Origin of the sequence: Enterobacter sp. PP-008-ECC_S150 (assembly GCF_045257065.1) — a bacterium.
GTDB classification, from domain to species: domain Bacteria; phylum Pseudomonadota; class Gammaproteobacteria; order Enterobacterales; family Enterobacteriaceae; genus Enterobacter; species Enterobacter chengduensis.
Genome location: NZ_JBJHHG010000001.1, coordinates 115,344 through 173,014, shown reverse-complemented (window position 1 = coordinate 173,014; position 57,671 = coordinate 115,344). Strand labels below are relative to the sequence as shown.

The window sequence follows — 57,671 nt, the reverse complement described above, 5'->3', positions numbered from 1 at the left end:
GAGTATTTAGATTCTGTGTAAAATAAACGCCCTTCGTCAGAGCATTTAACTAACTCGGCGGCATAAGCTAAGTTGCCCATCAAGTCACAAATGGAATCAACCTCAGCCTTATCACCCCCTGCAATAGCCACCATCAAGGCAGCATCCAGAATAGTTTTGTTTACATCTAGAATAGAAAGGGTTGTTTCGTTATCAGCATTCTCAGGGATGCGAACTAATTCATATTTCATATTATAATTTTTCTCTTGGTTGTTATTTGTTAGTGAGTGTTTATATAGGAGGCTTCCGAGAAAGAAACTAGCGGGAGCAATTATTGGTGACGCTGAGAGGAAGAACATAATCATTAACGCATCACCTCATCACCAACGTACTCTACATCCTGTGTTAATGTATCATGACCACAGTACAAGCAAGGAATTCTACGGAAACCTGTATCCGTCTTAATTTCTTCCTTCCATTCATTAGCTGTATAGCGGTAGACGATATATACATGGGAGGAATCATAAAGCCCTTGTGAATTGCAATGGGGACATTTCCAGTTACGATACTTTTCTCTCACTGCGTCATGACGTTCTTTATCCACAGAGAGCAGAGCTAAATCAATAACCCCTTTCATTATCTCACCAGAATTGTAGGAGCCGGAGAGCTGCTTTAAGCTTTCCTCTGGGAATCCTTTAATCTTTATCTGGCGGACTACTGTATACATGTTCTTAATCTTTTCAATCACCAGTCCTTTATAAGCAAAGAGGCAATATCCTCCACGCGTTCTAAAGGTGTTTTCCTCTTCGTACTGCTTACCAAGTCTGTATTTCTTAGGGACAGCCTTAGCAGGTGGGGCTTTCGGAGCGTTGAATAAAGCCATTTATAATATCCTCGTTGTAGGACTTCCCTGTCCTTTTATTATTCTTATTCTGCTTTATCACCAGCGAGGTGTTTTGCCCATGCTTTATAATTCTGGCGTTCCTCTGGAGAGAGGTTAGGGACATCATCTAACATCTTCTGTATCTCCTCTGGCTTATCCCATCCAGCGGCTTTCATGATACGGTCAATTAAACGTGAATCCCCATCGTCCATTTTCTTCTTAAGCATGTCCATCCACATCTCACGCGCTTGTGGGTCATCCTTATAAACAGACATAGCCGTTTGTGACATTTGAGCCATATAATCAAACTCGTCTGCGCGTGTACCTTCCGCTACGAGTATTCGTGAGGTTTGGTTAAACAGCTCTTGAATATCCTCTTTACGCGTCTGGTATTTCTCAACGAGTTTTTCAGTAATAGCCCAATTCACTTGACCATCCTGCACAGGAAGACCAAAGGCAATAGCTAATGCTTCTGGTGTGGATATTTCATCAGCAACGTTAGCCCCTGTAGCGGAATATTGTTTCCTATACTCCAGAGCTAATTTAGCCTTAAGGCCATTAGAAGCGCCTGAGGAAAGGTTAGCTACATCCTTCCACACTTGCCCCCACAGCTTAGGCTCCATGTTTTCCCCAGCTGGCATTACACCCGTTAATTGTCCAACTGTACGCAGAAGGTTAGTAATGCGTGGGTTGGAACCAAACAGGAGGGAGCCAGAAGGAGACTCCGTTACCAATGACACTAGGCCATTGTTCATTGCTTTCTGTACAAACTCCACAGCACCATACGCGTTAAACGGGTTAAGTGCCCCAAAGTCAATACGGCTTGAATCACCAGAAACACCACGGATAAATCCATTTGCTGCCGCACTCAAGAGGCCTTTGGTGACGAGTTCACGCGCGAATGGGTCAGACGGTAAATCGTCCCCAAACAGGTTGTAAACATCCTCAGTGCCAAAGCCAAACAACACGGAAGCACTCACGCCCATACCTACCCGATTCTTAAGCGGGATGGCCTTATTAAACAGGAAGAGCTGCGCCAGCTTGATTGGCACCTGTAAGTATTGCGTAACCACTGAAAGGGTATTCTGGTTCATAGCGAGGTTGCCGCTACGCCCAAAGTTACCTGTAAAGTTACGGGCTAAGTGAGTTACATTGTCCAGCTCTGCTTTGGTAAGCGCTTTGCCTCCCTTAGTGGCGTCAGTATAATGAGCCATAAAGGAACCAGCTTGAACCATGTATTCACCTGCATCAAAACCAATCTTACGCGAGCCAGCAGTAATAGCACGTCCCGCTGTGACGGGGGCTTTTAATGCTTTCTTTAGCTTGCTGTCTCTTACCGCTTTCATAGAGCGGATAGATGAATCTGCGGTGGAATCAACTAAGCCTTTCGCAAGGTCATGCTTGCTAATGCCTTTCGTAAGCCCGCTCTCATCAAGAGCTTTCATCATTGCTTTCCATTCTTCTTTGCTGCGTCCAAAGGTTTTGTAAACAGCTTCTGGAAGATCACGTCCGGCAGATAGATGATGAGTGATGAGGAGGACATTATCCCCAATCAAGCGCGGAGCGTATGACGGGAACCGGGTAGCTAACAGAATATTCTGAGAGCTTTGCAACACTAATTGACGGAGAGGGGCAAGGGCAATCATCAGGTTAAACGAAACGCGTTTAGGAATATTAGACGGAGTAGCTTCTGAACCTTTGCGAGCAATCTGCTCCAGCTTACCAAAGCCCTTCTCACCTAACATTTCAGCGACGTTATTAACAACAGCTTTATAACCATCATCAATCAAATTAGTGTAGCCATTTTCCATTGCTCGAATATATTCAAATGTAGCCCTTGCATCAGCTGCATCTTTAGACGTTCCTTTAATCTCAGATACGTTTGATGGGTATTGAATGCGTCCATCCTTTTTAGGGAGAACATCTGAATAAGTGGCAATGAGGCGACGCTTGGAGGTTTCCAACCAATCCCGATAAGAAATACGGCTACTAACAGCGTTAATGCTGTTAAGCATGGATTCACCCGGAGACTCAATGTGTACGGCATCTGTCTCAAAGTTGCTTCCAAGGGAGTCTTCCAGACGCTTACCACGGATACGCTGAGAGCTTAGGCCGCTAGCTGTATGAAGCTGCGTATTAGCTTTCTCGTATTCCTCGCCTTTCAGGTTATTACGGAAACGATATTCTCCCCCATTGGTAGCTGTATAACGCCCGATAGCCTTTTGCGCAGAAGGGATATCTGGGGCAGTTGCTACAGTCTTCCAGATTTCATTACCGTTACTGTCTTTGAGAGGTGCGCCGTTCTCATCAACAAGTTTACGCTCAATGAAATGCGGGTCTTTGTATCGTACCGCGTAATAGCCATGACGGTAAGACAGCACTGGCTCACCTGCACTTAATGCACGGATGTAACCAGAATTAGGTGCGTTGTGGTTAATTACATATTGAATAGGCATACCATCAATATTCATGACATCAGCAGTTTCAGCCACAGAAGCATTACGTGAATACATTTCTGTGATTTCCTGCTTAGATAAAGTTCTTACCTCATCCGTTACAGGGTCATAAGCTTTAATATCCCCCGCCACTTGGTTACGTGGGAGGGGCTTAGCCACCACATCAAAGCCGCTCTCTTTATGTGTCAGCTTCCCATAGCCACGGTTTTTATAACTCTTAACCATATCGGCATTGGTGAGACTCCAGAGAGTGTCCTGTGTATTGCGGAAGGAAAGCAGACCAGCAATTTCCTCTGTATTAAAACCATCAGCGCGTAATCCCGCCTCTGTCAGAGCTTGCCCCTTCAGGTTAGCCGCTTTAATACGTTGTTCCATTGCGAAATGGCGCTCTGCTGGGATACGCTTCATAGCCTGAATAAATGGTTTGGAAGCGTCTAATAGCTTCTGGCTTACGCTGTCAGCTTTAATATCTGCTAATACTGCCCCTTTCAGGAATTCAGGAGAGAACATAGACGCGGGGTCAATCACCGAAGATGTGAGGGAACCTTGTCCAGTTTTACCATTAGCAAATTCAAAGCGGTTAAAGACATTCAGAATATTACCTACCCCGAATTTCTCAAACTGCTCATCTCGTAAATCATTGCCATTATATTCATAGCGCTGCTTAACTTGCAGAAGGTAATCACCTTTAATCTGCGTGTTATTTCCTTTCAGGAGAGCGTCCTGTGCCTCACGTCCTACAGGAACATAGTCATCACCGCTACGCACAAGGATGGTAATGTCTTTCTCGTCTACGCCATATTTAGCTAGAGCATATTGAGCCTGATTAAATGCATCCTGTACGTTAGCCCACCCACTATCTGAGGGACCATATACAGCGGAAACATTCAAGCCACCGTCCACGCTCTCAGCAACGCTTGTCATTTCCTTGCGGGAATGCATTCCTGTAGCGTTAAGGAAGTCGTTAGTAACGTTAGCGGCTAATGCCCGTTTCTCGCGCTGGGAGATATGAGGAGCCGCTGTGTTAACGGCAATATCCAGCATATCAGGGTCAGCCATTGTAGCCATGTCACTGGTAATTTCAGGACGGCTAACTTTGCTCTTAACTCCGCCTGTCACCGCTGAAGGCTGAGGGGCTAGGTCATGGGCTAATGCTTCCTCTCGTGAGGTGCCATAAAGGTTAGAGGCCAACTCTCCAGATTCATCAGCATCAGTCATAGCGTGGAGCTGTCGAGCCTTGGACGGGTTAGCATCTTTAACAACCTGAGCTGGGGCGGTAGGCTGCACATCTGAGGCAATAAAGCGACGCTGCCAGCTACGGGCTAAATCTGTAGCCGCTGCTGCTTCTTCAACACCCTCCGCCACCTTAGCTGCTCTACCCGCTGCCTTAAACCCTTTGCTGATTGCACTACCAATGCCTGTAATATCCAGCAGGCCAAAGATGTTATCTAAATACTTATCTGAAATGGTATAAGAGCCATTAGAAACAATCTGCTGGAATGCTTCATAATTCTCTTGGTCAATGCTGTCAGGGAGGAGGATTGTCTTGCCGTCTTTATTTAACGCTGCTGCAATACTTTCCATTGCGGCCTGACGTTCTGCCAGAGGGAGATTATTAAAGGTGGATACAATCTTCTCTTTACCAGAGCCGGGGAGGAAGAAAGCCTTTAATGCCTCAGCACCTGTACCCCCTAAAGCTGTAACCTGTCCAGCAGTTTTAGCGCCAGATACCAGAGGGAGAAGATCTTCGGCAAATCCTACAGCATCAGGGAGAGCGCTTTCGTTATCCTTCTGTTGCATCGCGTTAAATTGCTTCTGCTGTTCACGCTGATACTGAAGGACATCACCAACGCCTGCCGCCCATACTCCACGTAAATTAGCTGATTCCTCTGTCTCCCCTTGAACAGGCTGGGAGGCCTCTTTGGTTGCCAATAACGCGCGTGGGTTGTACAGCGGGTTATCTTTACTGTTAATGCTCTGGATAGCTTGTGCTTTCCATTCATCTGATACAGCGGGATTGGATAGGAAGTCTGCTGTGGCTCTGCGGTATGCGTTCTGCTCTTCTACCACATACTTATCCGTTACCTGCTTCATGGTGGAGCTAGTCCCCTGATTCACCAGCTCCGTATTAATTGCTTGGTAGGTCGCCATTTGCTGCTGTGGGTCATTGGAATTAAGTAGAGCAGTAGTGGTGGCACGGCTGCGGTTGGAAGCTAGGGACGTGGCAGGAGGGGGCGTTTCTCCAATTGCGTCCACATCCTGAAAATCTTCGATAGAATAGGAAGCTGTATCTGTGAAATCGTCCAGAGAGAAATCTTGTGCTGGGGTCTGTGTTGATTGCTGCTGTTCTAAATTATCTGCCATGAATTAGCGCTCCAGTTTTACAGGGATAACGTTATAAGGGAAAGTGTTGTCAGGATAATTGACACGGTATTTAAACTTGACGCGTTCCCCATCGAATAACGAGGCTGGAACATAGGCCAATAATTCAAAGGCCATTAACCAGCCAAAGATCTCAGCCATTTCTTCTACATCAGCAATGCCCGTTTTCTTGCATACGGAAAGATAGCTAACAGAAATATCCCCGAAGCGACTACCGAGTGATGCCAGATACGCAAATACAACACGGTGATTCATAGGGAATTCAATTTTCTTTTCTTTGAATTTGAATTCATTCACAGCAAGGATAGACCAGATGCGGAAAGGGGTTGAAGCTTCTTCAAAAATTGCTTTGCTCATAAGTGTTTTCTCTCTCTTATTCTTTCACAAGCTTTGCATCTTCGTGCAATGCTTTAATAACTTTCTCAACGATATAAACATGGGAGCTTTTACCCTGTTCGTTCGCTGTCTTAATTAATAGCTCAAACATTTCTTTAGGGAATTTAAGGAACATAATAAAACCTCGCATGTTCAATTGATGATAGCATTAACAAGATGCCTCCCTTTCAGGAGGCGCTCTTAATTACTTCCCTTCGCGGAGGCTTTTAAAGAAGTCAATCCCGTCCTGCACATTGCGTAAAGGGTTAGGCTTATGGGACTCTTTGCTACGTCCAGTAATAATATCCATCTGCTCTTTCTTAGTGAGGGTGTCGATACTCTCAATACCGTCTAACGGGTCAAAGTATTTCTTAGCCAGCTCTTGCTTATTTGTATGAGAAAAGAATTCCGCATGAGCCTTGGTGTTAAGGCGTCCGTATTGGTCACGCATTGGAGGCGGGGTGTCTGCTGCTGGGGCGCTTTGCTTGGTAAGTTCTGCTGCTACAGTGGCATGTGCCTCTTCTTCTGGCATACCCTTCTCAATGAGGGCGTTAACTACTTCTAAATACTGGTCTGCTGTAATAGCCATAATGGTTTCCTTTTGTTGGAATATTTAATTAGGAGAAGCTACGGATATCTACGGCTTTACGTAGAAGTTTCTTAGTTATTTTATCCCATGCACACATTTCCAAATTCTTCTCAGCAGAAATGAATTGGCAGGTCTGAGGGGAATACACTTTAAATCCAAGGCGCTTAGACAGTTCATCTTTATCAAGCTGGTAATCACTTCCTTGCTCACACCATTTGTCATAGCCATTCAGTGTACGGATATCTTCGAGGAAATGTTTAAAGCAGAACCAGCGAGCGCAGACAATAACATCTTTATAGGAGGCATTCTGTTTGTAGCCACCGTATACACGGGCTAACAGGCGATTCCATAACGCGTACTCACGCTTGCTGTATGTCAGGGTTTTAGGGTCTGCACCCCAATAGCCTACGCCATAAACATCAGGCTCCATATAATCTTTAATACTTCCCGCATTGATATGGAATTGAGTTACCAGCGTTTCATACTGAGTGTTAAGGAATCGAATACGGTGCAGTGCGTTGCCGTGCTTGTCGCTTTTAACGTGACGCTCTACAACGGCAAATGCATAACCAGCTTTGTTAACAAAAATCTCAGGGAATAAATGAGGCATGATAATTTCCTTTTTTCTTATTGAGGCGTTGTGCCTTTTTATTATTTGGATGTAGAAATAAAAGCGGTAAGGAGGCTGGATAGATCGTCCAGCTCTTTTTGAGTAAACATATCGTCTGGGCTTGTCTCCCCTACAGGAGAGCAATAGCGGCGTTCATACAGGGAAGGGGGAAGACCTGTAATATATAATGCCTCTGCTATGTGGGTGATATGTTCGCTAGGGAGCGTGGGATATTTGGCTGAGAGGTGGGAGGCAATGCCAAAGGCGCTGTACACCACTGCCTCCTCTGCTGAGAGAATGCGAATACTGTTTTCATTATAATTCATAGAATGCTCATAGAAGTGTTTTGTTAGTGGGGTGGTACGCTTTGATTTCTTAAAATAGAAAAGCCCGTATACGTTGACACAGGAGTTCTAAGAGGTTATTTAGCGATGGGTGTTAGTCCACGAAAAAGTGGCTGAGATATCGTAAATACCTTTTGCCTCTAGGACACGATAAACAAGATCACTATCCCGATATGATTTAAAGGCTTTAGGAGTGTGCTGTTTACGTGGAGAGGAGTTCTGCATTGCTTGTGTAATACCGGACGGGATTGTATGCATCAGTCTTTATACCCCAACATTTTTAGAAGGTGTTTGACAGTGCCAGCGTTAAACTCTTTACCGTGGCTTGTAAGGACGCCTTTATTATTCAACGCATTTGCAAGAGCTGTTTCTCCGTAACCATACTCCAGAAGCTCCTCAACAATAGGACGCACTTTGAAATAGTATTTCTCACGGGCTGCCGCTCTTGCTGCTGCCAGAGAATTAGAAGGGTACTGGTATTCGATAATAGACATATTTATATTCCTAATGTAATTTTCAGTAGGGCTGACACTACCAGAAGGAATAAACCCGTTTTCCAGTTCAACCATTCAAGTGTCATAATGTATATGAGTTTTTCATTTAGCTTCTTCATAAGGTGGATTGTCTTAGAAGTTATGTTAGGAACATAGCCGGACGGTTCAGGCGACCAAACCTTTACCGTCCATCACAGGGCTGGGTTAGAGCTGCTAGGCTATGTTTTATTAGGTGGGCTAAGAACATCACCACAAGGGCGAGTGATATTCTAACGTATATCCCTTATACGCTGCCCGTATTAGTATTCACTAAGGTAAGGATCGTATGGAAACTCTAGACGCATCTCATTTTCTATCTGCCTAACAGACGGAATAGCTATCCGCTCAATCATACGCTTCTGTGTGTCTGCTACTTTCTGGATATAAGCATCCGCTGCCACTGTGTTACCGGCAAGAGCCATTCTACGAATAACCATTCTGTCACCCTCTGTAAATGGGGCTGGGGCAATTACACAATTAGGAATGCATCCATATTTAGCGTTATCAGCAGCGTCCTGATTGAAATCAAATGCTGAATTCTTTTCAATGTTGCCACGTTCGATGTGATATGAAAGGCTTTCAATAACACTCTCACATTTACGCAGGAGATAACGACAATATCTTTCTCCCGGTACATCGTCCCCTTTTAATGCACGCTTAGCGGTTAACAGCGAGGAGACACTCTCAACAGATAAACGCTCTAGATGGGACAATACAAACAACAACTGATTACGGGGAATCTCTGTGTTACCACCATCAGTGTTAAGGCGTAACGCTCCAGTAACTACATCGTCAATAACCGAGGGCAAAACAGCCACTGATTTAATGTCGGAAGTGGTAGTATATAAATCCTTACGCTCTAGGTTTTGGAAGATTGAACAGTAGGGGTTGTCAATCACTTTGGGCTTACGTCCTCTACCTGATTTAATTTCGGAAGTAGTAGTTAAAGTCTCTTTCAAAGGGAGGCCAGTTAAAGCCATCTCTACTGCGTTACTGACATTATAGTCAGGTGGTAAACATCCATACTCATATGGGTCTACTAACTCCCCTGTAGACGTGTCTACAAAGAAGCCTTCAATCGTTTTTATCATCCTTCGTTTCCTTTTTATTATTCTTATTGGAAGGCTCTTATTAGTTAGGCTACTTTTTTATTTTTTATTACTACCTATGTATTTCTAATGTACATCTAATATTTTATACCCTATATGTATATACACTCGAAAAAGTGACAATTGTTCCATTTATTTTTAAATTATTTTATAAGTGTCTGTATTCTGGATGAATTTATTTTTATTAAATTTATCCTTTAGAGGGCTTGCACATCAGTGCGTCTAATTTATGAGAGGAATGTAGGTAGGTAGGTAGGTAGGTAACGCAGGGGAGAGTCCCCCGCACCCCCTTGACGCAACAAGACTATACTCACCTGACGGTTCGTCTAGCTTGGCAAAAGAAAAGGCTACCACTTACATGATAACCCTTCTGTGTAAGACTGTTGATGATAGTATTAACCTCTCTGCGTAACTGTCAGATTGTGCAGCCACAGCTGCGTCTGTTTGGACATTAACTACTACTTCCGAAATTAAAATTATAGAAAGAGATAATCAGGGAAAGAAGGGTTTTGTTACAGGAGTGCGTGTAACGCTCTGCAAGCGTTTCTGTCATATACCCTGTGGGGTATTGCTGCCCTATATTAGATGAAGGCGTGTAGGTGGCATACAGCTCGTTTTAGATGGGGTATTGTAACAGGTTACGATGATATAGGAGTTTAGCTAGAATCTTGCCATACCCTTCACCTGTTAATGGCTTGTCTCGTAAGCCATACGGAGAATCCATTCCCGCATATTGTGCTCCTGAAAGATTCAGGCTGCGTTATCTAATCAAGCCTTGCAATTATGGCGGGGACATATGGTATCCCGGCTTTCTGGATTCGACGCATTCCTTACAGGCTCAAGCTTTTATCGCCATACATAGCCATGTTCCCCAGCAAAAGATTTCATGCATCTAGCATCACTCAATCTCTTCTGGACATCTAACTAGCTGGGTCAACTACTCACTCTATGCGTTTCCGTCACGCTGATTATCTAACCATCTTTAGTTAATTTCTCCATCGAACAACATTCCGTCTTCATTTGCAAGAAGTTTTAGCATTAATTGCATTCAATACAGCCATAATAAATCTAAATATCCATTTGATTGATGTAATTACACCTATAAAAAACATCCACTCACAAAATCTAGGATGGTTTAAATAAAATATTAAAGCGTTCATGCGTATTTCTCCTTATTGCTCTGGAGGGTAGCAAGTTACATCTAGATGGGGCTAGATATTTGAAAACAATATAACCTGTTAGCTGTGATTATCACTGTGATAAAACTGGTATAAAAGTGAGATAGTGCGTTGCTCCTTCTGCGTGAAGAAGCGATGACCGGGAAGGCGGGCTTGTGCTAACGAGCCACTTACCTTAAGCTGGCGATATATCAGAAGATTGTTTTACCAAATGACTCGGGGTGCCCTTCTTTGTGAAGGCTGAGAAATACCCGTATTACCTGATCTGGATAATGCCAGCGTAGGGAAGTCAGATGCCTTCCCGGTCATCGCTTCTTCACGCAAGGCAGGAGCGAAACCATGCAGCCTGACCTGCTCGATTTACACGTTTTACATCACTTCCGAACCCGTTCTCCGCTGACCCATTGTATGACCAACGATGTCGTACAGACCTTTACGGCCAACGTTTTGCTGGCGCTTGGCGCGTCACCCGCCATGGTGATTGAGGCAGAAGAGGCTGAACAGTTTGCCGGGATTGCCGATGCGCTGCTGATTAACGTTGGCACGCTGACCTCGCCGCGGGCCCAGTCGATGCGTCGGGCAATTGAAAGCGCGGTGGCGGCCGGCAAGCCCTGGACGCTGGACCCGGTTGCCGTGGGCGCACTGACGTTCCGCACCCGTTTTTGCCATCAGATCCTTGCCCTGAAACCTGCCGCCATTCGCGGCAATGCGTCCGAAATCCTGGCCCTTGCCGGGATGAGCGCGGGCGGGCGCGGCGTCGATACGACCGATACCGCCGCCAGCGCGCTGCCTGCTGCCGAAGCGCTGGCTCGCCAGACCAATGCCGTAGTGGCCGTCACCGGCGAGGTGGATTACATCACGGACGGACAACGTACACGCACGGTTACGGGCGGCGATCCGCTGATGACGCGCGTGGTGGGCACCGGGTGCGCGCTCTCTGCCGTTGTGGCGGCGAGCTGCTCGCTGCCGGGTGACCGGCTGGATAACGTCGCTGCCGCCTGCGGATGGATGAAACGAGCCGGAACGATCGCCGTCGCGCAGTCACGTGGGCCAGGCAGTTTTGCCAGCGCGTTCCTCGACGCGCTCTACACGCTGGAGGAGCAGGCATGAAGCGGATTAACGCCCTGACCATTGCCGGCACCGATCCCAGCGGCGGTGCGGGTATCCAGGCTGACCTGAAAACGTTCTCCGCCCTTGGCGCGTACGGCTGCTCGGTCATCACCGCGCTGGTGGCGCAAAACACGCGCGGCGTGCAGTCGGTCTACCGTATTGAGCCGGATTTTGTTGCCGCGCAGCTGGATTCGGTGTTCAGCGACGTGCGCATCGACACCACAAAAATAGGTATGCTGGCCGAGACGGACATTGTGGAAGCGGTGGCCGAACGGCTTAAACGGTATCAGGTGCAAAACGTGGTGCTGGACACCGTGATGCTGGCGAAAAGCGGCGACCCGCTGCTCTCCGCCTCCGCCGTTGCGACGCTGCGCGCTAAGCTACTGCCGCAGGTGGCGCTCATTACGCCTAATTTGCCGGAAGCCGCCGCGCTGTTAGGCACAACGCACGCGAAAACTGAACGCGAGATGAAAGCGCAGGGGAACGCGCTGCTGGCGATGGGCTGTGGGGCGGTGCTGATGAAGGGCGGTCATCTCGACGACGCTGAAAGCCCGGACTGGCTTTTTACCCGCGATGGCGAGCAGCGTTTTACCGCCCCGCGCGTGCAGACCAAAAATACCCACGGCACGGGCTGTACGCTCTCTGCCGCGCTGGCGGCGCTGCGCCCACGACATGACGGCTGGGCCGATGCGGTGCGCGAAGCGAAAATCTGGCTCTCGGCGGCGCTGGCAAAAGCCGATACTCTGGAGGTCGGTCACGGTATTGGGCCGGTACATCATTTTCATGCATGGTGGTAAGACAGTATACTGGCAGGAAACACCACGCCTGAGAAAACAGAGATGGAACAAGCGCATACCCGGTTAATCGCTCAGCTGAATGAACGGATCGCCGCGCCTGACAATACCCCGCTGTACCTGAAGTTTGCCGAAACGGTAAAAAACGCGGTGCGCAGCGGCGTGCTGGAGCACGGCAATATTTTGCCCGGCGAGCGCGATCTGAGTCAGTTAACCGGCGTGTCGCGCATTACCGTGCGAAAAGCGATGCAGGCGCTGGAGGAAGAGGGCGTGGTGACGCGCGCCCGTGGCTATGGCACGCAAATCAACAATATCTTCGAGTATTCCCTGAAAGAGGCGCGCGGGTTCTCACAGCAGGTCGTGCTGCGCGGCCAGAAGCCCAATACGCTGTGGGTCAACAAGCGGGTAGTGAAGTGCCCGGAAGAGGTGGCGAATCACCTTTCAATCCCCCCTGAGAGCGAGGTATTCCTGCTCAAGCGTATTCGCTACGTTGACGAGGACGCCGTCTCGATTGAGGAGTCCTGGGTGCCGGTCGGTCTCATTCCCGATCCGGATGCGATCGGCATTTCGCTCTACGATTATTTCCGCAGCCAGAATATTTTCCCGCAGCGCACCCGTTCACGGGTCAGCGCCCGCATGCCGGACAGCGAGTTTCAGGCGCACATTAAGATGGATGAAAAAATACCGGTGCTGGTGATCAAGCAGGTTGCGCTTGACCAGCAGCACCGGCCGATTGAGTACAGCATCAGCTACTGTCGCAGCGATCTATACGTCTTTGTGTGCGAGGAGTAATTCCTCACGAGTGGGGGCGCAATCCCCGCCGCGATGGCTGACCACCCAGGACGCCACGGCATTTCCCAGCAGAACGGCGTCTGCCAGCGGCCATCCCGCCGCCAGCCCGGCAAGCGTGCCGCCCGCGTGGCTGTCGCCCGCGCCGATGGTGTCCACGACCGTAGCCGGGAACGCCGGAACCACGCCCGAACAACCGCCGTCATACCAGACCGCACCGTCTTTATCGTGGCGCACAATCAGCGCGGCCCCAAAGCGCTGCTGCCACTCCGTCCCCAGGTTTTCAGCCCCGACGCCTAGCCGTCCGGCTGCGATTTCCGCTTCCTGACGATTAAGGGAGACGATTGGCCGACAGGCCATGATCCGCGCCATCAGCGCGTCGGGGATGTCCGCGATGCGGGGGCCAAAATCAATGAATGCCGTCACGTCCTGCAACCCCTCCAGCCAGCCCGTCAGCAGCTCGCCGCACGGCGAAGCCAGCTGATAGCCGGACAGGTAGACGAGGCTGTTCGATGGGATATTCAGCACATCAAGCCAGCCCTGCTGCCACTGGTTCTCCACGCCGCTAAAGGACATAAAGGTGCGCTCGCCGTCAGGCTCCACCAGCGCCAGGCACCAGCCGTTGTCGCCGGTTTCGGCCTCGATGGCGCTGTGCAGATCCTGCTTCGCCATGGCGTTGCGGATGATATCCGCCCATACGCCGTGGCCGACGGGCAGGGCGTTTTGCGCCGTAATGCCGAGCCGCTTCAGAGCGATGGCGATATTCAGCGCGCAGCCGCCAATATTCACACCCTGCTGCTTGAGCTCGATATCGCACCCGCGCCAGGGCAGGGCGTAGGCGTCGGCGATGACGTCAATCACCGCGGCGCCCAGCACCGTCACCGGGCGCGTGGCGTGCAGGGCGTCAAGACGCTGGGCAAATGACGTCATACGCCCTCCCTTTGCTCCCGGTAGTGCAGGAGCTTCTCGCAATAGTGGCCGAAATCGAGCCGGTTAACGGCGTCGAGCTCGGCTTTGAGCGCCGGATCAATCGCCTGCACGCCGTGCAGCGCGCCGCAGATGGCGGTCGCCATGGCGCCGATGGTGTCGGTGTCGCCGCCCAGGTTAGCGCATAAAATGGCGCAGCGGTTCGGATCGGTTCCCGCCAGTTCGACCATCGCAATGGCTGCCGGAACGGACTCAATGGTGCTGGTTCCCGCGCCAATAAGCTGATAAATCCGCTCGCTGGCAGAGTCGATACCGTTGGCTTCCCGCACGGTCTTCAGCGCCAGCTCAATACGTGCCGCCAGCGATGCGCTGAAGGTGGTGGTTTTCGCCTCCTGCGCATAGCGGGCGATACCCGGCAGCGCGTCGACGATGTTCTGCCAGCTTTCGCCGTCGATAGCGCGGGAGACTGCCCAGGTAATCACCACCGCGCCGGCAATGGCGAGGTCGGATTTATGGGTCGGGCTGGAGGCCAGCGCCACCTGCTCAACAAAGTGTTCCAGACGCGTGGCCGGGAGCAGGCAGCCCAGCGGGGAGGCGCGCATCGCCGCCCCGTTGGTTACGCCGTTGTTTTCCAGTTCGCTGACCGGCTTTCCGTCGCGAATCGCGTTTAGCGCGATTTTGGAGGTCGGGCCGAGCACGTTCTTATTAAACGCGTCGAAATCGAGCGCCCAGTTAAGGATATGTTTGCCGATAACGTCCGCGTTAATGTCTCCCTCACACTCAATAATCGCATCCGCCAGGCACAGCGCCATGGAGGTATCGTCGGTGAACTCTGCCTGTTTGAAATAGCAGGCCGCATTATTCTCTGCCGGGCCGGGTAGAAAGCGATCGATCCAGCCGAAGTGCGCCTTGACGCGCTTTCTCGGCCACAGCTCCGACGGCATGCCCATCGCATCCCCTAACGCCTGCCCGTAGAGGGCACCGAGAACACGTTCTTGTTTCATTTAACTTCCCCTTGTGTCAGCGCGGTATCGCCATCAATCACCTCAATTGCGGCGATCTCTTTATCCGATTCGCGGAAAAACAGCATAAACAGCACGGCAATCACGGCAATCATGATTGCGCCAAACGCCCACATTCCGGCCCAGTTGAAGGTCAGCCCGTTCACCGGCTCTTTGTATGCGAACATTTTTTCCATCATTACGCCGCCCAGGCGGTAACCCAGCAGGCTACCAAAGCCCTGGCAGCACAGCGTAATCAGGCCCTGCGCGGCGGTGCGCATATGCACCGGCGCTTTTTTGTCCACGTAGATGTACGCGGTGACGTAGTAGAAGTCGTAGCTCACGCCGTGCAGCAGAATGCCGAGGAACAGCAGGGCGTAGGTGAAGTACTGTTCCGCACCGCCGTACACAAAGAACCCGTAGCGGATGGCGGCAGTGATCAGGCCCAGCAGTAAGACCTTCTTAATACCAAAGCGTTTGGTAAAGAACGGCAGGGCGAGCATAAAGAAGATCTCGGAGAACTGGCCGAGCGTCATCCAGCCGGTGGCGTTTTTCATTCCCACTTCGGTGAGATAGCCGTTGGCGAAGATGTAGTAGAAGGCCAGCGGCATGGCGAACAGGAACGAGCAGAAGAAGAATACCAGGAAGTTTTTGTCGCGCAGCAGGATCAGCGCATCCAGCCCCAGCATCACTTTGAAATCCAGCTTGCCGGTGCTCTTTGGCGGCGTGTTCGGCAGGAACAGGGCAAAGACGCCGAGCAGGGCGGAGCTGGCTGCCGTCATCAGCAGCGGAATATTGGTATCGGAAATATCGCTGTAGCCCAGCATCTGCGGCAGGAAGCCGCACGCCAGCCCGGAGGCGATCCAGCCGATGGTGCCCATCACGCGAATGCGCGGAAAATCGGCCTCGACGTCGTCCACGTTGGCGAAGGCGATGCTGTTGGTCAGCGCGATGGTCGGCATGTAGGTCAGGGAATAAACCAGCAGCAGCGGGAAGAAGGTGCTGAACTGGGTTTGCTGCGCGGCGAAGTACATCAGAATGGCTCCGGCAAACATCAGCACCGCCAGCACCTTCTGCGCGGCGAAGAAGCGGTCCGTCAGCGAGCCGACCAGAATCGGGGAGAGGATCGCCGCAATCGCGGTACAGGCGTAAGACCAGCCAATTTCCCCGGCGGTAAACCCGCTTTTGCTCAGCCACAGCCACAGCGGCACAAACCACGCGCCCCAGATAAACCATTCAACAAACATCATGAATGACAGTTGGACTTTCGTTTTCATTTTTTAATCCTGCATGTCAGAGAGGGTACTCCTTTAACATACCACTTAATAATACCTTTTAAATACCTTTGTGGTGATTGTTTGATCAATGTAACAGTTTTGTTGTACACGAATCGAGCCAGCAGATTGTGCTGAAAAAGAATGCAAAAGGTGGAAAATCTGTTAAGTCGGTACCAGGCTTAGTCTGCCCATAAAAGATGGGACTGGATAAACACACACCGACACGACGTCGGACTTACGGGAGTATCACATGACTGATATTGCGCAGTTGCTTGGCAAAGACGCCGACAGCCTTTTACAGCATCGTTGTATGACCATTCCAGCCGACCAGCTGTATTTGCCTGGTCATGACTACGTTGACCGCGTGATGGTCGATAACAACCGTCCGCCTGCGGTCCTGCGAAACATGCAGACGCTCTACAACACCGGGCGGCTCGGCGGCACCGGGTACCTCTCAATTCTGCCGGTGGACCAGGGCGTAGAGCACTCGGCGGGCGCGTCCTTTGCGGCGAACCCCCTCTATTTCGATCCGAAGAACATCGTTGAGCTGGCGATTGAAGCGGGCTGTAACTGCGTAGCCTCCACCTATGGCGTGCTGGCGTCGGTTTCGCGTCGCTATGCCCACCGCATTCCGTTCCTCGTGAAGCTGAACCACAACGAAACCCTCAGCTACCCCACCGAATATGACCAGACCCTCTACGCCAGCGTCGAGCAGGCGTTCAACATGGGGGCGGTAGCCGTCGGGGCGACGATTTACTTCGGCTCTGAGCAGTCTCGTCGTCAGATTGAAGAGATCTCCGCGGCGTTTGAGCGCGCGCACGAGCTTGGCCTGGTGACCGTGCTGTGGGCGTACCTGCGTAACCCGGCGTTCAAAAAAGACGGGGTAGATTACCACGTCTCCGCTGACCTGACCGGACAGGCGAACCACCTGGCGGCGACCATCGGCGCAGATATCGTGAAGCAGAAAATGGCCGAAAATAACGGCGGCTATAAGGCGGTGAACTTTGGCTATACCGACGATCGCGTGTACAGCAAGCTGACCAGCGATAACCCGATTGACCTGGTGCGCTACCAGCTGGCGAACTGCTATATGGGGCGCGCGGGGCTGATTAACTCCGGCGGCGCGGCGGGCGGAGATACCGACCTGTCAGACGCGGTGCGTACGGCGGTGATCAACAAACGCGCGGGCGGCATGGGGCTGATCCTTGGCCGTAAGGCGTTTAAGAAATCGATGGCCGACGGCGTGAAGCTGATCAATGCGGTGCAGGACGTCTATCTGGACAGCAAAGTAACGATTGCCTGACCTGGGGACGAAACGTAGGCCGGGTAAGGCGTAGCCGCCGCCCGGCAATACACTCAGCGCAAAAGCACACAGTCCGGCGGCAGCCTGCACTGCAGCGCGCCGGGCAACACCTCTATGCGGAACTGCGTCCCGCTCAGCGGCTCTCCGTCGAGGTTAAAGGTCATCCCGTGCGGGGCATTCACCTCAAACCATGCCGATTTCCCGGCGATGATATTCGGACTCTCTTCCGGCTGCGTCAGCGTGGTAAACAGCGCGGGCAGCAGACCGTCGCCCGTGAAAATACGCAGCTGTAGCTGGCCGTCATTAATCAGCGCTTCCGGGCACAGCTGCTGGCCGCCGCCCGCCTGGCGGCCATTGCCAATGCCGATCACCAGCGCGTCACCCTGCCACTGAAAATCCTCGCCGCGAATTTCACAGCGGTCAGGCTTGAGGGTATCCATGCGCATCAGGCCGTGGATCAGGTACGATACGCCGCCCAGCGCCGCCTTCAGCTTTTCCGGCGTTTCGCTGGTGATGCGCGTGCCGAACCCGCCGGTCGCCATATTGATAAAGCAGGTTTTGTCATTTACCTGCGCGATATCCACGGCGGTAGCCTTGCCGAGGATCGCAAGCTGTAGCGCCTTATCTAACGTCTCAGGGATCCCGGCGCTGGTGGCGAAATCATTGGCGGTGCCGAGCGGTAAAATGCCCATGACCGGGCGGTCTGTCGGCGGCAGGTCGATAAGCGCAGACGCGATCTCATTGATGGTGCCGTCGCCGCCGCCGGAAATGATGGTGCTGACGCCTAGCGTTAAGCCTTCGTTGATATAGCGTGCCGCGTCGCCCTTTTCCCAGGTTACCCGTACGTGAATGCGCGCGCCGTCGTCACGCAAATCCTGAATGGCCTGACGCAACAGATCGTTGCCTGCACTTTTGCCGTTGAGAATCAATAAACTGTCTGGATAGGTTGCCATCCGCGCTGCTCCCTTTTTTAGCGTTAGTAACAGTGTATAGCAGAGCGGAAAAAAGCGGGTAAGAACAGGATGAAAGGGAAAAAATAAGCCCGCGTAAGGGAGATTACGCAGGCTAAGGAGGTGGTTCCTGGTACAGCTAGCATTTATGGGTTATGTTTTTCAGCGGGGGGATAATACCCGTATTGAACGAAGCGGTATGTGATCCGTTTCTAAGAATTATCCCAGCGCGAAAAAATTTCCCTGATTGACTATTTACCGTGCGGATTTCGGGTACTTTCACCGTTGAAGTTACGCATCAGGAGCGCGAACTTCAGCTCCACCTCTTCCGGCACAGGCAGCCAGACGGTATGCCCGTCGCCCGGCGCCACGTCAATCGCTTCGCCTTTACCGTTTTCCAGATGCTCCAGCGTGAAGTTCATGTTGCCCTGCGGGGTCATCAGCTCCAGGCTGTCGCCTTTGGTGAACTTGTTTTTCACCGCCACGGCCGCCAGCGCGCCTTTGCGCTCGCCGGTAAAGTCGCCGACAAACTGCTGGCGCTCGGAAACGGAGTAGCCGTGCTCGTAGTTCTGGTAGTCGTCGTGGGTATGACGGCGCAGGAAGCCTTCGGTATAGCCGCGGTGGGCCAGGCCTTCCAGGGTTTCCAGCAGGCTGGTATCGAACGGTTTACCGGCGGCCGCATCGTCGATGGCTTTACGGTATACCTGCGCGGTGCGCGCGCAGTAGTAATAGGATTTGGTGCGGCCTTCAATTTTCAGGGAGTGCACGCCCATCTGGGTCAGGCGCTCGACGTGGGCGATGGCGCGCAGATCTTTCGAGTTCATGATGTAGGTGCCGTGCTCGTCTTCAAAGGCGGTCATGTACTCGCCCGGACGTTTGGCTTCTTCAATCATAAACACGCTGTCGGTTGGCGCGCCGATGCCCAGCGTCGGCTCAACGTTGGTGACCGGGATCGGCTCGTGCTTGTGGACGATGTTGCCGATATCGTCCTCTTTGCCTTCCTGGACGTTATATTCCCAGCGGCAGGCGTTGGTGCAGGTGCCCTGGTTCGGGTCGCGCTTGTTGATGTAGCCGGAGAGCAGGCAGCGGCCGGAGTAGGCCATGCACAGCGCGCCGTGGACGAAGATTTCGATTTCCATATCCGGAACCTGGGTGCGGATCTCTTCGATCTCTTCCAGAGAGAGTTCGCGAGAGAGAATGACGCGGGTCAGCCCCATCTGCTTCCAGAACTTCACCGTCGCCCAGTTGACGGCGTTAGCCTGAACGGAGAGGTGAATATCCATCTCCGGGAAGTTCTCCCGAACCAGCATGATTAAACCCGGGTCTGACATGATCAGCGCGTCCGGCCCCATATCCACTACCGGCTTCAGGTCACGGATGAACGTCTTCAGCTTGGCGTTGTGCGGCGCGATGTTGACCACCACGTAGAATTTTTTGCCCAGGGCATGCGCTTCGTTGATGCCGAGCTGCAGGTTCTCGTGGTTGAATTCGTTGTTGCGCACGCGCAGCGAATAGCGCGGCTGGCCCGCGTAAACGGCGTCGGCACCATAGGCGAAAGCGTAACGCATATTTTGCAGCGTTCCCGCCGGGGAAAGGAGTTCCGGTTTAAACATGTTTGTTCTCGTTCTGATGACAGGTCAGATCCGCGTGCACCAGGTGCAGCGGTAAGGGGAGATCCCCCACTTTAAGGGCGGGCATTGTAGCGCTGCGGGAAGGGGAGGTAAAGTGATTGTGCCGGGTGGCGGCTTCGCCTGACCCGGCCTGGATTAGCTCTCTGCTGGCTACGCAATCCTGCACGCGTCCGCTTCCCAGCGGTACCCAACGCCGTACACCGCGCGGATAAACGACTGCTCGGCGTCCAGCGCCTCAAGCTTGCGGCGCAGGTTTTTGATATGGCTGTCGATGGTGCGGTCGGTCACCACGCGGTAATCGTCATACAGGTGGTTCAGCAGCTGTTCACGGGAAAAGACTTTTCCCGGCTCGTGGGAGAGGGTTTTCAGCAGGCGGAACTCCGCAGGGGTCAGGTCCAGCAGCTTGCTGCGCCAGCTCGCCTGGAAGCGGCTTTCGTCGACAATCAGCGGGCTTTCGGCGTCCAGCACCTGAAGCTCGCGCTGCGGCCTGCAGCGGCGCAGAATGGTTTTCACGCGGGCGACCACTTCACGCGGGCTGTAGGGTTTGCAGATGTAATCATCCGCGCCAATTTCAAGCCCCAGCAGGCGGTCAATCTCTTCAATTTTGGCGGTGACCATGACGATCGGCACGTCGGAGAAACGACGAATTTCTTTGCACAGGGTCAGGCCATCGGTACCGGGCAGCATCAGGTCCAGCAGGATCAGGTCTGGCGGCGTCTGGCGCACGTAAGGCAGCACCTGGTCGCCGTGGCTTATCAGTGACGGGGCATAGCTGGCCGCGCGTAAATAGTCGATCAGCAGTTGCCCCAGCTTGGGTTCGTCTTCCACAATCAAAATGCGCGGCGTGTTTTCGTCAATCGGTAACTCGGTCATGCTTCTCTCGATAAATCCCGTTCCAGAGGTAACTCTACTGTAATGCTAACCCCGCCAAAAGGCGAATGGGCGGCGCGGATCGTGCCATTATGCGCCTCGACGATGTTAACGCAAATCGCCAGCCCCAGGCCGGAGCCGCCGCTGGCGCGGTTGCGGGAGCCTTCGGTGCGGTAGAAACGTTCAAACAGTTTTTCCAGCTGCGCGTCCTGCACGCCGGGGGCGGAATCCGCGAAGGTCAGGGCAAAGCGCCCGTTTTCCTGCCTGCCGGAGATGTGCAGCCCGCCGCCGCTGTCGGTGTAGCGCAGGCTGTTTTCCAGCAGGTTGTTGAAGAGCTGCATCAGACGGTCCTTGTCGCCAAACACCACCGCGCTGTCCGGCAGGGAGAGGTCGATTTTCAGATTTCGGCTGGCAAACCGCTCGCGGAAGGCGCCGCTGATCACTTCCAGAATATTAATCACGTCTACCGGCGCTTTCTGGTAGGCCAGCGCCCCTTCGTCGGACATGGAGAGCTGGTGGAGGTCGTCCACCAGCTTGGTCAGCGTGCCTACCTCTGCCTGCAGGGAGGCCACCGATTCGGGCGTAAACTGGCGCACGCCGTCCTGAATGGCTTCCAGCTCGCCGCGCAGCACCGCCAGCGGGGTGCGCAGCTCGTGGGAGATATCGGCCATAAAGTCGCGGCGCATCTGCTGGTTCTTCTCCAGCGTGCTGGCGAGCTGGTTAAAGTCCTGCGCCAGCTTGCCCAGTTCGTCCTGGCTGCGGGTATCGACGCGGGTGGTGAAATCCCCGGCGGCGAGCTTGTGCGTCCCTTCCACCAGCCGTTTCACCGGGGCGAGCAGACCGCGCGCCAGCGGGAAGGTGGCGAGCGCGGCGAGCAGGGTGGAGAGAGCGACAATCAGCCAGCTTGTGCGGCGCTGCTGGCGGTCAAAGTTGATGTCGGTGTTGCGCGTCAGGCGCTCCACCGGGGAGGCGATAACCCAGCCGACGATGGCGTTATTGACCTTTATCGCCCGACGAGTGCCGTCCGGGGGGATCGGCGCGCGCGGGCCAACCAGCGTGCGCATGTCCTGGTCGATTACCCAGAACTGAGTGCGCCAGCCGTGCGGCGGCATGCCTGGCCCCGGGCGATCGTCACCGGTGTCGTGCTCCAGCGAGCGCAGGATCTGGAAAATAAAGCGGTCGTTATTGCGCAGAAAGCGCCAGTTGCCGTGCTGGGCGTACTGTTCGCTCAGCGCATCGCTTAGGCCCTGCAAGCGCTGCTCGTTACCATGCTTGATGTAATCAATAAAGCCGCGCTCAAAGCTTACCCGCACCGCCCAGTGCATGGTGATCAGCAGGACGATACAGGTGGCAAATATCGCCACGAAGAGCTTGCCGGTAATGCCCGGGCGCCAGAATTTCATGAGCCACTCCTTTTGCCGCGCCGAATCACGACGTTCTTGCTGGTATCATCCGGCACGCGGGCGAAGATGAAGGCGGGCAGGGCGATGATGACCGCCATGCTGAAATAGGTATACATAAAGACCTGATGCGCCACCGGCGTGTCGACGCTGAGATGGTGCTGGCCGTACATGCCGAGCAGTAAACCGGCGATGGTCACCCCTACGCTCATGGAGAGCTGCATGATCATCGACAGCAGGCTGTTGCCGCTGCTCGCCAGATCGTCCGGGAGATCCTTCAGCGTCAGGGTATTCATCGACGAGAAGCGCATGGAGTTGATGATCCCCTGGCAGAACAGCACCAGCGGCAGGACGTAGTACCAGCCCATCAGCGCCACGGCCATAAACAGCATGCTCACCAGCGCCAGCCCCAGCGTGGCGGTCACCAGCACGTGACGGTAGCCAAAGCGGTTCACCACCTGCACCACGATGCGCTTCATTCCCATGCTGCCGAGCACCATCGGGATCATCATCAGGCCCGCGTGGAACGGCGAAAATCCCATGCCAATTTGCAGAAAAACGGGCGTCATAAACGGCAGCATGCCGCTGCCGATTCGTCCGGCGAAGCTGCCGAACAGCCCGAGACGGTAGGTCGGGTTTTTAAACAGGTTCAGGCTGAACAGCGCCTTATCGTTACCGCTGGCATGCCGCAGATACCACAGTATTGCGGTAACCCCGAGCGCGATCAGCAGCCCGAGCGTCAGGGGCGAAATCCCCAATCCCTTTTGCCCATCGAGCGCCAGGGTGAGGGTGGCCATGCCCGCCGCCAGCAGGATAAAGCCGAAGAAATCAAAGCGCCGCGTCTGCATTTTGTAGTTTGGCATCAGCGTCAGGGTGGCGATGGCGCCGATGATGCCAACGGGAAGATTGATTAAGAAGATCCAGTGCCAGGAGGCGTACTCTACCAGAATGCCGCCGAGCGCCGGGCCCAGCAGCGGCCCCACCTGGCCGGGCAGGGTGACAAAGGTCATTGCCGCCATGTACTGCTCGCGCGGCACAATCTTCATCACCGTTAACCGCCCGACGGGCACCATCATCGCCCCGCCAACGCCCTGCAGCACGCGCGCCATCACCAGCTGGTCGAGGGTACTGGCCTGGGCGCAAAACAGCGAGCCGGTGGTAAACAGCACGATGGCGGTAAAGAAGATATTGCGCACGCCCACTTTGTCCGCCAGCCAGCCGCTGGCGGGCAGCATCACGGCCACCGTCAGCACGTAGGCGACAATCACCATATGCATATGCAGCGGACTCTCCCCCAGGCTTTTCGCCATGGAGGGGAGGGCGGTATTGACGATGGTCGTATCCAGCGACTGCATAAAGAAGCCGAAGGCGACTATCCATAACTGCCAGCGAACGTTAGCGGGGAGGTCGGTCATTTACTCGGTCACCGTGTTTCTGTTTTTACGCGAAAAACGCAGCCGCAGGCGGTCGAAGAACAGATAGACCACCGGCGTGGTGTACAGCGTCAGCAGCTGGCTCATCACCAGGCCGCCGACGATGGTGATCCCCAGCGGCTGGCGCAGCTCGGAGCCGTCGCCGCCGGAAATCACCAGCGGCAGCGCGCCAAACAGCGCCGCCAGGGTGGTCATCATGATCGGACGAAAACGCAGCAGGCACGCCTGGAAGATCGCCTCTTCCGGTGAGAGGCCGCCGTTGCGCTGGGCGTCCAGCGCGAAGTCGACCATCATAATCGCATTTTTCTTCACAATACCTATCAATAGCATAATGCCGATGAGCGCGATGAGGCTGAACGGCGCGCCGAACAGCTCCAGCGCCAGCAGTGCCCCCACGCCCGCCGACGGCAGCGTCGAAAGGATGGTCAGCGGGTGCACGTAGCTCTCATACAGCACGCCCAGCACAATATAGACCGTGGCGATGGCGGCCAGAATCAAAATCACCTGCGAGTTCATCGTCTCCTGGAATACCTGCGCGGTCCCGGCAAAGCTGCCGCGGACGGTGGACGGCACGCCAAGCTGGGTCATCGCGCGGTTGATTGCATCGCTGGCTTCAGACAGCGACGAACCGGCGGGCAGGTTGAAGGAGATGGTCGACGCCGCCGACAGCCCCTGGTGATTGACCGACAGCGGCGCGTTGGCTGGCTGCCAGCTGGCGAAGTAGGAGAGCGGAATCGCCTTGCCGTCGCTGTTAATCACAAACATTTTGTCCAGGGCGCTGATGTCCTGGGTATAGCGCGGGTCTACCTCCATCACCACCTTGTACTGGTTCATCGGCTGGTAGATGGTGGAGATCTCGCGCTGGCCGAAGGCGTTGTTCAGCAGGCTGTTGGCGGCCTCAACGTTAATGCCCAGACGCGACATGGTTTCGCGGTCGTAGGTCAGGGCCATCTCGGCGCCGTTGTCCTGCTGATCGGAGTTCACGTCCGCCAGCTCCGGCAGGGCGGCCAGCGCCTTGCGGATCTTCGGCTCCCACTCGCGCAGGGCGGCTAAATCGTCCGAAAGCAGCGTGTACTGATAGCTGGCGTTCGCCTGACGCCCGCCGACGCGGATATCCTGAACGGCCATCAAAAACAGGTTCGCGCCCGGTTCTTTAGCGAGCTTCACCCGCAGGCGGTCAATCACCTGCTGGGCGGTTTCGTTGCGCTCGCCGCGCGGTTTAAGGGTAATAAACATCATCCCGCTGTTAACGCGTGACCCGCCGGTAAAGCCGGTGACGTTATCCACGGCTTTGTCTTCACGAATGATCTTCATAAAGTCCTGCAGCTTGCCGCGCATCGCCTGGAACGAAATGCTCTGGTCCGCCTGAATGCCGCCCATCAGCACGCCGGTGTCCTGCTCCGGGAAGAAGGTTTTCGGGATGGTGATGTACATCCAGACGTTGAGCACGATGGTGCCGATCAGCACCAGACCGACCAGTCGGGTATGGTTCAGCACCCACTTCAGCGATTTGCCATAGCCTTCCTGCATCGCCATCAGGACGCGACCAAAGCCTTTGCGGCGCGGCTGCGAGTGCGGCTTGCTGCGCTTGAGCATCCAGCCGCACATCATTGGCGTCAGCGTTAACGAGATCGCCAGAGAAATGCCGATGGCGACGGAGAGCGTGACGGCAAACTCGCGCAGCAGGCGGCCCGGCAGTCCGCCCATCAGCAGCAGCGGCAGAAACACCGCCACCAGCGACAGGCTCATGGAGAGCACCGTAAAGCCCACCTCGCGCGTCCCCTGCAGGGCGGCCTGAAGCGGCTTCACCCCCGCTTCCAGGTGGCGGGAAATGTTTTCCAGCACCACGATGGCGTCATCCACCACGAAGCCCGTCGCAATCGTCAGGGCCATCAGCGACAGGTTGTTGAGGCTGAACCCGCACAGGTACATGGCGGCAAAGGTGCCGATCAGCGATACCGGCACGGCCACCGCCGGGATCAGCGTCGCCCGACCGGAGCGCAGGAACAGGAAGACCACCAGGATCACCAGCGCGACGGAGATCGCCAGCGTCTGCTCCACCTCCTCAAGCGAGGCGCGAATGGTCGGGGAGCGATCCTGGGCAATTTGCAGGTCGATCGCGGCCGGGATAGTCTCCTGCAGCTCCGGGAGGCGGGCGCGAATGCTGTTCACCGTCTCGATAATGTTGGCTTCCGGCAGCTTGCGGATCATCAGCAAAATGGCGGGTTTAGCGTTGGTCATCCCGGCGTTGCGCACGTCCTGCACCGAGTCGGTGACGCTGGCAACGTCGCTTAAGCGCACCGCCGCGCCGTTGTTGTAGTGGACGATCAGCGGCTGGTATTCCGCGGCGGTTTTCAGCTCGTCGTTGGTGTGGATCTGCCAGCGGTGGCTGGTGTCCTCAATCGCCCCCTGCGGTTTGCGCACGTTGGCGTTGCTGATGGCGGAGCGCACGTCGTCCAGCGATACGCCCTGGTTGAACAGCGCCTGCGGGTTTAAGCCCACGCGCACGGCGGGCAGGGAGCTGCCGCCGACGCTCACGTCACCCACGCCGTTAATCTGTGAAATTGTCTGCGCCAGCTGGGTAGACGCAAAGTCGTAAAGCTGTCCCTGCGAGTAGGTGTCTGACGTCAGCGTCAGGATCATGATCGGCGCGTCGGACGGATTGGCCTTGCGGTACGTTGGACGGCTCGGCATCCCGCTCGGCAGCAGGCTTTGCGCGGCGTTGATGGCCGCCTGCACGTCGCGCGCCGCGCCGTTAATATCCCGGTCGAAGCTGAACTCCAGAATGATGCGCGTGCTGCCGAGCGAGCTGCTGGAGGTCATTTCGTTGACCCCGGCAATTCGCCCGAGCGAGCGTTCCAGCGGCGTGGCGACGGACGAGGCCATGGTTTCCGGCGAGGCGCCAGGCAGCGAGGCGCTGACCATGATCACCGGGAAATCCACCTGCGGCAGCGGCGCCACCGGCAGCAGCCGGAAGCCCAGCACGCCGCAGAGGGTAATGGCGAGTGAGATTAAAATCGTCGCCACCGGGCGATAAATGAAGAGGGCGAAAAACTTCACTTATGCCTCCTCTTCACGTTTCGGGAAGCGGCTTTTGGCCCACAGCGCCAGGCGGTCAAACAGCAGATATATCACCGGCGTGGTGAACAGGGTTAATACCTGGCTCACCAGCAGGCCGCCGACCATGCCGATACCCAGCGGACGGCGCAGCTCCGCCCCGACGCCGGTGCTGAGCATCAGCGGCAGCGCGCCCAGCAGGGCCGCCAGCGTGGTCATCAGGATCGGACGAAAACGCAGCAGGCAGGCCTGGAAGATGGCATCGCGCGGCGACATGCCCTGCTCGCGCTCGGCGGCCAGGGCGAAGTCGATCATCATGATGGCGTTTTTCTTCACGATCCCAATAAGCAGGATGATGCCGATAATGGCAATCACGTCCAGCTCGCTGCCCGCCAGCATCAGCGCCAGCAGCGCCCCCACGCCCGCCGTCGGCAGGGTAGAGAGAATAGTGATTGGGTGGATAAAGCTCTCGTACAGCACGCCGAGCACGATGTACATCGCCACGACCGCCGCGACGATAAGCCAGATGGTATTCCCCAGCGCGGCCTGGAACGCCAGGGTGCTGCCCTGGAACTGGGTCTGAATATCGGACGGGAAGCTGAGCTCTTTTTCAGCCGCCTGAATGGCCTCCACCGCTTCGCCGAGAGAGTAATTGTCCGGCACGTTGAAGGAGATGGTGGTGGACGGGAACTGATCCAGATGGTTAATCGACAGCGGGGTATAGCGTTCTTCCACCGTGGCGATAGCGCTCAGCGGCACAATCCCGCCGTCTTTGCTGGTCAGGCGCACCGAGTCCAGCCCCGCCAGGCCGGGCGTATTCTCGGTGTTGTGCTCCAGCACGACGCGATACTGGTTCGCCTGGGTGTAGATGGTGGAGATCAGGCGCTGCCCGAAGGCGTTATACAGGGCGTTGTCCACGTCCGCCATGGTAATGCCGAGACGGCTGGCGGTATCGCGGTTGACGTTCACGTACGCCGCCAGGCCTTTGTCCTGCCAGTCGCTGCTGACGTCGGCGAGCTGCGGCAGGGTGTTAAGCTTATTCACCAGCTGCGGCACCCAGGTGCTGAGGTCATCCAGCGAGGTGGCCTGCAGCGTGAACTGGTACTGCGTGCGGCTGACCTGGGTATCAATGGTCAAATCCTGAATCGGCTGCAGGTAAAGCTCCACGCCCGGCACGCGCGCGACGGCGCTTTGCAGCCGCTCAATGACGGCGTTGACGCGATTGTCGCGCTCGTCCAGCGGCTTGAGGTTAATCTGCAGACGCGCGCTGTTGAGCGACGGGTTGGTGCCGTCGACGCCCACGTAGGAGGTCAGGCTCTCTACCGCCGGGTCCTTCATGACGATCTCAGACACCTGCTGCTGGCGCTGGGCCATATTGGCGAAGGAGACCGACTGCGGGGCCTGAAGCGTGCCCTGAATAATGCCGTTGTCCTGGATGGGGAAGAAGCCTTTCGGAATGAAAATCCACAGCATCACGCTGAGCGCCAGCGTGCCCAGCGCCACGCCGAGCGTGGCCCACGGATGGTTCAGCACTTTCGCCAGCACGCGGCCGTAGGCGGCAATAATGCGTTCGAACATGCGCTCGGAGGCGCGGGAGAAGCGGTTTTGCTTGCGCAGGGACTCGTGGCTCAGCATGCGGGCGCACATCATCGGCGTCAGGGTCAGCGACACCACGGCGGAGATCAAAATGGCCACCGCCAGCGTGACGGCAAACTCGCGGAACAGACGCCCGACGATGTCGCCCATAAACAGCAGCGGGATCAGCACCGCAATCAGCGAGAAGGTCAGGGAGATAATGGTAAAGCCGATCTCGCCCGCGCCCTTCAGCGCCGCCGCCAGCGGTTTTTCGCCTTTCTCGATATAGCGCGAGATGTTCTCGATAACCACGATGGCGTCGTCCACCACGAAGCCGGTGGCGATGGTGAGCGCCATCAGCGTCAGGTTGTTAATCGAAAAATCGAGGAACACCATCACCGCAAAGGTGCCGACCAGCGAGAGCGGCACGGCGACGGCGGGAATAATGGTCGCCGGGACGTTGCGCAGGAACAGATAGATGATCATCACCACCAGCGCAATGGCCAGCATCAGCTCGAACTGAGTGTCGGTAACCGACGCGCGAATGTTGGTGGTGCGGTCGGAAAGTACTTTTACGCTAACCGATTTCGGCAGGCTGTCGATCAGCTGCGGTAGCATGGTGCGGATGCTGTCGGCGGTTTCGATGATGTTAGCGCCCGGCTGGCGCTGGACGTTCATCACGATCGCCTGCTGCTTGTTGGCCCATGCGCCGAGCCAGCTGTTTTCCGCCCCTTGCTCCACCGTCGCCACGTCGCCCAGACGGACCGGCGCGCCGTTCTGGTAGGCGATAATCAGCTGACGGTATTCATCCGCGGACTGCATCTGGTCGTTGGCGGAGAGCGTCACCGCGCGGGTCGGGCCGTCCAGCGAGCCTTTCGCCGAGTTAACGTTCGCATTGCTGATGGCGCTGCGGATGGTTTCGCTGGTCAGACCGAGCGCGGCAATCGCCTGCGCGTTCAGCTTCACGCGCACGGCCGGGCGCTGGCCGCCTGCCAGCGTAACGAGGCCGACGCCGGAAACCTGAGAAATCTTCTGCGCCACGCGGGTTTCAACCATGTCTTCGACCTGCGTCATCGGCATGGCGGAGGAGGTAACGGCCAGCGTCATGATCGGCGGATCCGCCGGGTTCACCTTGCTGTAGACCGGTGGGTTAGGCAGGTCAGACGGCAGCAGGTTGGTGGCGGCGTTGATGGCGGCCTGCACCTCCTGCTCGGCGACGTCCAGCGACAGCGTCAGCTGGAACTGCAGCGTCACGACGGAGGCCCCGCCGGAACTCTGGGAGGACATCTGTTTTAGCCCGGACATCTGCCCAAACTGGCGCTCCAGCGGGGCGGTGATGGCGGACGTCACCACGTCCGGGCTGGCACCCGGATACAGCGTCACCACCTGAATGGTCGGGTAATCCACCTCCGGCAGCGCCGACACGGGCAGGAAGCGGTAGCCGATAATCCCGGCGAGCAGGATCGCCACCATCAGCAGCGTGGTGGCGACAGGACGGAGAATAAACAGGCGTGACGGCCCACCTGTAGAGCCTGGCGGCATCACCTGCATCAGGATTTCTCTCCCTGTTTTGCAGGTTCAACCACTTCCACTTTGGCCCCTTCGGTCAGACGGTCGATGCCGTCGGTGACCACGCGGTCGCCTGCGGAAAGGCCTGCGGCAATCACTACCGTCTGGCTGTCCTGAATACCGGTTTTCACCAGGTGCTTGCTGACCTTATTGTCGCCGTTAAGCACCCAGACGAAGTTACCCTCGTTACCCATCTGCAGCGCGGCGGTGGGGATCACCACCGCGTTCTCTTCGGTGGCAACCAGCATGCGCGCATTGACGAACTGGTTCGGGAAGAGGGCATCGTCCTGATTGTTAAAGCGCGCCTTCAGCTTGATGGTGCCGGTGGTGGTGTCGATCTGGTTATCCAGGCTGAGCAAGGAACCTTCGCTGAGCTTCTGCTTGTTGGTGCGGTCCCAGGCTTCGACCACCAGCCCCTGTCCGGCTTTTTGCGCCTGCATGACGGTCGCAATGTCGCTTTCCGGCAGGGTGAAGACTAAATCAATCGGGTGAGTCTGGGTGATTACGACGATGCCCGTCGTGTCGCCGCTGGAGATCTGGTTGCCGATATCGACCTGCTTCAGGCCGACGCGCCCGTCAATCGGTGCGGTGATACGGCTCCAGTCCAGCTGCAGCTGCGCGCTGGCGACGGCGGCCTCGTCGGCTTTGATGGTGCCCTGCGTTTCGCTCACCAGCGACTGCTGGGTGTCCAGCTCCTGACGCGAAACGAGGTTGGTTTTCACCAGCTGCTGATAGCGCGCTAAATCACGCTGGGCATTGGCGAGCGTGGCTTTGTCTTTCGCGAGCTGACCCTGCGCCTGGGCCAGGGTGACCTTAAACTGGCTCGGGTCGATTTCCGCCAGCAGGTCGCCGGCTTTAACCTGCTGACCTTCCTGGAAGTGGATCGCGATGAGCTGGCCGTCGACGCGGCTGCGCACCGTCGCGGTGTTGGCGGCGGTGATGGTCCCGAGACCCGTAAGATAGCGAGGAACGGCTTTATTCACCGCGGTGGCCGCCTGTACCGGCGCCAGCGCGCCGCCGCGCATGCCGTGACGCCCTCCGCCTGCCGTGCGCTGTGCCTGACCGCTGGCGCCAGCGGGCGCAGCGGAGTTCGCGGATTGGCTGTGCCAGTACCAGGCGGCGGCAAGCACCACCACAATGATGCCAGCGGCGATTGCCCAGCGGGTTTTGTTACTGCCTTTCATCGTTATAGGTTCTCATCCTGAATACTTCGGGGAATGATACTAGTTTAGTCAGTTAACACAGCGGAAAAATGGAGGAAATATGGAAGACTGTCTGGAATTGTCTGAGTGTGGCGCTCTTTTTAGCCGGGTGGCGGCTTCGCCTTACCCGGCCTACGGTTCGGGGATCTTGTAGGCCGGGTAAGGCGAAGCCGCCACCCGGCACAACCGCACTACCTAAACATCACCTGCGCCCAGCGCGCCAGCCCTGCGGTTACGGAGCCAAAGTCATCCCCGCCGGCAATTGGAATGCCCGGCAGCTGTTCGGCCAGCGCTTTCTTGATCAGCGGCGAACGGGCGCTCCCGCCGGTCAGGTAGATAACGTCCGGCTTCTCTTTGCCGTTCTCCAGCGCCAGCTGCGCCTGCTCCAGAATACGCTGCAGCGGCTGCGCGAGCGCTGTCTCCAGCCCGTCCTGTGAAATCGCGGTGGCCAGGTCGTCGCTGATAAACGGCAGGGAGACCGCGTGCTCAGCGCGGTCGGAAAGGGCAATTTTGCTCTCCTCCGCGGTACGCACCACGCGGTAGCTCAGGCGCTGACGCCACACCTTGTACAGCAGCGCGACCTTATCCGCGTCCTGCGCGTCGCGCACCAGATCGTTGAGGAAGCGACCGTTCGCACTGCTGTAAAAATCACTCTGTGCAGGCACGTCGTTGATGGCAATCGCGTTCCACCACGGCAGGATCGGCAGCGCGATGCCTTTTTCCGTTTGCCCGCCCATGCCGAGCAGCGGCATCAGGCTCTTGAAGGCCAGCGCGATGTCGAGATCGTTACCGCCTACGCGGCAGCCGCTGTGCCCGAGCAGGCTGTTTTCACGATCGCGACGGCTATGCCACTGGGGGCCCATCAGCAGCAGCGAGCAGTCCGTCGTGCCCCCGCCGATATCCACGACGAGTACGCGCTTCTCTTCGGTCAGCGTGGCTTCAAAGTCCAGGCCTGCGGCAACCGGCTCATACTGGAACACCACGTCGCGAAAGCCCGCGCGGTGCGCCGCGCGTTCAAGGATCCCCTGCGCCTGCTGGTTAGCCTCGTCGCCGCCCAGCCCCTGGAAGTTGATCGGGCGGCCAATCACCGCCTGGGTGATCGCATCCGGGACCTGCGTCTGCGCCTGATTGCGAATATGCAGCATCATCGCGCACACCAGATCTTCGAACATCGCCACCTGCTGCGGCTTCAGGCCGCTGGCGCCGAGGAAGGATTTTGGCGACTTCACGAAGTAGACCTCTTCGGGGTCTTCAATGTAGTGCCCGAGTGAAGAGAGACCAAACTGCACGCTGGACGGCGTAACGTCAATATCTTCCTCGCGGTTAAAGCTAACCGCCCGGCGCAGCAGCGCCTGGGTCTCTGCCGCCGTCGCCGGAACCTGATGGTGACGGAACAGCCATTCGCTCACCGCTTCACGCGTCGGCGCGCAGAGCATTGAGGGCAGCAGCGTGCTCTCTTTTTCCATTTTCAGAAGCTGCGGCTGTCCGTTTTGCATAATCGCAACCGAGCAGTTTGCCGTACCGTAGTCGAATCCAATAAACACAATAAATCCCCATGCCGGTGAGAAGGGGCGAGACTTTAGCGGAATGCCTGTCCTGCGACAACAGGAATATGAAAGCAAGGCGCAGCGCGCCTTTTGCGTTTATCCTGAGGAGAACAAAAAAGGAGTAACGATGTATACCCTGACCTGGCTTCCCCCTTACGACTGGCAGTGGATGTTTGGCTTTCTTGGCGCACGTGCGGCGACGGGTATTGAAACCGTCACGCACGACTACTACGAGCGCAGTTTTGCCTGCGAAGGCCATCAGGGGATTTTCCGCGTGACGCCGGATATCGCCGCCCATACGCTGACCGTGACCCTCAGCCCGGGGTTAATTCCGGTTGCGAAGACGTGTCTTGCACGCATAGAACGCCTGTTCGATCTCGCCTGTAATCCGCAGCGCATCGCGGATGCGCTGGGCGATCTCGGCGCGGCCCGGCCAGGCTTACGCCTGCCGGGGGCGATGGATGCCTACGAGCAGGGCGTCCGGGCGATCCTCGGGCAGCTGGTGAGCGTGGCGATGGCGGCGAAGCTGACGTCGCGCGTGGTGGCGCTGTGCGGTGAACCGATTGCGGATTGTCCAGGCTATCTCTGTTTTCCCACGCCGCAGGCGCTGGCGGCAGCGGACCCGCTGGACCTGAAAGCGTTGGGCATGCCGGTAAAACGCGCGGAATCGCTGATTCATCTGGCGCAGTCGGTCGTTGACGGGACGTTTCCGCTGACGCCGCCTGAGAACGTTGAGGCGGGCATGAAGGCGTTGCAGCAGCGGCCGGGGATAGGGCGCTGGACGGCAAATTACCTGGCGCTGCGCGGCTGGCAGGCGAAAGATGTGTTTCTGCCCGATGATTATCTGATTAAGCAACGCTTCGCCGGAATGACTCCCGCGCAAATTCGCCGTTATGCCGAGCGCTGGCAGCCGTGGCGCTCTTACGCGCTGCTGCACATCTGGTATACCGACGGCTGGTCGCCGTCAGTTGATGGCGAAATAGCTGGCGTTGAGCAGTAGATCCAGCGGCTGCGGCTCGGCGATAGTGTCACCGTAGATAAAATCAATGCCAATGCCGGAGAGCGTGTCCATCATGATGGGCTGGTTGCAGGGGCCCGCGATGGTTTTCATTCCCAGACGCTGGGCGTGGCCCTGAACAATGGTCACCATCATCTCATCCATCAGGTTGCCGTACACGTTGCTCACCACCTCTGCGTCCAGCATCAGATAGTCGGCCATATTCGCGGTCAGGTGGGTAAAGACGTTCATGTCGCGTCCCACCTGGCTAAAGATGACGCGGCAGCCCGCCTGGCGAAGCTTTTGCAGGCCCCGCTGCAGGTTTTTCTCCGCGCTGCTCACCACATCGGCAGAGATAACCAGATGCAGGAGGCGGCCCGGCATGGGGCTTTTATCCAGCAGGTCGAGAAGTTCATCGACCAGCGTCACGCTGGCTAAGCCAGCCTCAGAGAGCGGCAGCGCGACGCCCATGCCTTTGCTGGCAATCTGGGCGGCATAGGTGCGGAAAAACTCGCTAAAGATACGTCTGTCGAGGGCATGCAGAAGCTCAGGCTCCGCCAGGCCCGAGCGGAAGGCGTGCTCCTCCTGTACTTCACCCTGGCTGGTCCACAGGCGTAACGACAGCAGCCAGAAATTGCTGCTCTCCGGAATGCGCGGAGAGGCGACGCTGCGGGCAATCATCATCAGATGATTGTCTTTAATCATATGCCACTGTTCATCAAGCGACATCATGCTGCGCGTGTGGCGATCCCGCTCCTGCTGAGGCTCGTAGACCGTTACCCTGCCACGGCCGCTGTTTTTCGAGGCATAACAGGCAATGTCCGCCTGGGACATGATCTCCGACGCCTGATGGTTATTTTCATCAATCAGCGTGATGCCGGCGCTGGCGCCGATACGGTGCAGACGGCCTTCCCACGTAAAGTGATAGTCATTGATCGTATGGATCAGGCGACCGGCGATGTAGCGCGCGCTTTCTATATTGCAGTCCGGTAGCAGTAACCCGAACTCGTCCCCGCCAAGACGTGCCAGCACGTCGCTGGAGCGGAGCATGGTTAACATCAGGGAAGCGAGCTCCCGCAGCAGGGCATCACCCGCCGCATGGCCAGCCGTATCGTTGACGGCTTTGAAGCGATCGAGGTCGATAAAGACCAGGGCATGACGCTGGCGCGTTTCGCGAACGGTCTGCAGGAGCCGTTTGAGATGGCTTTCGAAGCTGACCCGGTTTGCCAGATGGGTCAGGGCATCGTGGGAGGCGCTGTAGCTCAGCTGGCGCAGCATTTTACGCGACTCGGTCACGTCCTGAATCACGATAACTGAACCAATATTCTGGCCGTCCAGCGTGCTGAGCGGCGTAATGCTGTAATGAATGTCGAAATTACCCCCGGTGCGGCAGTTCAGCACCACGTCCTGATCGATATCGGAACGGGACATATCGCCGCTGTGAATATTTTCCATCAGCGGCCCTTTTTCACCAAAGGTAATGTGCAGCACCTTCAGGATCGGCTGGCCTATTGCCTCGGTCTGCAGCCAGCCGCTCATTTTCTCGGCCACCGGGTTCATAAAGGTGACGTTCATGTTGATATCGGTACACAGCACCGCCTCACCGATGGAGTCCAGGGTAATGTGCAGACGCTCTTTTTCCTGGAAGAGGGCCTCGTTAAGCTGCTTAACCTCGGTCATGTCCATGTTGATACCGAGCAGGCGTTCGACTTCTCCCTGCTTGTTGAGCACCCGGTTCGCCAGGGAGCGAATATGGCGCACGCCTTCCTTCACGCGGATGCGGAATTCCAGCTTAAAGGGCAGACGGGAAATCAGCGAATCGCGCAGCACCTGCTCAGCGTGGGCGCGGTCTTCCGGCAGCATCGTGTCGTGCCAGAGCTGCCAGGTGGGCTTGATGTGCGGCGGGATCTCGTAGAGTTCAAACATCCGCTTGTCCCAGCTGATAATGTCGGGCTCCAGATCCCACTCCCAGATGCCGATGCCGCCCGCTTCGTTGGCGAGCGTAATGCGCTCCATCAGGCGTTTATTGACCCACTCGGTCTGCTTCAGGTCGTTAATGTCTTCAATCTGCGCAATAAAATAGAGCGGCGAGCCGTCGGCATGGCGCACGACGGAGACGGCAAGCAGCGCCCAGACCACTTCTCCGTTGCGGGTGTAATAGCGCTTCTCGAGGGTATAGGTATTGATCTCGCCGTTGACCAGCTGTTCGAGCTGCTCGAGGTCGGTGTCCAAATCTTCCGGCCAGGTGAGCTGCTGGAAGGTTAGGGACTGGAGCTCCGTCTGGCTGTAGCCGAGGAAATTGCACAGCGCCTTGTTAGCCTGAAGCCATTTGCCCTCAATGCTGACCAGCGCCATGCCGATGGCGGAATATTCCATCGCGTTACGAAAACGCTCCTCGCTTTCGGTGATGTGTTTGCGCTCGGCGCGGAAGGCGTACATCACCATGGTCATCACGTTTGCGGGCAGGAGCAACATCAGGAACGGCAGCCAGGGGGCGTTCAGCATGGGCCCGGCGTGTTGGGTGGTTAGCGCTAACGGATTACGGGCAATCATCAGCGACACAACCATCACGGTGACCAGGAACACCATGAACGCTTCCATCCGCGGCAGGCGCACGGCGCTCCACATCAGCAACACGATCACGCAGGTGAAGGGCCACGGCAGCCAGGTGATGGCTGCCCAACTGAGGGCCAGCGTCACGGCCAGCGTGGTCAGCGTTTCCAGCAGCAATCGCGGATCACGGTGGCGCAACAGATAATGCGGCTTAAATAATAGCCCGAGAGGCACCAGCGCCAGCGCGCCAATAGCTTCGGACAATACCCAGACGAAGAAATTACGCATTGGCTCAGGGCCGGGAGCCAGCAGGGACACCAGAATGCCGCCCACCAGCGGCGGCACCAGCGCGCTGCCAACGGCCACGCGGATCCAGTCGTTCAGATTCTGCAGCGGGTTGTACCAGGGGAGCAATCTGCGCAGCAACAGCGCGCCGATAGCGGCTTCAATGACGTTGATAGAGGGATAAATGAGGCTGACCGAACCCCACGAAAACAGCATCCACGAGGCCAGAATATTGCCAAACGAGCAGGCCAGGGCGATGCCCGGCCACATTTTTCCCGCATGGCGGTAAAACGCCACCATCATAATGGCGGTGGGGAACCAGAGCGGGGCCAGCAGGGTACCGAAGCGGGTGAGCTCCAGCGAAAAAAGGGTAAAGATAAAGGTGACCAGGCCCAGACAGACAAGTCGTATTAAAGGATGTGGGGTGGTAACCAAAACCCGCTGGTATTGTTTATTCATTACCGCTTTATCCAGAGACGCCATGCCGTCAGGGAAGATGTCCGAACGCGTGAATTTGATAATTTGGTTTATGCTAGTACAAACAATTTACAATTCATATGGTGACTGCTCAGAATTTGACACCGCAGACTTATTAAATAGAGACGCCGTGAAAAAAAACGGTTAAATGCTGAAAAAACGCGCATTTAAATTTCACTCAGGGAATAAAGCGCCACTTTTCGGCCCGTCTCGCAGAAGCTGTGCATTCGACTGGTATCACGCCCGCTAAATCCCTATAATTGCCGCGTTTGACGCTCCGGCGTCGTCCTTCCTTAACATCCAGGTTAATCAGGTCGCTAAATTTATGACTGATAAGTCTCATCAGTGCGTCATTATAGGCATCGCCGGCGCATCGGCTTCAGGTAAAAGTCTAATTGCCAGTACGCTTTATCGCGAACTGCGTGAACAAGTAGGTGATGAGCATATCGGCGTCATTCCCGAAGACAGCTATTACAAAGATCAATCCCATCTGTCGATGGAAGAGCGCGTCAAAACCAACTATGACCACCCCAATGCGATGGATCACAGCCTGCTGTTCCAGCATTTAGAAGCGCTCAAGAGCGGCCAGGCGATTGAACTGCCCGTTTACAGTTATGTAGAGCATACCCGCACCCAGGAAACCATCCGCATCGAGCCGAAAAAGGTCATTATCCTTGAAGGCATTCTGCTGCTGACCGACCCCCGTCTGCGTGAATCCATGAACTTCTCGATTTTCGTTGATACCCCGCTGGATATCTGCCTGATGCGCCGCATCAAGCGTGACGTGAATGAACGCGGCCGTTCGATGGACTCCGTCATGGCGCAATACCAGAAAACGGTCCGCCCGATGTTCCTGCAGTTTATTGAGCCCTCCAAACAATACGCCGATATCATCGTGCCGCGCGGGGGTAAAAACCGCATTGCGATTGATATCTTAAAAGCGAAAATCAGCCAGTTTTTTGAATAAGCCGCGCGAATTGTGTACCGTTCAGAGATAACCTGGTTTTACCCTGAGCGCTTGCCGCCTCAGGGTACGATGCATAAAAGGAGAAAGTGCCGTGCGTCTTTGCGATCGCGATATTGAAGCCTGGCTGGATGAAGGCCGTTTGTCTATTACCCCACGTCCACCTGTTGAGCGCATCAATGGCGTGACCGTTGATGTGCGGTTGGGGAATAAATTCCGCACCTTTAGCGGCCACACTGCGCCGTTCATTGACCTTAGCGGGCCAAAAGACGAAGTTAGCGCCGCGCTCGATCGCGTGATGAGTGACGAAATCATCATCGACGAAGGCGAAGCCTTTTATCTGCACCCGGGTGAACTGGCTCTGGCGGTCACGTTTGAGTCCGTGACCCTCCCTGCCGATCTCGTTGGCTGGCTGGACGGCCGTTCTTCGCTGGCGCGACTGGGGCTGATGGTTCACGTGACCGCACACCGTATCGATCCAGGCTGGTCCGGGCGTATCGTACTCGAATTCTTCAATGCCGGTAAATTGCCGCTGGCGCTGCGTCCGGGCATGATGATCGGTGCGTTAAGCTTTGAACCGCTGTCAGGCCCGGCAGACAGGCCCTACAACCGTCGGCAGGACGCAAAGTATCGCGACCAGCAGGGCGCGGTTGCGAGCCGTATTGATAAAGACTGATCGTTAGTCCATTGAGGATGCCATGAGAAGAGTTCTGACAACGCTGATGATTTTGCTGGTGGTGCTGGTGGCTGGCCTTTCGGCGTTGGTACTGCTGGTTAACCCTAATGATTTCCGCGATTACATGGTGCGGGAGGTCGAGGCGCGCAGCGGTTATCAACTGAAGCTTGACGGACCGCTGCGCTGGCACGTCTGGCCGCAGCTCAGCATTCTCTCTGGCCGCATGTCGCTCACGGCGCCTGGGGCGTCCCAGCCGCTGGTGGCCGCGGACAACATGCGTCTTGATGTCGCGCTGATCCCGCTCATTTCCCATCAGCTGCAGGTTAACCAGGTGATGCTGAAAGGCGCGGTGATTCAGCTCACCCCGCAATCCGAAGCCGTACGCGATGCCAATGCGCCGGTTGCGCCGCGCGAAAATACCCTGCCTGATGAACCGTCCGATACGGGCTGGTCCTTTGATATCGGCAAGCTGAAGGTGGCCGACAGCGTGTTGGTTTTCCAGCACGAGCACCAGGAGCAGGTGACCGTTCGCAACATCAGCCTGCAGATGGAACAGGATGCCCATCATCTTGCGTCGGTGGAATTTAGCGGGCGCGTGAATCGCGATCAGCGCGATTTGACCCTCTCGCTGAACGCCAGCGTCAATGCCTCAGACTATCCGCATCAGCTTACGGCCGACATCCAGCAGCTGAACTGGCAGCTGACGGGTGCCGATCTTCCCACTCAGGGGATCGCCGGGCAGGGAACGCTGCAGGCCGTGTGGCGCGAAGAACAAAAGCAGCTGGAACTGGATAATCTTAACCTGCAGGCAAATGACAGTAGCCTGAAGGGGCAGGCGAGCGTCACGCTGGAAGAGAAGCCGAAGTGGGTGCTGAACCTGCAGTTTGACAAGCTCAACCTGGAAAACCTGCTTCCGCCTCAGCCATCCAGCCCGACGGACAGCGATGCTGCGCAGACGGGACAAAGCCAGGCGCCGGTATCACGTCCGGTTATTTCGTCCAATCTTGACCAGCCTGAGTATAACGCCCTGCGCGGATTCACGGCGGATATCCTGCTGAAAGCCAATAGCCTGCGCTGGCGCGGTATTGATTTTACCGACGTGAGCAGCCAAATGTTTAACCATAACGGTTTGCTGGTGATCTCCGAACTGAGCGGTAAGATGGGCGCAGGGAACCTCTCGCTGCCCGGCACGCTGGATGTCCGTAAAGACGTTGCAAGCGCCGAATTCCAGCCGCGTCTCGACAACGTTGAGATAGGGACCATCCTTAACGCGTTTAACTACCCGATATCGCTAACGGGGCAGTTGTCGTTAGCGGGCGACTTCTCGGGTACGAAAATTGATGCCGATGCTTTCCGCCGCGAGTGGCAGGGGCAGGCGCATCTCGACCTGAAAAATTCCCGTATGGAAGGGCTTAACTTCCAGCAGCTGGTGCAGCAGGCGGTGGAGCGCAGCAGCGATGTGAAAGCCCAGGAAAACTACGACAGCGCCACGCGCCTCGACAGTTTCACCGCGGATCTGACGCTGGATAACGGACAGCTCGCTCTCGAAGGCATGCAGGGCACCTCTTCGCTGTTATCGATCACCGGGGACGGCAAGCTGGATCTGGTGAAAGAGACGGCGGACACGCGCTTTAACGTGCGGGTACTTTCTGGCTGGCAGGGTGAAAGCAAGCTTATCGACTTCCTTAAAGAGACGCCGGTTCCGCTGACCGTATATGGCAAATGGCAGGCGCTGAATTACAGCCTGCAGGTTGACCAGATCCTGCGTAAGCATCTGCAGGATGAAGCAAAACGTCGGCTTAGCGACTGGGCGGATCGTAATAAAGATTCACAGGGCGGCAAGGATGTGAAGAAGCTGCTGGATAAACTGTGATGCCTGTTGCGCCGGGTGGCGGCTTCGCCTTGCCCGGCCTACAAAAATCTGACGCCGTTGTGCCGGGTGGCGGCTTCGCCTGACCCGGCCTACACAAACCGAACACCGTAGGCCGGGTAAGCGAAGCGCCACCCGGCTTTTTTACACCTCAAAATCCAGTTCTTCCTCATCCCGTAACGGTATTAACTGCACCTTCTGCACGCGATGGTTTTCAATTTGCAGCGTTTTAAGCAGGTAGTCGCCTACCTGAACCTCTTCCCCCGGCTGCGGAATACGCTGCAAATACTCCATCAGCAGGCCGGCAATCGTGTGATATTCCCGCTTTTCATCCAGCGGCAGCGGCACATATTGCACCAGGTCTTCAAGCGGCATATGGCCGTTAGCCGTCCACGAGCCGTCTGCATTTTTCTGAATATCATGGCGGGCATCAATTTCATCCACCTCGTTTGGCAAGTTACCGGCGATGGTTTCCATCACGTCGCTGAGCGTCACCAGCCCTTCTACAGAACCAAACTCATCGACCACAAAGGCAAAGTGCGTGCGCGCGTTGCGGAATTGCTCAAGGGCGGAAAGCAGCGGTAGCCCCTCCGGGAAAACCAGCGGCTGGCGTACCAGGGCGCGCAGATTGAGCGCCTCGCCGTGAAGCTGCTGCTGAAGCAGGTCGATAACGTGCACCACGCCCAGCAGCTCCTCTTCCTCTTCACCGCCGGTCACCACCACGCGGGTGTGCTGGTTTTTATCCAACAGGGCACGGATTTGCGCTTCCGGGGCCGTCAGGTCGATATGCTCAATGTCATGCCGCGACGTCATGATGCTGCTGACCGTTCGTTGATTCAGGTTAAGCACCCGCTCGATCATCCGTCGCTCCTGCGGGTCAAAAATCTGCCCGTCGCTGCGATCGGCCAGCATGGCGGAGGATTCGGGGTCCAGCTCCGCATCCTCTTTCTTGCCGCTGAGCAGGCGCATGACCGTGTCGGCCGTGCGCTGGCGCAGGGTCTGATTGGCGGAAAGGAAGCGGCGGCGGTTAAATATCGCCAGCTGGTTGAGCGCTTCAATCATGACGGAGAACCCGATGGCGGCATACAGGTAGCCTTTCGGAATATGGAAGCCGAAACCGTCGGCGACCAGGCTAAAGCCAATCATTAGCAGGAAGCTCAGACACAGGATCACGATGGTAGGGTGGCTGTTCACAAAGCGGGTCAGCGCCTTGCTGGCCATTACCATCAGCGTGATGGCAATAATGACCGCGGCCATCATCACCGCAAGATGGTCCACCATCCCAACGGCGGTGATCACCGAGTCGAGGGAGAAGACCGCATCCAGCACCACAATTTGCGCCACCACCGGCCAGAATTTCGCCCCGCGGCGCTGGGTCGGGTTCTCGCTGTCTTTGCCTTCCAGCCGCTCATTCAATTCCACGGTGGCTTTGAACAGCAGGAACAGCCCGCCAAAGAGCATAATCAGATCGCGTGCGCTGAAGCTCAGACCGTGAAGGGAGAACAGCGGCTGCGTGAGCGTGACCAGCCAGGAGATAGAGGCCAGCAGCAGTAAGCGCATCACCATCGCCAGCAGCAGGCCCGTCACGCGCGCGCGGTCGCGCTGGGAAGGGGGCAGTTTTTCAGCGAGGATGGCGATAAAAACCAGATTATCAATCCCGAGCACGAGCTCGATGACGACCAGCGTAACCAGCCCGGCCCAGATTGAGGGATCGGCAATCCATTCCATAGTAATAGCAATACCTTCTGTTATATGACGAATGTCACACTTCGATCATGGATAAAGCCGGGGGAAATTGCAATGCCGGGGTGAGATTTCTCTTAATACGTCGGGTGAAAAAGAGAGCATTCCGATGCTGCTGTAAATAAGGGGAATACGTATATTTAATTACCGGAATAGCATTTTAGGATATATCGCAGGTAAAGGTTTTTGCCCTGTTATTGTCAATATAAAGAAAATCCTAAAAGGTCAAAAGTTTGCTCTTAATATTAATCTTAAAAACGGATATTAGGACAGTTGTCTCCTTGCCTGCTATTAGGTTAGCTGCAACAATTCTCCCAGCATCAAATGTTAAATCTCGGTGTTGCTATTATTGTTCGGTCTTGTGGAGTGATTATTCATTATCCGTCGGGTATTTGCAGCGGCTGATATATTCCAACAAGACCTTACTTAAGAGGGTGTCTATCCATAACACATTGTTTAGTCAGTGGATTGGTAACTGAAAGCCAAGGGCGGTAGCGTGCCTGAAAGCGTGTGAATCAGCATCGATTATTCTGTCAATAGCCAATGGATGAATAAGCTTTTTTTAGGACTGATGCCAGTTAAATTTCTATTTGATTAACTGCATGCTGAAAACCAATACGACCCGAGCTTATTTAAATTGCACAGGATAATTACTCTGCCAAAGTGATAAATAATCAATGATGAAATCCAAAATGAAATTGATGCCATTATTGGTGTCTGTGACCTTGATGAGTGGTTGCACGGTCTTTCCCGGCAGCAATATGTCAACAATGGGTAAGGATGTGATCAAGCAACAGGATGCCGATTTTGATCTCGACAAAATGGTGAATGTTTATCCACTTACGCCACGTCTGGTCGAACAATTACGTCCACGTCCGAATGTTGCTCAGCCGAATATGTCTCTGGACCAGGAAATTGCCTCCTACCAGTACCGCGTGGGGCCGGGAGACGTGATCAACGTGACCGTCTGGGACCACCCGGAACTGACCACGCCAGCAGGCCAGTACCGCAGCTCAAGCGACACCGGTAACTGGGTGCAGTCAGACGGCACCATGTTCTATCCCTACATTGGCAAAGTCCACGTAGCGGGGAAAACGCTTGCCGAGATCCGCAGTGATATTACCGGCCGCTTAGCGCAGTACATCGCCGATCCGCAGGTGGACGTTAATATCGCCGCATTCCGCTCGCAAAAAGCCTATATCTCCGGCCAGGTGAACAAGTCCGGCCAGCAGGCCATCACCAACGTTCCTCTTACCGTGCTGGACGCCATCAACGCCGCGGGCGGGTTAACCGACGGCGCCGACTGGCGCAACGTGGTGCTCACCCATAACGGGAAGGAGCAGCGTATTTCGCTGCAGGCGCTGATGCAAAACGGCGATCTGACCCAGAACCGCCTGCTCTATCCGGGCGATATTCTTTACGTCCCGCGTAATGACGATCTGAAAGTCTTCGTGATGGGCGAAGTGAAGAAACAGAGCACGCTCAAGATGGACTTCAGCGGCATGACGCTGACCGAAGCGCTGGGCAATGCGGAAGGCATCGATCTGACCTCCTCCAACGCCAGCGGCATCTTCGTGATTCGCCCGCTGAAGGACGACGCCAGCAACAAAGGCAAGATTGCCAACATTTACCAGCTCGATATGTCCGACGCCACTTCGCTGGTAATGGCAACGTCGTTCCGCCTCCAGCCATACGACGTGGTGTATGTCACCACCGCGCCGGTTGCCCGCTGGAACCGTCTGATCAACCAGTTGCTGCCAACCATCAGTGGCGTTCGCTACATGACGGATACGGCGCGCGACATTCATACCTGGTAATCCGCGATGTTTAACAAAATTCTGGTGGTATGCGTGGGGAACATTTGCCGTTCCCCTACGGGTGAACGGCTGTTGAAGCACTACCAGCCCGAACTGATCGTTGAGTCGGCAGGGCTGGGCGCGCTGGTCGGTAAAGGTGCCGATGAGCGCGCAGCCAGCGTGGCGCGGGATCATCACCTCTCCCTCGACGGCCACGTGGCGCGCCAGGTTACTGGCCGCATGTGCCGGGAATATGACCTGATCCTGACGATGGAAAAACGCCATATTCACGCGCTGTGCGATATCGCGCCGGAGATGCGCGGCAAGGTGATGCTGTTTGGTCACTGGGACAATGAACGTGAAATCCCCGATCCGTATCGCAAAAGCCAGGAGGCCTTTGAGGCGGTTTACACCTTACTTGACCAGTCTGCCCAACAGTGGGCGCAGGCACTGAAAGTTCAGCAGGGATAACAATGACAGAAAAAACAAGACCTTCTGCCGCCCCGACATCGGGCAGTGATGAAATTGATATTGGGCGCCTGGTCGGCACGGTCGTAGAGGCAAAATGGTGGGTGCTTGGCATTACCGCCGTGTTTGCCGCCGCGGCTGTCGTCTATACGCTGTTCGCCACCCCTATCTACAGCGCCGACGCGCTGGTGCAGATCGAGCAGAATACCGGCAACTCGCTGGTGCAGGACATTGGTTCCGCGCTGGCGAACAAGCCGCCGGCCTCCGACGCTGAAATTCAGCTTATCCAGTCACGCCTGGTGCTGGGTAAAACGGTTCACGACCTCGGGCTCGATATCTCCGTCACCAAAAATACCTTCCCGATCTTTGGTGCGGGCTGGGATCGTCTGATGGGGCGAAACAACGACACGGTGAAAGTGACTGACTTCGTGCTGCCGAAAGGGGCTGCCGATCGGACGTTTACCCTGACGGTGCTTGGCCCGAAACAGTATCAGTTGACCAGCGACGCGGGCTTTAGCGCGCGCGGTGAAGTGGGGCAGATGCTGAGCAAAGACGGCGTCAGCATGATGGTCAGCGCGATTAACGCCCAGGAGGGCGGTGAATTCACCGTCACCAAATTCTCCACGCTGGGGATGATCAACAATCTGCAAAACAACCTCACCGTCACCGAAAACGGTAAGGACACCGGCGTGCTGAGCATGACCTTTACCGGTGAAGATAAGGATCAGATCCGCGACATCCTGAACAGCATTACCCGCAACTATCTTGAGCAGAACGTTGAGCGTAAGTCGGCCGAAGCGGCGAAAAGCCTGGCCTTCCTCGCGAAGCAGCTCCCGGAAGTGCGCGCTCATCTGGATGATGCCGAGAACAAGCTGAACGCCTACCGTCAGGATAAAGACTCCGTTGACCTGCCGCTGGAGGCGAAATCGGTCCTCGATTCAATGGTCAACATTGACGCGCAGCTCAACGAGCTGACCTTTAAAGAAGCCGAGATTTCCAAGCTTTATACCAAACGTCACCCGGCCTACCGCACGCTGCTGGAGAAACGCCGTACCCTCGAAGAGGAGAAGGCGAAGCTCAATGATCGCGTGACCGCGATGCCGAAAACGCAGCAGGAGATCGTGCGTCTGACCCGCGACGTGGAGTCCGGACAGCAGGTGTACATGCAGCTGCTGAACAAGCAGCAGGAGCTGAAAATCACCGAAGCCAGCACCGTGGGCGACGTGCGCATCGTCGACCCGGCCATTACCCAGCCCGGCGTGCTGAAGCCGAAGAAAGCGCTGATTATCCTCGGCAGCATTATTCTCGGCCTGATGCTCTCCATCGTGGGCGTGCTGCTGCGTTCCCTGTTCAACCGCGGCATCGAAAGCCCGCAGGTGCTGGAAGAGAGCGGTATCAACGTCTATGCCAGCATTCCGCTGTCTGAGTGGCAAAAATCCCGTGACAGCGTCAAAACCATCAAGGGCGTTAAGCGCTACAAGCAGAGCCAGCTGCTGGCGGTGGGTAACCCGACCGACCTCGCCATCGAAGCGATCCGCAGCCTGCGTACCAGCCTGCACTTCGCCATGATGCAGGCCAAAAACAACGTCCTGATGTTGACCGGCGTTAGCCCGTCAATCGGTAAAACCTTCGTCTGCGCCAACCTGGCGGCGGTGGTGAGCCAGACCAACAAGCGCGTGCTGCTGATCGACTGCGATATGCGTAAGGGCTATACCCACGAGCTGCTCGGCACCGATAACGTTAACGGGCTGTCGGAAATCCTGCTCGGCAAGGGTGAAATCAGCCAGAGCGCCAAGCCGACAACGATCCCGAAATTTGACCTGATCCCGCGCGGGCAGGTACCGCCTAACCCGTCCGAGCTGCTGATGAGCGAACGTTTCAGCCAGCTCATTGAATGGGCGAGCAAACACTACGACCTGGTGCTGATCGATACGCCGCCGATTCTGGCCGTGACCGATGCTGCCGTCGTGGGCCGCCATGCGGGCACCACGCTGATGGTCGCGCGTTACGCGGTGAACACCCTGAAAGAGGTGGAAACCAGCCTGAGCCGCTTCGAGCAGAACGGGATTGAGGTGAAAGGGGTGATCCTGAACTCCATCTTCCGCCGCGCGACCGGGTACCAGGATTACGGGTATTACGAGTACGAATATAAGTCTGACAGTAAATAACAAATGATTCCCCCTCACCCTAACCCTCTCCCCAGAGGGGCGAGGGGATAGTCCGGTGCCGCCTTTCACCCTCTCCCCTCAGGGGAGAGGGCCGGGGTGAGGGGTAGGAGGAAGATATGACCACACAACGCCCTTTGATTTCTATCTATATGCCGACATGGAATCGTCAGCAGCTGGCGATCCGCGCAATTAAGTCGGTCTTACGTCAGGATTACGATAACTGGGAACTGATCGTCGTGGATGACTGTTCTTCTTCGTATGAACAGCTGCAAAAGTTTGTCACCGATCTCAACGACCCGCGCGTGACGTACACCCATAACCCGATGAACTCCGGCGCCTGTGCGGTGCGCAATCAGGCGATCATGCAGGCCAAAGGGCAGTATCTGACCGGGATCGACGACGACGATGAATGGACGCCGAACCGCCTGTCCGTCTTTCTGTCCCATAAAGAGCAGCTGGTCACGCACGCTTTCCTGTATGCCAACGACTATGTCTGCCAGGGCGAGGTTTACTCGCAGCCTGCCAGCCTGCCGCTGTATCCAAAATCACCGTACTCTCGCCGCCTGTTCTACAAGCGCAACATTATTGGTAACCAGGTCTTCACCTGGGCGTGGCGTTTCAAAGAGTGCCTGTTCGATACCGAACTCAAGGCTGCACAGGATTACGACATCTTCCTGCGCATGGTGGTGGAGTACGGCGAGCCGTGGAAAGTGGAAGAGGCCACGCAGATCCTGCACATCAATCACGGGGAGATGCAAATCACCTCGTCGCCGAAGAAGTTCTCCGGGTACTTCCACTTTTACCGCAAGCACAAGGACAAGTTTGACCGTGCCAGCCGGAAGTATCAGCTCTTTACCCTCTATCAGATCCGCAATAAGCGTATGAACTGGCGCACGCTGCTGACGCTGCTGTCCGTGCGTAACGGCAAGCGTCTGGCTGACGGGCTTCGGGGGAAATAATGTTTCTGGAAGATTGCCGCGCAAACAGCTGGAGCCTGCGCCCGTGCTGCATGGTTCTGGCGTACCGCATCGCGCACTTTTGCTCGGTGTGGCGTAAGAAAAACGTGCTGAACAATATCTGGGCGGCACCGGTGCTGGTGCTGTACCGCATCATCACCGAATGCTTTTTTGGCTATGAAATTCAGGCCGCTGCCACCATTGGCCGCCGCTTTACCATCCACCACGGCTATGGAGTGGTGATCAACAAGTTCGTGGTCGCCGGGGATGATTTCACCATTCGCCATGCCGTCACCATTGGCAACCGCGGGCCTGACAGCCTGGCCTGCCCGGTCATCGGCAATAACGTCGAGCTGGGGGCAAACGTGGTGATGATTGGCGACATTACGATTGGCAATAACGTCACGATTGGTGCGGGCAGCGTGGTGCTGGACAGCATTCCGGATAACGCGCTGGTGGTGGGTGAAAAAGCCCGCGTGAAGGTGATTAAATGAATATTCTGCAATTTAACGTACGCCTCGCAGAAGGCGGAGCGGCGGGCGTGGCGCTGGATCTGCACCAGCGCGCGCTGCAAAAAGGGCTTCAGTCTCGCTTTATTTACGGCTACGGCAAGGGAGGCAAGAAAAGCGTCAGCCACGATAACTTCCCGCAGGTGCACAAGCTCACGCCGCGCCTGACCTCGATCGCCAACATTGCGCTGTTTCGCCTGTTTAACCGCGACCTGTTTGGCAACCTGAACACGCTTTACCGCACGGTGACCCGCACCACGGGGCCGGTTGTGCTGCATTTTCACGTCCTGCACAGCTACTGGCTGAATCTGGAAGAGGTGGTGGCGTTTTGTCAGAAGGTGCAGGCCCACAGGCCCGACACCCGCTTTGTCTGGACGCTGCACGATCACTGGAGCGTAACCGGACGCTGCGCGTTTACCGACGGCTGCGAAGGCTGGAAAGATAACTGCCAGAAATGCCCGACGTTAAGCAACTATCCGCCGGTGAAGGTGGATCGCGCCCATCAGCTGGTGGCCGGCAAGCGTCAGCTGTTCCGCGACATGCTCTCGCTCGGCTGCACGTTTATCTCTCCAAGCCAGCACGTGGCCGATGCGTTCAACAGCCTGTACGGGGCAGGGCGCTGTCAGATTATCAACAACGGTATCGACGTGGCGACGGAAGCTATTCTGGCCGAACTCACGCCGGTGGCGGAAACCGCGGGCAAGCCGAAGATCGCCATCGTTGCGCATGACCTGCGCTACGACGGTAAAACCAACCAGCAGCTGGTGCGCGACATGATGGCGCTGGGCGACAAGATTGAACTGCATACCTTCGGCAAGTTTTCGCCGTTCGACGGGGCCAACGTGGTGAACCACGGGTTTGAGACCGACAAGCGCAAGCTGATGAGCGCGCTAAATGAAATGGACGCGCTGGTGTTCAGCTCCCGCGTGGATAACTATCCGCTGATCCTCTGTGAGGCGCTCTCCATCGGCGTGCCGGTGATTGCTACCCACAGCGACGCGGCGCGTGAAGTGCTGGAAAAATCCGGCGGGAAAACCTTCGCGGAGCGCGAGGTGCTGCCGCTGGTGCAGCTGCCGAAGGCGCAGATCGCCGAGGCTGTTTTTGGCACTGACCTGGAATCGTTCCGCAACCGCAGCCGCAAGGCCTACAGTGGACAACAGATGCTGGAGGAGTATGTCTCGTTCTATCAGAATCTGTAGTTATCTGCTGCTGCCGCTGATCTATCTGCTGGTCAACGTCAAAATTGCCCAGCTCGGCGAAAGCTTTCCGATAACCATCGTCACCTTCTTGCCCGTTCTGCTTCTGCTGTATGTCGATAAAATCAACCTGAAGAAGCTGATGATTGCCCTGGGGCTGGGCACGGGCCTGACGCTGTTTAACTACATCTTTGGCCAGTCGCTGGATGCCAGTAAATACGTCACGTCGACCATGCTCTTTGTTTATATTGTCATTATTATCGGAATGGTCTGGAGTATTCGGTTTAAAACGATTTCTCCGCACAATTATCGGAAGATCCTCAGGTTCTTTTATATTGCCGTAGCGTTAATTGTTATGCTTGCTGCCATGGAAATGGCGCAAATTATTCTCACCGGCGGCAGTAGCCTGATGGAGATAATTTCGAAATATCTCATTTACAGTAACAGCTATGTATTGAACTTCATCAAGTTTGGCGGGAAGCGCACCACGGCCCTCTATTTTGAACCGGCGTTTTTCGCTCTGGCGTTAATCTCAATTTGGCTCAGCATCAAACAGTTTGGTATCAAAACGCCTAAGACCGATGCTATGATTCTTGCAGGAATTGTTCTGTCTGGATCGTTCTCAGGGGTAATGACATTTATCCTGTTTTACCTGCTGGAGTGGGCGTTTCAGTACCTGAACAAAGAAGCGATTAAGAAAAAACTGCCGCTGGCGATTATCTCCCTGACGGTATTTATGGTAGGCGTGATATTTGCCTTCCCGTACATCTCAGAACGTCTGGGTGATTTGGGAACGGAAGGGTCTTCATCCTATTATCGCATCATCGGGCCACTGGTGATGGTGGGTTATTCCTTAACCCATATTGATGGGGTTGTAAGATTCGGCTCACTTTACGAATATGTTGCATCATTCGGAATCTTTAACGGTGCGGATGTCGGTAAAACCATAGACAATGGTCTGTATCTGTTAATTATTTATTTTTCGTGGTTCGCCGTACTGTTGACCCTGTGGTATCTGTTTAAAGTTTTCAAAATGATGATTAACGCGTTTGGTGATAACCAGAACTTTCGCGTGCAGCTTTATCTTTTTACGCCGGTGTCGCTGTTTTTTACCGGGTCAATATTTAGCCCGGAATATGCTTTCTTAATTGTTTGTCCGTTTATTTTGCGCAAAGCGCTTAATATTACGAATTCATGACGAGGTGGTCTTATGTTTCTTAGCGTCATTACTGTCGCTTTTCGTAATTACGAAGGGGTGGTAAAAACCTGGCGCTCGCTGCGCAACCTGGCGCGCGATCCCAGCCTCACCTTTGAGTGGATTGTGGTCGACGGCGGCTCGAACGATGGCACGGCGGAGTTTCTGGAAAAACTCAACGGTGAGTTCAACTTACGCTACATCAGCGAGAAAGATAAAGGCATCTACGATGCGATGAACAAAGGCATCAGCATGGCCCAGGGCCGTTATGCCATTTTCCTCAACTCCGGCGATATTTTCCATGATGACGTGGCGCTGTTCGCCCGCCAGCTGGCGCGTCAGAAAGAGGACGCCATGTATATTGGCGATGCGCTGCTCGATTTTGGCGACGGGCATAAGGCGTGCCGCAGCGCGAAGCCGGGCTGGTATATTTACCACAGCCTGCCCGCCAGCCATCAGGCCATTTTCTTTCCGGTAAAGGGTCTGAAAAAACAGCCATACGATTTGCAGTATAAAGTATCTTCCGATTATGCGCTGGCTGCCAGCCTGTATAAATCCGGTTACCCGTTCCGTCGAATTAAAGGGCTGGTGTCTGAATTTTCAATGGGCGGCGTGTCAACCTCGAATAATCTGGAATTGTGCCAGGATGCGAAAAACGTGCAGCGCAAAATATTACGCGTGCCGGGTTTCTGGGCGGAATTGTCTTATTTATTACGCCTGCGCACCACCGGCAAAACCAAAACCTTATATAACAAAGCCTGAATATAAGGACATGCAATGCAGGATTTAAGCGGTTTTTCCGTGCCGAAAGGCTTTCGGGGCGGGAACGGTATTAAGGTACAGCTGTGGTGGGCCGTTCAGGCAACGTTATTTGCCTGGTCACCACAAATACTGTACCGCTGGCGAGCCTTTTTATTGCGCCTGTTTGGCGCAAAAATCGGAAAAAACGTAGTCATTCGACCTTCGGTAAAGATTACCTACCCCTGGAAATTAACGCTTGGGGATTACGCCTGGGTAGGGGATGACGCGGTGCTATATACCCTGGGCGAGATTACGATTGGCGCAAATTCGGTGGTTTCACAGAAGTGTTATTTGTGCACCGGCAGCCACGACTTTATGAGTCAGCATTTTGATATTACCGCTTCGCCTATTGTGATTGGTGAAAAATGCTGGCTGGCAACGGATGTTTTTGTTGCACCGGGTGTTTCTGTTGGCGATGGCACGGTTATTGGTGCCCGCAGCAGCGTTTTTAAATCGCTACCGGCAAATAAAGTTTGCCGTGGCAACCCCGCAGTGGTGATACGCGAACGCGTTGAAACTGAAAAACTTTGATAAGTACAGAGGAATATAAACATGTCTAAAGTCGCTCTCATCACCGGCGTTACCGGGCAGGATGGTTCTTACCTGGCAGAGTTCCTGCTGGAAAAAGGGTATGAAGTACACGGTATTAAACGTCGTGCGTCTTCTTTCAACACCGAACGTGTGGATCATATTTATCAGGATCCTCACGCGGCGAACCCGAAATTCCACCTGCATTACGGCGACCTGACCGATACCTCCAACCTGACCCGTATCCTGCAGGAAGTGCAGCCGGATGAAGTCTACAACCTGGGCGCGATGAGCCACGTCGCGGTCTCCTTCGAGTCCCCGGAATACACCGCTGACGTTGATGCCATGGGTACGCTGCGTCTGCTGGAAGCAATCCGCTTCCTCGGCCTTGAGAAGAAAACGCGCTTCTACCAGGCGTCCACCTCTGAGCTGTACGGTCTGGTGCAGGAAATCCCGCAGAAAGAGACCACGCCGTTCTACCCGCGCTCTCCGTATGCTGTCGCCAAACTGTACGCCTACTGGATCACCGTGAACTACCGTGAATCCTACGGCATGTACGCCTGTAACGGCATCCTGTTCAACCACGAATCCCCACGCCGTGGCGAAACCTTCGTAACCCGCAAAATTACCCGCGCTATCGCCAATATCGCGCAGGGTCTGGAGTCTTGCCTGCACCTCGGCAACATGGATTCCCTGCGTGACTGGGGCCATGCCAAAGACTACGTGAAAATGCAGTGGATGATGCTGCAGCAGGAACAGCCGGAAGACTTCGTGATCGCGACCGGCGTGCAGTACTCCGTTCGCCAGTTCGTTGAGATGGCTGCGGCACAGCTGGGCATCAAGCTGCGCTTCGAAGGCACCGGCGTGGAAGAGAAGGGTATCGTGGTTTCCGTAACCGGCCACGACGCGCCGGGCGTGAAGCCAGGCGACGTGATTGTCCAGGTTGACCCGCGCTACTTCCGTCCTGCTGAGGTGGAAACCCTGCTGGGCGACCCAACCAAAGCGCACGAGAAGCTGGGCTGGAAACCTGAGATCACCCTGCAGGAGATGGTTTCCGAGATGGTCGCCAAAGATCTTGAAGCAGCGAAAAAACACTCCCTGCTCAAGTCTCATGGCTACGAGGTTGCCATCGCGCTGGAGTCCTGAGAATGACAAAACAACGTATTTTTGTCGCCGGCCATCGCGGAATGGTGGGTTCCGCGATTGTTCGACAGCTCGAACAGCGCGGTGACGTCGAGGTAGTTGTCCGCACCCGTGACGAGCTGAACCTGCTCGACAGCCGTGCGGTACAGGACTTCTTTGCCAACGAACGCATTGACCAGGTGTATCTGGCGGCGGCGAAGGTGGGCGGTATTGTCGCCAACAACACCTACCCGGCGGATTTCATCTACGAAAACATGATGATTGAGAGCAACATCATTCACGCGGCGCATCTGCACAACGTGAATAAGCTGCTGTTCCTCGGCTCATCCTGTATTTACCCGAAAATGGCGAAGCAGCCGATCGCCGAGAGCGAACTGCTGCAGGGCACGCTTGAAGCGACCAACGAGCCGTACGCGATTGCCAAAATTGCCGGGATCAAGCTGTGCGAGTCCTACAACCGTCAGTACAACCGAGACTATCGTTCGGTGATGCCGACCAACCTGTACGGACCGCACGATAACTTCCACCCGAGCAATTCGCACGTGATCCCGGCGCTGCTGCGCCGCTTCCACGAGGCGACCGCCGAGAACGCGCCCGACGTGGTGGTGTGGGGCAGCGGCACGCCGATGCGTGAATTCCTGCACGTGGACGACATGGCTGCCGCCAGCATTCACGTGATGGAGCTGGATCGCGAAGTGTGGCAGGAGAACACCGAGCCGATGCTGTCGCACATCAACGTCGGTACCGGCGTGGACTGCACCATTCGCGAGCTGGCGCAGACCATCGCGCAGGTGGTGGGCTACAAGGGCCGCGTGGTGTTTGACGCGACGAAACCGGACGGCACGCCGCGCAAACTGCTGGACGTCACCCGTCTGCATCAGCTGGGCTGGTATCACGAGGTGTCACTGGAGCAGGGGCTGGCCAGCACCTACCAGTGGTTCCTGGAAAACCAGCACCGCTTCCGGGGGTAACGATGTTTTTAAGTCAGGAAGATTTTGCCACGGTGGTGCGTTCCACTCCGCTCATCTCGATTGATCTGATCGTGGAGAACGAACGCGGCGAGTTCTTGCTGGGGAAACGAACCAACCGCCCTGCACGGGGCTTCTGGTTCGTGCCCGGCGGGCGCGTGCAGAAGGATGAGACGCTACATGACGCGTTTGAGCGTCTCACTCTGGCGGAGCTGGGCCTGCAGCTGCCGATGGCAGCGGGCCAGTTTTACGGGGTCTGGCAGCACTTCTATGACGATAACTTTTCAGGCACCGGGTTCACCACGCACTACATCGTGCTGGGGTTCCGCCTGAAGGTGACTCAGGCAGACCTGCGTCTGCCTGATGCCCAGCATGACGACTACCGCTGGCAGACGCCAGAGGCGCTGCTGGCAAGCGACAATGTGCATGATAACAGCCGTGCCTATTTCCTCGTGGAACGTCAGGCTGAGGTGCCGGGCCTATGAAGATCCTCGTGTACGGAATCAACTACTCGCCGGAGCTCACCGGCATCGGGAAATACACCGGCGAGATGGTCGAGTGGATGGCGAGCCAGGGACATGACGTGCGGGTCATTACCGCGCCGCCGTACTACCCGGAATGGAAAGTCGGGGAGCGCTACTCAAGCTGGCGCTACCGTCGTGAAGAGGGTGCAGCGACCGTCTGGCGCTGCCCGCTGTATGTGCCTAAGCAGCCCTCGACGCTGAAGCGGCTGCTGCATCTTGGCAGCTTTGCTCTGAGCAGTTTTTTCCCGCTGATGGCGCAGCGTCGCTGGAAGCCGGATCGCATCATCGGCGTGGTGCCGACGCTGTTTTGCACGCCGGGCATGCGCCTGCTGGGCAAACTCTCCGGCGCGCGCACCCTGCTGCACATTCAGGATTATGAAGTTGACGCCATGCTGGGCCTGGGGATGGCAGGCAAAAGCAAAGGCGGCAAGGTGGCGAAGCTCGCCAGCGCCTTTGAGCGCAGCGGTCTGCACAACGTGGATTACGTTTCGACCATCTCGCGCTCGATGATGAACAAGGCGCAGGAGAAGGGCGTCCCGGCACAGAAGGTGATTTTCTTCCCGAACTGGTCCGAAGTGACGCGTTTTCGCGACGTGACGGAGCAGGACGCTCAGGCGCTGCGCGCGCAGCTTGGTTTGCCTGATGACCAAAAAATCATTCTTTACTCAGGCAATATCGGCGAAAAGCAGGGCCTTGAGAACGTGATTGAGGCGGCTCAGCTGCTGAAAGAACATCCATGGATGTTTGTGATTGTCGGGCAGGGCGGGGGAAAGGCGCGGCTGGAAAAACGGGTCGGCGAACGCGGCCTGACCAACGTGAAGTTCTTCCCGCTTCAGTCTTACGAGGCGCTGCCTGCGCTGCTGAAGATGGGCGACTGCCATCTGGTGGTACAAAAACGCGGCGCGGCGGACGCGGTGCTGCCGTCCAAGCTGACCAACATTCTGGCAGTGGGCGGTAACGCGGTGATTACGGCCGAAGCCGAAACTGAATTAGGCCAGCTGTGCGACAGCTACCCGGGGATTGCGGTGTGCGTGGAGCCGGAATCGGTCCCGGCGCTGGTCTCCGGCATTGAGCAAGCGCTTGCCATGCCAAAAGTAAACACGGTGGCACGTGAATATGCCGAACGCACGCTCGAGAAAGAGAACGTGCTGAGCCAATTTATTGCAGATATACGGGGATAAATCATGAGTCAAACCACTTTGTATCCGGTTGTGATGGCTGGTGGCTCTGGTAGCCGGTTGTGGCCGCTGTCCCGCGTGCTCTATCCAAAACAGTTCCTCTGCCTGAAAGGGGATCTCACCATGCTGCAGACGACGGTAAACCGTCTGCACGGCGTGGAGTGTGAAAGCCCGGTGGTGATTTGTAACGAACAGCACCGCTTCATCGTTGCCGAGCAGCTTCGCCAGCTGAATAAACTCACCGAAAACATCATTCTGGAGCCTGCCGGTCGTAACACCGCGCCAGCTATCGCCCTCGCGGCGCTGGCGGCAAAGCGCAGCAGCCCGGACTGCGACCCGCTGATGCTGGTGCTCGCAGCAGACCACGTGATCCAGCAGGAAGACGCGTTCCGCGACGCGGTGCGTGCGGCCATTCCTTACGCCGAGAGCGGCAAGCTGGTCACCTTCGGCATCGTGCCGGATCTGCCGGAAACCGGCTACGGCTACATTCGCCGCGGCAGCGTGACGCCGGGTGAAGGCGACAGCGTCGCCTTTGACGTGGCGCAGTTTGTCGAAAAACCGAATCTGGAAACCGCCCAGGCGTACGTTGCCAGCGGGGAGTATTACTGGAACAGCGGGATGTTCCTGTTCCGCGCCGGACGCTATCTGGAAGAGCTGCGCAAATACCGCCCGGATATTCTGAACGCCTGCGAGAAAGCGATGGCGGTGGTGGACCCGGATCTCGACTTCATCCGCGTGGATGAAGAGGCGTTCCTAGCCTGCCCGGAAGAGTCCATTGACTATGCGGTAATGGAGCGCACGGCAGACGCCGTCGTAGTGCCGATGGATGCGGGCTGGAGCGACGTGGGCTCCTGGTCCTCCCTGTGGGAGATCAGCGCCCATACCCCGGAGGGTAACGTCCATCACGGCGATGTCATTAGCCACAAAACGGAAAACAGCTACGTTTACGCCGAATCCGGCCTGGTCACTACGGTCGGGGTGAAGGATCTGGTGGTGGTCCAGACCAAGGACGCCGTGCTGATTGCCGACCGTAACGCCGTGCAGGACGTTAAAAAAGTGGTGGAGAAGATCAAGGCCGACGGTCGCCACGAGCACCACATTCACCGCGAAGTGTACCGTCCGTGGGGGAAATATGACTCCATCGACGCGGGCGAACGCTATCAGGTGAAGCGCATCACCGTGAAGCCGGGCGAAGGGCTGTCGGTGCAGATGCACCACCACCGCGCCGAGCACTGGGTGGTGGTCGCAGGTACGGCCAAAGTCACCATTGACGGCGAAGTCAAACTGCTCGGCGAAAACGAGTCCATCTATATTCCGCTGGGGGCGACGCACTGTCTGGAGAACCCGGGGAAAATTCCTCTCGACCTGATTGAGGTGCGCTCCGGCTCGTATCTGGAAGAGGACGATATCGTGCGCTTCCAGGACCGCTACGGGCGGGTGTAGCACTCTGCATTATGCCCGGTGGCGCTGCGCTTGCCGGGCCTACGAATGACAAAAAAATTAATTTGGCCATTTAGTGGTCAGGGCCGACTGTTGCCTGAAAAAGGGGTCATCATGGAAAAATTAACCTGTTTTAAAGCCTACGATATTCGCGGCAGGCTGGGCGAAGAGCTGAATGAAGACATCGCGTGGCGCATTGGCCGCGCGTACGGCGAATATTTAAAACCGCAGACCATCGTGCTGGGCGGCGACGTGCGTCTGACCAGCGAATCCCTCAAGCTGGCGCTGGCGAAAGGGCTGCAGGACGCGGGCGTGGACGTGCTGGACATCGGTCTTTCCGGGACCGAAGAGATTTACTTTGCC

The 57,671-nt window shown here is 55.9% G+C and carries 46 protein-coding genes and 1 riboswitch (2 of these 47 cut by a window edge); of the genes, 23 read left to right on the top strand and 23 right to left on the bottom strand.

Annotated features, from left to right (window positions below):
- The 9 genes from ACJBF3_RS00775 to ACJBF3_RS00735 form a co-directional block, all read right to left on the bottom strand.
- Nucleotides 1-344, bottom strand: partial view of a hypothetical protein gene (locus ACJBF3_RS00775; RefSeq protein WP_047723534.1) — the 5' portion only. 7 nt of this gene lie to the left of the window's left edge; 344 of the gene's 351 nt are visible here — the first part of the coding sequence; it begins with the start codon at nucleotides 342-344; its stop codon lies off the left edge, out of view.
- Complete coding sequence (locus tag ACJBF3_RS00770; RefSeq protein WP_047723536.1) at nucleotides 344-862, bottom strand: hypothetical protein; 519 nt, start codon at nucleotides 860-862, stop codon at nucleotides 344-346. Before ACJBF3_RS00770 ends, ACJBF3_RS00775 begins: the two co-directional genes overlap by 1 nt.
- 44 nt (nucleotides 863-906) lie before the next feature.
- On the bottom strand, nucleotides 907-5,682 hold the full coding sequence (locus tag ACJBF3_RS00765) for a hypothetical protein (protein WP_063924103.1): 4,776 nt from the start codon (nucleotides 5,680-5,682) through the stop codon (nucleotides 907-909).
- A 3-nt stretch (nucleotides 5,683-5,685) separates the two neighbouring features.
- Nucleotides 5,686-6,057 (bottom strand): hypothetical protein, encoded by a 372-nt coding sequence (locus ACJBF3_RS00760; RefSeq protein WP_047723539.1) that lies wholly within the window; start codon nucleotides 6,055-6,057, stop codon nucleotides 5,686-5,688.
- 223 nt (nucleotides 6,058-6,280) lie between these two features.
- A complete protein-coding gene (locus ACJBF3_RS00755) occupies nucleotides 6,281-6,664 on the bottom strand; it encodes a hypothetical protein (RefSeq protein ID WP_047723541.1) in 384 nt (127 codons plus the stop codon).
- A 28-nt stretch (nucleotides 6,665-6,692) separates the two neighbouring features.
- Nucleotides 6,693-7,274 carry a hypothetical protein gene (locus ACJBF3_RS00750; protein ID WP_047723543.1) on the bottom strand — a complete coding sequence of 194 codons (582 nt, stop codon included), beginning with the start codon at nucleotides 7,272-7,274 and terminating at the stop codon, nucleotides 6,693-6,695.
- A 41-nt stretch (nucleotides 7,275-7,315) separates the two neighbouring features.
- Nucleotides 7,316-7,600: a hypothetical protein gene (locus ACJBF3_RS00745; RefSeq protein WP_131701688.1), complete on the bottom strand. Its 285-nt coding sequence runs from the start codon at nucleotides 7,598-7,600 to the stop codon at nucleotides 7,316-7,318.
- A gap of 275 nt (nucleotides 7,601-7,875) precedes the next feature.
- Complete coding sequence (locus ACJBF3_RS00740) at nucleotides 7,876-8,187, bottom strand: recombinase family protein (RefSeq protein WP_047723545.1); 312 nt, start codon at nucleotides 8,185-8,187, stop codon at nucleotides 7,876-7,878.
- Between the two features lie 224 nt (nucleotides 8,188-8,411).
- Nucleotides 8,412-9,242, bottom strand: a complete 831-nt coding sequence (locus tag ACJBF3_RS00735) for a hypothetical protein (protein WP_047723548.1) — start codon at nucleotides 9,240-9,242, stop codon at nucleotides 8,412-8,414.
- Nucleotides 9,243-10,645: 1,403 nt separating this feature from the next.
- A riboswitch (TPP riboswitch) is annotated at nucleotides 10,646-10,742 on the top strand.
- Between the two features lie 35 nt (nucleotides 10,743-10,777).
- Here ACJBF3_RS00735 and thiM point away from each other — a divergent pair.
- From thiM to ACJBF3_RS00720, 3 genes are read left to right on the top strand one after another with little or no spacing between them, the layout of a single operon-like run.
- Nucleotides 10,778-11,548: a hydroxyethylthiazole kinase gene (gene thiM / locus ACJBF3_RS00730; RefSeq protein WP_045328072.1), complete on the top strand. Its 771-nt coding sequence runs from the start codon at nucleotides 10,778-10,780 to the stop codon at nucleotides 11,546-11,548.
- A complete protein-coding gene (thiD, locus tag ACJBF3_RS00725; RefSeq protein ID WP_045328073.1) occupies nucleotides 11,545-12,345 on the top strand; it encodes a bifunctional hydroxymethylpyrimidine kinase/phosphomethylpyrimidine kinase in 801 nt (266 codons plus the stop codon). The genes thiM and thiD overlap by 4 nt, the downstream gene beginning before the upstream one ends.
- A gap of 42 nt (nucleotides 12,346-12,387) precedes the next feature.
- Nucleotides 12,388-13,134: a GntR family transcriptional regulator gene (locus ACJBF3_RS00720; protein ID WP_025760289.1), complete on the top strand. Its 747-nt coding sequence runs from the start codon at nucleotides 12,388-12,390 to the stop codon at nucleotides 13,132-13,134.
- Here ACJBF3_RS00720 and ACJBF3_RS00715 read toward each other — a convergent pair.
- From ACJBF3_RS00715 to ACJBF3_RS00705, 3 genes are read right to left on the bottom strand one after another with little or no spacing between them, the layout of a single operon-like run.
- Entirely contained in the window at nucleotides 13,108-14,061 is a 954-nt protein-coding gene (locus ACJBF3_RS00715; protein WP_045328074.1) for a PfkB family carbohydrate kinase, read from the bottom strand. The two genes, ACJBF3_RS00720 and ACJBF3_RS00715, sit on opposite strands and share 27 nt — an antisense overlap.
- Nucleotides 14,058-15,062, bottom strand: a complete 1,005-nt coding sequence (locus tag ACJBF3_RS00710) for an ADP-ribosylglycohydrolase family protein (RefSeq protein WP_045328075.1) — start codon at nucleotides 15,060-15,062, stop codon at nucleotides 14,058-14,060. The genes ACJBF3_RS00715 and ACJBF3_RS00710 overlap by 4 nt, the downstream gene beginning before the upstream one ends.
- Complete coding sequence (locus ACJBF3_RS00705; RefSeq protein ID WP_045328076.1) at nucleotides 15,059-16,336, bottom strand: nucleoside permease; 1,278 nt, start codon at nucleotides 16,334-16,336, stop codon at nucleotides 15,059-15,061. The genes ACJBF3_RS00710 and ACJBF3_RS00705 overlap by 4 nt, the downstream gene beginning before the upstream one ends.
- A 250-nt stretch (nucleotides 16,337-16,586) precedes the next feature.
- Between ACJBF3_RS00705 and fbaB the strand changes: the two genes are divergently transcribed.
- A complete protein-coding gene (gene fbaB, locus ACJBF3_RS00700) occupies nucleotides 16,587-17,639 on the top strand; it encodes a class I fructose-bisphosphate aldolase (protein ID WP_045328077.1) in 1,053 nt (350 codons plus the stop codon).
- A 53-nt stretch (nucleotides 17,640-17,692) separates the two neighbouring features.
- On the opposite strand, the gene yegS is transcribed toward fbaB, so the two are convergent.
- The 9 genes from yegS to yegD form a co-directional block, all read right to left on the bottom strand.
- A complete protein-coding gene (yegS, locus tag ACJBF3_RS00695; protein WP_045328078.1) occupies nucleotides 17,693-18,592 on the bottom strand; it encodes a lipid kinase YegS in 900 nt (299 codons plus the stop codon).
- Between the two features lie 248 nt (nucleotides 18,593-18,840).
- Nucleotides 18,841-20,202, bottom strand: coding sequence for a tRNA 5-hydroxyuridine modification protein YegQ (yegQ, locus tag ACJBF3_RS00690; RefSeq protein WP_032652696.1), 1,362 nt, complete (start codon nucleotides 20,200-20,202; stop codon nucleotides 18,841-18,843).
- A gap of 168 nt (nucleotides 20,203-20,370) precedes the next feature.
- The gene (baeR, locus tag ACJBF3_RS00685; protein ID WP_045328079.1) at nucleotides 20,371-21,093 is read right to left on the bottom strand and encodes a two-component system response regulator BaeR; all 723 of its coding nucleotides are present in this window, start codon (nucleotides 21,091-21,093) and stop codon (nucleotides 20,371-20,373) included.
- Nucleotides 21,090-22,493 (bottom strand): two-component system sensor histidine kinase BaeS, encoded by a 1,404-nt coding sequence (gene baeS, locus ACJBF3_RS00680; RefSeq protein ID WP_045328080.1) that lies wholly within the window; start codon nucleotides 22,491-22,493, stop codon nucleotides 21,090-21,092. The genes baeR and baeS overlap by 4 nt, the downstream gene beginning before the upstream one ends.
- Nucleotides 22,490-23,905, bottom strand: coding sequence for an MFS transporter (locus ACJBF3_RS00675; protein ID WP_045328081.1), 1,416 nt, complete (start codon nucleotides 23,903-23,905; stop codon nucleotides 22,490-22,492). The genes baeS and ACJBF3_RS00675 overlap by 4 nt, the downstream gene beginning before the upstream one ends.
- The gene (gene mdtC, locus ACJBF3_RS00670; RefSeq protein ID WP_045328082.1) at nucleotides 23,906-26,983 is read right to left on the bottom strand and encodes a multidrug efflux RND transporter permease subunit MdtC; all 3,078 of its coding nucleotides are present in this window, start codon (nucleotides 26,981-26,983) and stop codon (nucleotides 23,906-23,908) included. It abuts the gene before it with no gap.
- Nucleotides 26,984-30,106, bottom strand: a complete 3,123-nt coding sequence (locus ACJBF3_RS00665; RefSeq protein ID WP_045328083.1) for an MdtB/MuxB family multidrug efflux RND transporter permease subunit — start codon at nucleotides 30,104-30,106, stop codon at nucleotides 26,984-26,986.
- Nucleotides 30,106-31,308, bottom strand: coding sequence for an MdtA/MuxA family multidrug efflux RND transporter periplasmic adaptor subunit (locus ACJBF3_RS00660; protein ID WP_045328084.1), 1,203 nt, complete (start codon nucleotides 31,306-31,308; stop codon nucleotides 30,106-30,108). Before ACJBF3_RS00660 ends, ACJBF3_RS00665 begins: the two co-directional genes overlap by 1 nt.
- A 209-nt stretch (nucleotides 31,309-31,517) precedes the next feature.
- Nucleotides 31,518-32,870 carry a molecular chaperone gene (gene yegD, locus ACJBF3_RS00655; RefSeq protein WP_045328085.1) on the bottom strand — a complete coding sequence of 451 codons (1,353 nt, stop codon included), beginning with the start codon at nucleotides 32,868-32,870 and terminating at the stop codon, nucleotides 31,518-31,520.
- Nucleotides 32,871-33,000: 130 nt separating this feature from the next.
- Here yegD and alkA point away from each other — a divergent pair, with 130 nt between their 5' ends.
- A complete protein-coding gene (gene alkA / locus ACJBF3_RS00650) occupies nucleotides 33,001-33,873 on the top strand; it encodes a DNA-3-methyladenine glycosylase 2 (RefSeq protein WP_045328086.1) in 873 nt (290 codons plus the stop codon).
- Here alkA and ACJBF3_RS00645 read toward each other — a convergent pair.
- On the bottom strand, nucleotides 33,838-37,167 hold the full coding sequence (locus tag ACJBF3_RS00645) for a diguanylate cyclase (protein ID WP_045328087.1): 3,330 nt from the start codon (nucleotides 37,165-37,167) through the stop codon (nucleotides 33,838-33,840). The genes alkA and ACJBF3_RS00645 overlap by 36 nt on opposite strands.
- A 343-nt stretch (nucleotides 37,168-37,510) precedes the next feature.
- Between ACJBF3_RS00645 and udk the strand changes: the two genes are divergently transcribed.
- From udk to asmA, 3 genes are all read left to right on the top strand, one after another.
- Nucleotides 37,511-38,152, top strand: a complete 642-nt coding sequence (gene udk, locus ACJBF3_RS00640; protein WP_045328239.1) for a uridine kinase — start codon at nucleotides 37,511-37,513, stop codon at nucleotides 38,150-38,152.
- A 91-nt stretch (nucleotides 38,153-38,243) separates the two neighbouring features.
- Entirely contained in the window at nucleotides 38,244-38,825 is a 582-nt protein-coding gene (gene dcd, locus ACJBF3_RS00635) for a dCTP deaminase (RefSeq protein ID WP_032641661.1), read from the top strand.
- A 22-nt stretch (nucleotides 38,826-38,847) separates the two neighbouring features.
- Nucleotides 38,848-40,698, top strand: coding sequence for an outer membrane assembly protein AsmA (asmA, locus tag ACJBF3_RS00630; RefSeq protein WP_045328088.1), 1,851 nt, complete (start codon nucleotides 38,848-38,850; stop codon nucleotides 40,696-40,698).
- Between the two features lie 141 nt (nucleotides 40,699-40,839).
- Here asmA and ACJBF3_RS00625 read toward each other — a convergent pair whose 3' ends face one another.
- Nucleotides 40,840-42,423 carry a TerC family protein gene (locus tag ACJBF3_RS00625; protein WP_045328089.1) on the bottom strand — a complete coding sequence of 528 codons (1,584 nt, stop codon included), beginning with the start codon at nucleotides 42,421-42,423 and terminating at the stop codon, nucleotides 40,840-40,842.
- 692 nt (nucleotides 42,424-43,115) lie between these two features.
- Here ACJBF3_RS00625 and ACJBF3_RS00620 point away from each other — a divergent pair.
- The 15 genes from ACJBF3_RS00620 to cpsG all read left to right on the top strand — a co-directional run.
- Complete coding sequence (locus tag ACJBF3_RS00620; RefSeq protein ID WP_032641654.1) at nucleotides 43,116-44,255, top strand: polysaccharide export protein; 1,140 nt, start codon at nucleotides 43,116-43,118, stop codon at nucleotides 44,253-44,255.
- 6 nt (nucleotides 44,256-44,261) lie between these two features.
- On the top strand, nucleotides 44,262-44,705 hold the full coding sequence (gene wzb / locus ACJBF3_RS00615) for a low molecular weight protein-tyrosine-phosphatase Wzb (RefSeq protein ID WP_045328090.1): 444 nt from the start codon (nucleotides 44,262-44,264) through the stop codon (nucleotides 44,703-44,705).
- Between the two features lie 2 nt (nucleotides 44,706-44,707).
- Entirely contained in the window at nucleotides 44,708-46,870 is a 2,163-nt protein-coding gene (wzc, locus tag ACJBF3_RS00610) for a tyrosine-protein kinase Wzc (protein WP_045328091.1), read from the top strand.
- 116 nt (nucleotides 46,871-46,986) lie between these two features.
- Nucleotides 46,987-47,829 (top strand): colanic acid biosynthesis glycosyltransferase WcaA, encoded by an 843-nt coding sequence (gene wcaA, locus ACJBF3_RS00605; protein WP_045328092.1) that lies wholly within the window; start codon nucleotides 46,987-46,989, stop codon nucleotides 47,827-47,829.
- Nucleotides 47,829-48,320, top strand: coding sequence for a colanic acid biosynthesis acetyltransferase WcaB (gene wcaB, locus ACJBF3_RS00600; protein ID WP_045328093.1), 492 nt, complete (start codon nucleotides 47,829-47,831; stop codon nucleotides 48,318-48,320). Before wcaA ends, wcaB begins: the two co-directional genes overlap by 1 nt.
- Complete coding sequence (gene wcaC, locus ACJBF3_RS00595) at nucleotides 48,317-49,534, top strand: colanic acid biosynthesis glycosyltransferase WcaC (protein WP_045328094.1); 1,218 nt, start codon at nucleotides 48,317-48,319, stop codon at nucleotides 49,532-49,534. Before wcaB ends, wcaC begins: the two co-directional genes overlap by 4 nt.
- Nucleotides 49,509-50,729 (top strand): colanic acid polymerase WcaD, encoded by a 1,221-nt coding sequence (wcaD, locus tag ACJBF3_RS00590; protein ID WP_045328095.1) that lies wholly within the window; start codon nucleotides 49,509-49,511, stop codon nucleotides 50,727-50,729. Before wcaC ends, wcaD begins: the two co-directional genes overlap by 26 nt.
- Before the next feature lie 12 nt (nucleotides 50,730-50,741).
- Nucleotides 50,742-51,488 (top strand): colanic acid biosynthesis glycosyltransferase WcaE, encoded by a 747-nt coding sequence (gene wcaE, locus ACJBF3_RS00585; RefSeq protein WP_045328096.1) that lies wholly within the window; start codon nucleotides 50,742-50,744, stop codon nucleotides 51,486-51,488.
- A 15-nt stretch (nucleotides 51,489-51,503) separates the two neighbouring features.
- Nucleotides 51,504-52,058, top strand: a complete 555-nt coding sequence (wcaF, locus tag ACJBF3_RS00580) for a colanic acid biosynthesis acetyltransferase WcaF (RefSeq protein WP_045328097.1) — start codon at nucleotides 51,504-51,506, stop codon at nucleotides 52,056-52,058.
- Between the two features lie 21 nt (nucleotides 52,059-52,079).
- On the top strand, nucleotides 52,080-53,201 hold the full coding sequence (gene gmd / locus ACJBF3_RS00575; protein WP_014884502.1) for a GDP-mannose 4,6-dehydratase: 1,122 nt from the start codon (nucleotides 52,080-52,082) through the stop codon (nucleotides 53,199-53,201).
- A gap of 2 nt (nucleotides 53,202-53,203) precedes the next feature.
- Nucleotides 53,204-54,169: a GDP-L-fucose synthase gene (locus ACJBF3_RS00570; protein WP_013097874.1), complete on the top strand. Its 966-nt coding sequence runs from the start codon at nucleotides 53,204-53,206 to the stop codon at nucleotides 54,167-54,169.
- Between the two features lie 2 nt (nucleotides 54,170-54,171).
- Nucleotides 54,172-54,651: a GDP-mannose mannosyl hydrolase gene (locus tag ACJBF3_RS00565; RefSeq protein WP_045328098.1), complete on the top strand. Its 480-nt coding sequence runs from the start codon at nucleotides 54,172-54,174 to the stop codon at nucleotides 54,649-54,651.
- Complete coding sequence (wcaI, locus tag ACJBF3_RS00560) at nucleotides 54,648-55,871, top strand: colanic acid biosynthesis fucosyltransferase WcaI (RefSeq protein WP_045328099.1); 1,224 nt, start codon at nucleotides 54,648-54,650, stop codon at nucleotides 55,869-55,871. The genes ACJBF3_RS00565 and wcaI overlap by 4 nt, the downstream gene beginning before the upstream one ends.
- A 3-nt stretch (nucleotides 55,872-55,874) precedes the next feature.
- A complete protein-coding gene (cpsB, locus tag ACJBF3_RS00555) occupies nucleotides 55,875-57,311 on the top strand; it encodes a mannose-1-phosphate guanyltransferase (protein ID WP_045328100.1) in 1,437 nt (478 codons plus the stop codon).
- Nucleotides 57,312-57,422: 111 nt separating this feature from the next.
- On the top strand, nucleotides 57,423-57,671 hold the start of the coding sequence (gene cpsG, locus ACJBF3_RS00550; RefSeq protein ID WP_047716180.1) for a colanic acid biosynthesis phosphomannomutase CpsG. It continues 1,122 nt past the right edge of the window; the window shows 249 of its 1,371 coding nt (coding positions 1-249); the start codon lies at nucleotides 57,423-57,425; its stop codon lies beyond the right edge, outside the window.

Excerpts from the sequence above, each read along its gene's own strand:
- thiM (WP_045328072.1), top strand. The coding sequence starts at position 10,778 with ATGCAGCCTGACCTGCTCGATTTACACGTTTTACATCACTTCCGAACC.
- cpsB (WP_045328100.1), top strand. The coding sequence starts at position 55,875 with ATGAGTCAAACCACTTTGTATCCGGTTGTGATGGCTGGTGGCTCTGGT.
- ACJBF3_RS00660 (WP_045328084.1), bottom strand. The coding sequence starts at position 31,308 with ATGAAAGGCAGTAACAAAACCCGCTGGGCAATCGCCGCTGGCATCATT.
- alkA (WP_045328086.1), top strand. The coding sequence starts at position 33,001 with ATGTATACCCTGACCTGGCTTCCCCCTTACGACTGGCAGTGGATGTTT.
- ACJBF3_RS00735 (WP_047723548.1), bottom strand. The coding sequence starts at position 9,242 with ATGATAAAAACGATTGAAGGCTTCTTTGTAGACACGTCTACAGGGGAG.
- wcaF (WP_045328097.1), top strand. The coding sequence starts at position 51,504 with ATGCAGGATTTAAGCGGTTTTTCCGTGCCGAAAGGCTTTCGGGGCGGG.
- ACJBF3_RS00740 (WP_047723545.1), bottom strand. The coding sequence starts at position 8,187 with ATGGTTGAACTGGAAAACGGGTTTATTCCTTCTGGTAGTGTCAGCCCT.
- fbaB (WP_045328077.1), top strand. The coding sequence starts at position 16,587 with ATGACTGATATTGCGCAGTTGCTTGGCAAAGACGCCGACAGCCTTTTA.
- ACJBF3_RS00625 (WP_045328089.1), bottom strand. The coding sequence starts at position 42,423 with ATGGAATGGATTGCCGATCCCTCAATCTGGGCCGGGCTGGTTACGCTG.
- wzc (WP_045328091.1), top strand. The coding sequence starts at position 44,708 with ATGACAGAAAAAACAAGACCTTCTGCCGCCCCGACATCGGGCAGTGAT.
- wcaI (WP_045328099.1), top strand. The coding sequence starts at position 54,648 with ATGAAGATCCTCGTGTACGGAATCAACTACTCGCCGGAGCTCACCGGC.
- ACJBF3_RS00715 (WP_045328074.1), bottom strand. The coding sequence starts at position 14,061 with ATGACGTCATTTGCCCAGCGTCTTGACGCCCTGCACGCCACGCGCCCG.
- ACJBF3_RS00765 (WP_063924103.1), bottom strand. The coding sequence starts at position 5,682 with ATGGCAGATAATTTAGAACAGCAGCAATCAACACAGACCCCAGCACAA.
- ACJBF3_RS00720 (WP_025760289.1), top strand. The coding sequence starts at position 12,388 with ATGGAACAAGCGCATACCCGGTTAATCGCTCAGCTGAATGAACGGATC.
- wzb (WP_045328090.1), top strand. The coding sequence starts at position 44,262 with ATGTTTAACAAAATTCTGGTGGTATGCGTGGGGAACATTTGCCGTTCC.
- ACJBF3_RS00760 (WP_047723539.1), bottom strand. The coding sequence starts at position 6,057 with ATGAGCAAAGCAATTTTTGAAGAAGCTTCAACCCCTTTCCGCATCTGG.
- wcaA (WP_045328092.1), top strand. The coding sequence starts at position 46,987 with ATGACCACACAACGCCCTTTGATTTCTATCTATATGCCGACATGGAAT.
- ACJBF3_RS00705 (WP_045328076.1), bottom strand. The coding sequence starts at position 16,336 with ATGAAAACGAAAGTCCAACTGTCATTCATGATGTTTGTTGAATGGTTT.
- ACJBF3_RS00665 (WP_045328083.1), bottom strand. The coding sequence starts at position 30,106 with ATGCAGGTGATGCCGCCAGGCTCTACAGGTGGGCCGTCACGCCTGTTT.
- yegS (WP_045328078.1), bottom strand. The coding sequence starts at position 18,592 with ATGGCAACCTATCCAGACAGTTTATTGATTCTCAACGGCAAAAGTGCA.
- ACJBF3_RS00750 (WP_047723543.1), bottom strand. The coding sequence starts at position 7,274 with ATGCCTCATTTATTCCCTGAGATTTTTGTTAACAAAGCTGGTTATGCA.
- ACJBF3_RS00745 (WP_131701688.1), bottom strand. The coding sequence starts at position 7,600 with ATGAATTATAATGAAAACAGTATTCGCATTCTCTCAGCAGAGGAGGCA.
- asmA (WP_045328088.1), top strand. The coding sequence starts at position 38,848 with ATGAGAAGAGTTCTGACAACGCTGATGATTTTGCTGGTGGTGCTGGTG.
- ACJBF3_RS00565 (WP_045328098.1), top strand. The coding sequence starts at position 54,172 with ATGTTTTTAAGTCAGGAAGATTTTGCCACGGTGGTGCGTTCCACTCCG.
- thiD (WP_045328073.1), top strand. The coding sequence starts at position 11,545 with ATGAAGCGGATTAACGCCCTGACCATTGCCGGCACCGATCCCAGCGGC.
- wcaB (WP_045328093.1), top strand. The coding sequence starts at position 47,829 with ATGTTTCTGGAAGATTGCCGCGCAAACAGCTGGAGCCTGCGCCCGTGC.
- baeR (WP_045328079.1), bottom strand. The coding sequence starts at position 21,093 with ATGACCGAGTTACCGATTGACGAAAACACGCCGCGCATTTTGATTGTG.
- wcaE (WP_045328096.1), top strand. The coding sequence starts at position 50,742 with ATGTTTCTTAGCGTCATTACTGTCGCTTTTCGTAATTACGAAGGGGTG.
- wcaD (WP_045328095.1), top strand. The coding sequence starts at position 49,509 with ATGTCTCGTTCTATCAGAATCTGTAGTTATCTGCTGCTGCCGCTGATC.
- ACJBF3_RS00645 (WP_045328087.1), bottom strand. The coding sequence starts at position 37,167 with ATGAATAAACAATACCAGCGGGTTTTGGTTACCACCCCACATCCTTTA.
- yegQ (WP_032652696.1), bottom strand. The coding sequence starts at position 20,202 with ATGTTTAAACCGGAACTCCTTTCCCCGGCGGGAACGCTGCAAAATATG.
- ACJBF3_RS00710 (WP_045328075.1), bottom strand. The coding sequence starts at position 15,062 with ATGAAACAAGAACGTGTTCTCGGTGCCCTCTACGGGCAGGCGTTAGGG.
- ACJBF3_RS00755 (WP_047723541.1), bottom strand. The coding sequence starts at position 6,664 with ATGGCTATTACAGCAGACCAGTATTTAGAAGTAGTTAACGCCCTCATT.
- udk (WP_045328239.1), top strand. The coding sequence starts at position 37,511 with ATGACTGATAAGTCTCATCAGTGCGTCATTATAGGCATCGCCGGCGCA.
- wcaC (WP_045328094.1), top strand. The coding sequence starts at position 48,317 with ATGAATATTCTGCAATTTAACGTACGCCTCGCAGAAGGCGGAGCGGCG.
- ACJBF3_RS00770 (WP_047723536.1), bottom strand. The coding sequence starts at position 862 with ATGGCTTTATTCAACGCTCCGAAAGCCCCACCTGCTAAGGCTGTCCCT.
- gmd (WP_014884502.1), top strand. The coding sequence starts at position 52,080 with ATGTCTAAAGTCGCTCTCATCACCGGCGTTACCGGGCAGGATGGTTCT.
- baeS (WP_045328080.1), bottom strand. The coding sequence starts at position 22,493 with ATGAAATTCTGGCGCCCGGGCATTACCGGCAAGCTCTTCGTGGCGATA.
- ACJBF3_RS00570 (WP_013097874.1), top strand. The coding sequence starts at position 53,204 with ATGACAAAACAACGTATTTTTGTCGCCGGCCATCGCGGAATGGTGGGT.
- ACJBF3_RS00675 (WP_045328081.1), bottom strand. The coding sequence starts at position 23,905 with ATGACCGACCTCCCCGCTAACGTTCGCTGGCAGTTATGGATAGTCGCC.
- ACJBF3_RS00620 (WP_032641654.1), top strand. The coding sequence starts at position 43,116 with ATGATGAAATCCAAAATGAAATTGATGCCATTATTGGTGTCTGTGACC.